52 protein-coding genes and 1 riboswitch (1 of these 53 running past the window's edge) are annotated in these 55,694 nt (G+C 69.7%); of the genes, 24 read left to right on the top strand and 28 right to left on the bottom strand.

Going from position 1 to position 55,694, the window contains the following annotated elements; all coding sequences use genetic code 11:
* On the bottom strand, positions 1-199 hold the 5' portion of the coding sequence (locus KRR26_RS02835; RefSeq protein WP_217079064.1) for a sulfurtransferase TusA family protein. It extends 41 nt beyond the left edge of the window; 199 of the gene's 240 nt are visible here — the first part of the coding sequence; the start codon lies at positions 197-199; its stop codon lies off the left edge, out of view.
* Entirely contained in the window at positions 187-960 is a 774-nt protein-coding gene (locus KRR26_RS02830; protein ID WP_217079063.1) for a HesA/MoeB/ThiF family protein, read from the bottom strand. Before KRR26_RS02830 ends, KRR26_RS02835 begins: the two co-directional genes overlap by 13 nt.
* 118 nt (positions 961-1,078) lie before the next feature.
* On the opposite strand from KRR26_RS02830, the gene KRR26_RS02825 reads away from it, so the two are divergent.
* The 4 genes from KRR26_RS02825 to KRR26_RS02810 all read left to right on the top strand — a co-directional run bounded on the left by KRR26_RS02825 (position 1,079) and on the right by KRR26_RS02810 (position 4,968).
* Positions 1,079-1,456: a hypothetical protein gene (locus tag KRR26_RS02825; RefSeq protein WP_217079062.1), complete on the top strand. Its 378-nt coding sequence runs from the start codon at positions 1,079-1,081 to the stop codon at positions 1,454-1,456.
* Positions 1,457-1,533: 77 nt separating this feature from the next.
* Positions 1,534-2,817 carry a sensor histidine kinase gene (locus tag KRR26_RS02820; RefSeq protein WP_120203783.1) on the top strand — a complete coding sequence of 428 codons (1,284 nt, stop codon included), beginning with the start codon at positions 1,534-1,536 and terminating at the stop codon, positions 2,815-2,817.
* Between the two features lie 14 nt (positions 2,818-2,831).
* The gene (locus tag KRR26_RS02815) at positions 2,832-3,599 is read left to right on the top strand and encodes a response regulator (protein WP_120203781.1); all 768 of its coding nucleotides are present in this window, start codon (positions 2,832-2,834) and stop codon (positions 3,597-3,599) included.
* A 94-nt stretch (positions 3,600-3,693) separates the two neighbouring features.
* Complete coding sequence (locus KRR26_RS02810; RefSeq protein WP_120203779.1) at positions 3,694-4,968, top strand: DEAD/DEAH box helicase; 1,275 nt, start codon at positions 3,694-3,696, stop codon at positions 4,966-4,968.
* A gap of 12 nt (positions 4,969-4,980) precedes the next feature.
* Here KRR26_RS02810 and KRR26_RS02805 read toward each other — a convergent pair whose 3' ends face one another.
* Positions 4,981-5,469 carry an FKBP-type peptidyl-prolyl cis-trans isomerase gene (locus KRR26_RS02805; RefSeq protein WP_120204166.1) on the bottom strand — a complete coding sequence of 163 codons (489 nt, stop codon included), beginning with the start codon at positions 5,467-5,469 and terminating at the stop codon, positions 4,981-4,983.
* Positions 5,470-5,536: 67 nt separating this feature from the next.
* Positions 5,537-6,067 (bottom strand): DUF2378 family protein, encoded by a 531-nt coding sequence (locus KRR26_RS02800; RefSeq protein ID WP_120203777.1) that lies wholly within the window; start codon positions 6,065-6,067, stop codon positions 5,537-5,539.
* Positions 6,068-6,198: 131 nt separating this feature from the next.
* On the opposite strand from KRR26_RS02800, the gene KRR26_RS02795 reads away from it, so the two are divergent.
* The 5 genes from KRR26_RS02795 to KRR26_RS02775 all read left to right on the top strand — a co-directional run bounded on the left by KRR26_RS02795 (position 6,199) and on the right by KRR26_RS02775 (position 11,390).
* Positions 6,199-8,322, top strand: coding sequence for a tetratricopeptide repeat protein (locus KRR26_RS02795; RefSeq protein ID WP_217079061.1), 2,124 nt, complete (start codon positions 6,199-6,201; stop codon positions 8,320-8,322).
* Positions 8,310-9,788 carry a M48 family metallopeptidase gene (locus tag KRR26_RS02790; protein WP_120203774.1) on the top strand — a complete coding sequence of 493 codons (1,479 nt, stop codon included), beginning with the start codon at positions 8,310-8,312 and terminating at the stop codon, positions 9,786-9,788. Before KRR26_RS02795 ends, KRR26_RS02790 begins: the two co-directional genes overlap by 13 nt.
* 68 nt (positions 9,789-9,856) lie before the next feature.
* Positions 9,857-10,396 carry an RNA polymerase sigma factor gene (locus KRR26_RS02785; RefSeq protein ID WP_217079060.1) on the top strand — a complete coding sequence of 180 codons (540 nt, stop codon included), beginning with the start codon at positions 9,857-9,859 and terminating at the stop codon, positions 10,394-10,396.
* On the top strand, positions 10,396-11,058 hold the full coding sequence (locus KRR26_RS02780) for a DUF1109 domain-containing protein (protein WP_217079059.1): 663 nt from the start codon (positions 10,396-10,398) through the stop codon (positions 11,056-11,058). The genes KRR26_RS02785 and KRR26_RS02780 overlap by 1 nt, the downstream gene beginning before the upstream one ends.
* Entirely contained in the window at positions 11,055-11,390 is a 336-nt protein-coding gene (locus tag KRR26_RS02775) for a Carotenogenesis protein CarS (RefSeq protein WP_120203770.1), read from the top strand. Before KRR26_RS02780 ends, KRR26_RS02775 begins: the two co-directional genes overlap by 4 nt.
* Positions 11,391-11,404: 14 nt before the next feature.
* Here the strand turns inward: KRR26_RS02775 and sugE are convergent, their stop codons facing one another.
* Both sugE and fusA read right to left on the bottom strand, forming a co-directional pair.
* Positions 11,405-11,725 carry a quaternary ammonium compound efflux SMR transporter SugE gene (gene sugE, locus KRR26_RS02770; RefSeq protein ID WP_120203768.1) on the bottom strand — a complete coding sequence of 107 codons (321 nt, stop codon included), beginning with the start codon at positions 11,723-11,725 and terminating at the stop codon, positions 11,405-11,407.
* Between the two features lie 17 nt (positions 11,726-11,742).
* Positions 11,743-11,798: riboswitch (guanidine-III (ykkC-III) riboswitch) on the bottom strand.
* A 125-nt stretch (positions 11,799-11,923) separates the two neighbouring features.
* Entirely contained in the window at positions 11,924-14,029 is a 2,106-nt protein-coding gene (fusA, locus tag KRR26_RS02765) for an elongation factor G (RefSeq protein ID WP_217079058.1), read from the bottom strand.
* Positions 14,030-14,520: 491 nt separating this feature from the next.
* Between fusA and KRR26_RS02760 the strand changes: the two genes are divergently transcribed.
* Together KRR26_RS02760 and KRR26_RS02755 are read left to right on the top strand one after the other, a co-directional pair.
* On the top strand, positions 14,521-15,165 hold the full coding sequence (locus KRR26_RS02760) for an EF-hand domain-containing protein (protein WP_217079057.1): 645 nt from the start codon (positions 14,521-14,523) through the stop codon (positions 15,163-15,165).
* Positions 15,166-15,247: 82 nt separating this feature from the next.
* Positions 15,248-15,535, top strand: a complete 288-nt coding sequence (locus KRR26_RS02755) for a hypothetical protein (RefSeq protein WP_233576732.1) — start codon at positions 15,248-15,250, stop codon at positions 15,533-15,535.
* 21 nt (positions 15,536-15,556) lie between these two features.
* Here KRR26_RS02755 and KRR26_RS02750 read toward each other — a convergent pair whose 3' ends face one another.
* The 3 genes from KRR26_RS02750 to KRR26_RS02740 all read right to left on the bottom strand — a co-directional run bounded on the left by KRR26_RS02750 (position 15,557) and on the right by KRR26_RS02740 (position 19,618).
* Positions 15,557-17,029: a CotH kinase family protein gene (locus KRR26_RS02750; protein ID WP_328707050.1), complete on the bottom strand. Its 1,473-nt coding sequence runs from the start codon at positions 17,027-17,029 to the stop codon at positions 15,557-15,559.
* Positions 17,030-17,401: 372 nt separating this feature from the next.
* Positions 17,402-18,460: a hypothetical protein gene (locus KRR26_RS02745; protein WP_217079055.1), complete on the bottom strand. Its 1,059-nt coding sequence runs from the start codon at positions 18,458-18,460 to the stop codon at positions 17,402-17,404.
* 48 nt (positions 18,461-18,508) lie between these two features.
* The gene (locus KRR26_RS02740; protein WP_217079054.1) at positions 18,509-19,618 is read right to left on the bottom strand and encodes an AI-2E family transporter; all 1,110 of its coding nucleotides are present in this window, start codon (positions 19,616-19,618) and stop codon (positions 18,509-18,511) included.
* A 108-nt stretch (positions 19,619-19,726) separates the two neighbouring features.
* On the opposite strand from KRR26_RS02740, the gene KRR26_RS02735 reads away from it, so the two are divergent.
* Entirely contained in the window at positions 19,727-20,215 is a 489-nt protein-coding gene (locus KRR26_RS02735; RefSeq protein ID WP_120203758.1) for a hypothetical protein, read from the top strand.
* A 33-nt stretch (positions 20,216-20,248) separates the two neighbouring features.
* Here the strand turns inward: KRR26_RS02735 and KRR26_RS02730 are convergent, their stop codons facing one another.
* Genes KRR26_RS02730 through KRR26_RS02720 form a run of 3 tightly spaced genes read right to left on the bottom strand, consistent with a single transcriptional unit; the run spans position 20,249 to position 22,490 of the window.
* Positions 20,249-20,368 carry an aminopeptidase gene (locus KRR26_RS02730; RefSeq protein ID WP_120203757.1) on the bottom strand — a complete coding sequence of 40 codons (120 nt, stop codon included), beginning with the start codon at positions 20,366-20,368 and terminating at the stop codon, positions 20,249-20,251.
* Positions 20,369-20,408: 40 nt separating this feature from the next.
* On the bottom strand, positions 20,409-21,797 hold the full coding sequence (locus tag KRR26_RS02725; RefSeq protein ID WP_120203755.1) for a DmpA family aminopeptidase: 1,389 nt from the start codon (positions 21,795-21,797) through the stop codon (positions 20,409-20,411).
* A 30-nt stretch (positions 21,798-21,827) separates the two neighbouring features.
* Positions 21,828-22,490, bottom strand: coding sequence for a TetR/AcrR family transcriptional regulator (locus tag KRR26_RS02720; RefSeq protein ID WP_120203753.1), 663 nt, complete (start codon positions 22,488-22,490; stop codon positions 21,828-21,830).
* A 174-nt stretch (positions 22,491-22,664) separates the two neighbouring features.
* Between KRR26_RS02720 and KRR26_RS02715 the strand changes: the two genes are divergently transcribed.
* Positions 22,665-24,092, top strand: coding sequence for a carotenoid oxygenase family protein (locus KRR26_RS02715; protein ID WP_120203752.1), 1,428 nt, complete (start codon positions 22,665-22,667; stop codon positions 24,090-24,092).
* 19 nt (positions 24,093-24,111) lie between these two features.
* On the opposite strand, the gene KRR26_RS02710 is transcribed toward KRR26_RS02715, so the two are convergent.
* The 5 genes from KRR26_RS02710 to KRR26_RS02690 all read right to left on the bottom strand — a co-directional run bounded on the left by KRR26_RS02710 (position 24,112) and on the right by KRR26_RS02690 (position 28,744).
* The gene (locus tag KRR26_RS02710; protein WP_233576731.1) at positions 24,112-26,301 is read right to left on the bottom strand and encodes a D-alanine--D-alanine ligase family protein; all 2,190 of its coding nucleotides are present in this window, start codon (positions 26,299-26,301) and stop codon (positions 24,112-24,114) included.
* Positions 26,286-26,900, bottom strand: a complete 615-nt coding sequence (locus KRR26_RS02705; RefSeq protein WP_120204162.1) for an RDD family protein — start codon at positions 26,898-26,900, stop codon at positions 26,286-26,288. Before KRR26_RS02705 ends, KRR26_RS02710 begins: the two co-directional genes overlap by 16 nt.
* A 23-nt stretch (positions 26,901-26,923) precedes the next feature.
* Positions 26,924-27,301: a hypothetical protein gene (locus KRR26_RS02700; protein ID WP_120204161.1), complete on the bottom strand. Its 378-nt coding sequence runs from the start codon at positions 27,299-27,301 to the stop codon at positions 26,924-26,926.
* A gap of 201 nt (positions 27,302-27,502) precedes the next feature.
* A complete protein-coding gene (gene hemB / locus KRR26_RS02695) occupies positions 27,503-28,471 on the bottom strand; it encodes a porphobilinogen synthase (RefSeq protein WP_120203750.1) in 969 nt (322 codons plus the stop codon).
* Between the two features lie 63 nt (positions 28,472-28,534).
* The gene (locus tag KRR26_RS02690) at positions 28,535-28,744 is read right to left on the bottom strand and encodes a hypothetical protein (RefSeq protein ID WP_120203749.1); all 210 of its coding nucleotides are present in this window, start codon (positions 28,742-28,744) and stop codon (positions 28,535-28,537) included.
* A gap of 234 nt (positions 28,745-28,978) precedes the next feature.
* On the opposite strand from KRR26_RS02690, the gene KRR26_RS02685 reads away from it, so the two are divergent.
* The 4 genes from KRR26_RS02685 to KRR26_RS02670 all read left to right on the top strand — a co-directional run bounded on the left by KRR26_RS02685 (position 28,979) and on the right by KRR26_RS02670 (position 35,164).
* Positions 28,979-29,902, top strand: a complete 924-nt coding sequence (locus KRR26_RS02685; RefSeq protein ID WP_328707049.1) for an ABC transporter ATP-binding protein — start codon at positions 28,979-28,981, stop codon at positions 29,900-29,902.
* Positions 29,899-30,735 (top strand): ABC transporter permease, encoded by an 837-nt coding sequence (locus tag KRR26_RS02680; RefSeq protein WP_217079052.1) that lies wholly within the window; start codon positions 29,899-29,901, stop codon positions 30,733-30,735. Before KRR26_RS02685 ends, KRR26_RS02680 begins: the two co-directional genes overlap by 4 nt.
* Before the next feature lies 1 nt (position 30,736).
* A complete protein-coding gene (locus KRR26_RS02675; protein WP_120203745.1) occupies positions 30,737-31,849 on the top strand; it encodes a hypothetical protein in 1,113 nt (370 codons plus the stop codon).
* Between the two features lie 138 nt (positions 31,850-31,987).
* The gene (locus KRR26_RS02670) at positions 31,988-35,164 is read left to right on the top strand and encodes a fused MFS/spermidine synthase (RefSeq protein WP_217079051.1); all 3,177 of its coding nucleotides are present in this window, start codon (positions 31,988-31,990) and stop codon (positions 35,162-35,164) included.
* A 220-nt stretch (positions 35,165-35,384) separates the two neighbouring features.
* On the opposite strand, the gene KRR26_RS02665 is transcribed toward KRR26_RS02670, so the two are convergent.
* The 3 genes from KRR26_RS02665 to KRR26_RS02655 all read right to left on the bottom strand — a co-directional run bounded on the left by KRR26_RS02665 (position 35,385) and on the right by KRR26_RS02655 (position 39,093).
* Positions 35,385-36,473 carry an NAD(P)H-dependent flavin oxidoreductase gene (locus tag KRR26_RS02665; protein ID WP_120203741.1) on the bottom strand — a complete coding sequence of 363 codons (1,089 nt, stop codon included), beginning with the start codon at positions 36,471-36,473 and terminating at the stop codon, positions 35,385-35,387.
* Between the two features lie 136 nt (positions 36,474-36,609).
* Positions 36,610-37,770: a DUF1015 domain-containing protein gene (locus KRR26_RS02660; protein WP_217079050.1), complete on the bottom strand. Its 1,161-nt coding sequence runs from the start codon at positions 37,768-37,770 to the stop codon at positions 36,610-36,612.
* Between the two features lie 69 nt (positions 37,771-37,839).
* Positions 37,840-39,093 carry a hypothetical protein gene (locus KRR26_RS02655; RefSeq protein ID WP_217079049.1) on the bottom strand — a complete coding sequence of 418 codons (1,254 nt, stop codon included), beginning with the start codon at positions 39,091-39,093 and terminating at the stop codon, positions 37,840-37,842.
* A 225-nt stretch (positions 39,094-39,318) separates the two neighbouring features.
* On the opposite strand from KRR26_RS02655, the gene KRR26_RS02650 reads away from it, so the two are divergent.
* Both KRR26_RS02650 and KRR26_RS02645 read left to right on the top strand, forming a co-directional pair.
* On the top strand, positions 39,319-40,779 hold the full coding sequence (locus tag KRR26_RS02650) for a deoxyribodipyrimidine photo-lyase (RefSeq protein WP_120203737.1): 1,461 nt from the start codon (positions 39,319-39,321) through the stop codon (positions 40,777-40,779).
* Positions 40,780-40,885: 106 nt separating this feature from the next.
* The gene (locus KRR26_RS02645) at positions 40,886-41,206 is read left to right on the top strand and encodes a polyhydroxyalkanoic acid system family protein (RefSeq protein ID WP_120203734.1); all 321 of its coding nucleotides are present in this window, start codon (positions 40,886-40,888) and stop codon (positions 41,204-41,206) included.
* Between the two features lie 4 nt (positions 41,207-41,210).
* Here the strand turns inward: KRR26_RS02645 and KRR26_RS02640 are convergent, their stop codons facing one another.
* From KRR26_RS02640 to KRR26_RS02615, 6 genes are all read right to left on the bottom strand, one after another.
* Positions 41,211-42,953: a CheR family methyltransferase gene (locus tag KRR26_RS02640; RefSeq protein ID WP_217079048.1), complete on the bottom strand. Its 1,743-nt coding sequence runs from the start codon at positions 42,951-42,953 to the stop codon at positions 41,211-41,213.
* A complete protein-coding gene (locus tag KRR26_RS02635) occupies positions 42,947-43,951 on the bottom strand; it encodes a chemotaxis protein CheB (protein WP_120203731.1) in 1,005 nt (334 codons plus the stop codon). The genes KRR26_RS02640 and KRR26_RS02635 overlap by 7 nt, the downstream gene beginning before the upstream one ends.
* 37 nt (positions 43,952-43,988) lie before the next feature.
* Positions 43,989-46,280 (bottom strand): hybrid sensor histidine kinase/response regulator, encoded by a 2,292-nt coding sequence (locus tag KRR26_RS02630; RefSeq protein ID WP_120203729.1) that lies wholly within the window; start codon positions 46,278-46,280, stop codon positions 43,989-43,991.
* 62 nt (positions 46,281-46,342) lie between these two features.
* Positions 46,343-47,596, bottom strand: a complete 1,254-nt coding sequence (locus KRR26_RS02625; RefSeq protein ID WP_120203727.1) for a methyl-accepting chemotaxis protein — start codon at positions 47,594-47,596, stop codon at positions 46,343-46,345.
* Positions 47,597-47,601: 5 nt separating this feature from the next.
* Positions 47,602-47,985 (bottom strand): Frizzy aggregation protein FrzB, encoded by a 384-nt coding sequence (locus KRR26_RS02620; RefSeq protein WP_120203726.1) that lies wholly within the window; start codon positions 47,983-47,985, stop codon positions 47,602-47,604.
* On the bottom strand, positions 47,982-48,464 hold the full coding sequence (locus KRR26_RS02615) for a chemotaxis protein CheW (protein ID WP_120203724.1): 483 nt from the start codon (positions 48,462-48,464) through the stop codon (positions 47,982-47,984). The genes KRR26_RS02620 and KRR26_RS02615 overlap by 4 nt, the downstream gene beginning before the upstream one ends.
* A 170-nt stretch (positions 48,465-48,634) precedes the next feature.
* Here KRR26_RS02615 and KRR26_RS02610 point away from each other — a divergent pair, with 170 nt between their 5' ends.
* Positions 48,635-49,483 (top strand): response regulator, encoded by an 849-nt coding sequence (locus tag KRR26_RS02610; protein ID WP_217079047.1) that lies wholly within the window; start codon positions 48,635-48,637, stop codon positions 49,481-49,483.
* Positions 49,484-49,514: 31 nt separating this feature from the next.
* Here KRR26_RS02610 and KRR26_RS02605 read toward each other — a convergent pair whose 3' ends face one another.
* On the bottom strand, positions 49,515-50,186 hold the full coding sequence (locus KRR26_RS02605; protein WP_147422897.1) for a tetratricopeptide repeat protein: 672 nt from the start codon (positions 50,184-50,186) through the stop codon (positions 49,515-49,517).
* Positions 50,187-50,196: 10 nt separating this feature from the next.
* Positions 50,197-51,522, bottom strand: coding sequence for a radical SAM protein (locus KRR26_RS02600; protein WP_217079046.1), 1,326 nt, complete (start codon positions 51,520-51,522; stop codon positions 50,197-50,199).
* A gap of 205 nt (positions 51,523-51,727) precedes the next feature.
* Between KRR26_RS02600 and ald the strand changes: the two genes are divergently transcribed.
* From ald to KRR26_RS02580, 4 genes are all read left to right on the top strand, one after another.
* Positions 51,728-52,855 (top strand): alanine dehydrogenase, encoded by a 1,128-nt coding sequence (ald, locus tag KRR26_RS02595; protein WP_120203718.1) that lies wholly within the window; start codon positions 51,728-51,730, stop codon positions 52,853-52,855.
* Between the two features lie 235 nt (positions 52,856-53,090).
* Positions 53,091-53,732 carry a sigma-70 family RNA polymerase sigma factor gene (locus KRR26_RS02590; protein ID WP_120203716.1) on the top strand — a complete coding sequence of 214 codons (642 nt, stop codon included), beginning with the start codon at positions 53,091-53,093 and terminating at the stop codon, positions 53,730-53,732.
* Positions 53,732-54,601, top strand: coding sequence for an anti-sigma factor family protein (locus tag KRR26_RS02585; RefSeq protein WP_233576729.1), 870 nt, complete (start codon positions 53,732-53,734; stop codon positions 54,599-54,601). The genes KRR26_RS02590 and KRR26_RS02585 overlap by 1 nt, the downstream gene beginning before the upstream one ends.
* A 202-nt stretch (positions 54,602-54,803) precedes the next feature.
* The coding region (locus tag KRR26_RS02580; RefSeq protein ID WP_217079045.1) for a response regulator at positions 54,804-55,694 on the top strand (891 nt) is incomplete at its 3' end.

The raw sequence follows: 55,694 nt of genomic DNA, 5'->3' as shown, positions 1-55,694 counted from the left end.
CCCCGCGGGGGGTCAGGGACACCACCTCGTGCCCCTCGTCGCGCGCGTTGCGCGGGACGTTCTTCAAGGGCTCGTCGCCCCGGAGCACGACCTCCAACAGCGCGCCGGCTCCGAGCGACTCCAGCTTCAACTTGGTGCGCACGTACGTCATCGGGCACACCTCACGCGTGATGTCCAACGTCGCCGTCACCGGGGACATGCCGCCTCCTCCCGCTCGTCCGGCGACGGCGGCACAGAGGTGATCTGGCATCCGGGGCACTCCGGCGCCCGCCCCACCCGAACCGTGCGGCCCAACAAGCGCACGCCATCCAGGACATGCAGCGTGGCCTCGCCGCGCGGCGCGCTCCCCGCCCCGGCCAGCAACTCCAGCGCGAGCAGGGCCTGCGCGGCCCCCACCAGCCCCGCCAGCGAACCCAACACGCCGGCCTGCGCGCACGTGGGCACCGCGTCCGGTGGAGGGGGCGCCTCGTACAGGCACCGCAGACAGGGGCCGCCTGGGTCCACGCGCATCGCCTGCCCCTGCATGCGCAGCACACCGCCGTAGACGAGGGGCACGCCCGTCAGCACCGCCACGTCGGAGAGAAAGAACTTGGTCGCCACCCCATCCGTGCCGTCGATGACGAGGTCGTGCGCCCGGAAGAGGGCCTCGGCGCTGTTCGCGTCCACCCGCTCGACGAGCGCCTCGGTGCTCAGGCTCGGGAAGGCCCGCTGGAGGCCCGCCGCGGCGGACTCGGCCTTGGGCCGCCCCACGTCAGAGGCGCGGTGCCAGAGCTGCCGATGCAGGTTCGTCACATCGACCCGGTCGGGATCCACCAACGTCAGATGCCCGACACCCGCCTGGGCCAGCGCCAGCGAGGCGGGGCAGCCCAAGCCTCCCGCGCCGATCATCAGGACCCGCGCGCGCTCGATGCGACTGGCTTGGGGGATGCGGGGGTGGTGATCGGTATCGTGGCCGTGCATCGGACTGCTGCTCCGCGAGGGCCGAGCGAATAAGGTGCGTGGGCCCCTCGTCCCGACCCGTTACGGGGCAAGCCTCGGATTCCCACCGCCGCCTCGCGGCCCTCACCTGCCAGGACATATGAGAAACCTGACCGGCGCGCTCGTGTTTTCCACCACCCTGCTGCTCGCTGTCGGCTGCCACAAGAACACCGGCGAGAGCCCCGACGCCGCCACCGACGTGGGGGCGAGCCGCGAAGCCCTCCATGGCGGCAAGGACGCCGCCTCGCCGGACGCTGCCCAGCCGGGCTCGGGCTCCAGCGCGGTGGAGGACTGCGTGGACCGCTGGCTGAAGGCCCACGACCTGGACCGCTTCGGCGGCCCGTCCGGCACCATGTACACCGGGGGAACTCCCCTGTTCGACGAGCGCACGGGCGAGTCCCGCGACCGGCTGACCTTCGTCTTCGAGCGCCAGCCCGAGGCGAAGAAGGCCTGCGTGTCCGGCGACGCCGGGAAGTAGCCCCCTCCCCTTCTGAGCATTGGCGCGGCGGGCCTGGGGTTCCCGAGGCCCGCTGGCTCCCGTAAGCTCCGGGCCGAATGGAACCCGAACTCGCCCTGGGCGAGGAGAACCCGGCCAACGACCTGCGCGCCCGCGTGCGCGAGGTGCTGGACCGGCGCAAGCTCACCGACAGCGTCTCCGCCGAGCAGGCCGCGGCCTCCTGGGAACAGGACCGCTTCGTGGCGAGGGCCCGCGCGCTCTTCTACGCGCGCATGATGTTCCTCACCCTGGGCCTGCTCATCCTCGCCGTGCCCGCGTGGAGCGGGTACTTCGACCTGACCGGCCCCCTGTCCTTCGTGGGCTACTTCACGATGCTGCTCTACAGCGTCGCGAACCTGCTCGTCATCGACCACCCCCGCGCCGGCCGCTGGGTGACGTACCTCACGCTCTGCTTCGACCTGGTCATCACGGTCGTGCTCATCGCCAAACCTCAGGTGGGCGGCGGCCTGCAAAGCCCCCTCCTGGCGACCCAGCTGCTGTTCACCACGCTGTTCGCCATCCTCTTCCCCAAGCCGCTGGCCATCCTGCCGCCCCTGTTGGCGCTGCCCATCACCACCCGGCTGGACCTGCTGCTCAACCGCTCCGTGACGGCCGTGGAGCTGCTCACGCTGCTCTGGTACCTCGCGCTCAACTTCATCATCGTCTACGTGCTGGTCTACCTGAACGAGCGCGAGGCCACCGCGCACCGCGAGGTCGTCTCGCTCCAAGGGGACCTCAAGGAGCTGGCGGTCGTCGAGGAGCGCAACCGGCTGGCCCGCGAGATTCACGACGGCCTGGGCGCCTCGCTCTCGTCGATGATCATCCAGGCCGAGTACATCCTGAACCTCGCGGGGGACGAGGGGATGCGCTCGGAGATCCGCGAGCTGAAGGCCACCGCCGAGGAGTCCATCGAGGAGCTGCGCCGCAACCTGCGGATGATGCGCGAGGACTTCGAGTTGGATCAGGGCTTGGGCGACTACGTCACCACGTTCACCGAGCGCACCGGCCTGGACATCCGCTTCGAGCGCACCGGCGCGTCGCGCAAGCTGCCCCCCGACGCGCAGCTCGCGCTCTTCCGCATCCTCCAGGAGTGCCTCTCCAACGCCGTGAAGCACGCCGAGGCCCGCAAGGTGCTGGTGCGGCTGGACTTCGGCGAAGCGCGCGTGGACCTCATCGTCCGCGATGACGGCAAGGGCTTCGACCCAAGCCGCACCCCGCGCGGACACTACGGACTGTTGAACATGCGCGAGCGCGCCATGAAGCTGGGCGGCTCGCTCATCGTGGACTCGGCCCCGGGCGCTGGCGCGCAGGTGGCCTTCTCTCTGCCCTGCACCCTCGACTGAAAGACGGAGCTCCCGTGGACGCCCCCCAGACGCCCGCCCCCACACCGCCCATCCGCGTGTTCGTGGTCGAGGACCAGACGAAGATCCTCAAGAACCAGCTCCGACTCTTCGAGGGCCACCCGGAGCTGGACATCATCGGCACGGCGCTGTCCGGTGAAGCCGCGCTGGAGGACGTCCCCCGGCTGCAACCGGATGTCCTGCTGCTCGACCTGGGCCTGCCCCGCATGAGCGGCATCGACGTGACGCGGGAGGTGAAGGCGCGCTTCCCGCACATCGAGATCCTCATCTTCACCATCTTCGACGAGGAGGACAAAGTCCTGGAGGCGGTGAAGGCGGGGGCCTCGGGCTACCTGCTCAAGGGCTCGCCGGTGGACAAGATCATCGAGGCCATCAAGGAGGTGCGCGCCGGGGGCACCGTCATCCAGCCCAGCCTCGCGCGCCGCCTGCTGCGCCACTTCCGCGTGGATCCGGACTCCAGCCCCGTGCCCACCGAGCCCGTGGCAGCGCCGCCCGTCGCCAGCGAGCCGCCCGCTGGAGCCCCTGCCTCCGACCCCGTGGTCCCCTCGGACGTCGAGCCGCCACTCAAGCCCCTGTCGGACCGCGAGCGGGAGATCCTCCAGCTCATCGCCAAGGGCGTCTCCAACAGCGAGGCCGCGCGCCTGCTCAGCCTGTCCAAGGCGACCATCCGCACCCACCTGGAGCACATCTACCGCAAGCTGGAGGTCACCAATCGCGTGGAGGCGGTGACCGAGGGCATCCGCAAGGGCCTCATCTCCGTGTAGCACGCGACGCCCAGCGTCCCCCGGGACGTCCCCTCGGACACCGCCGCGGAGTTTCTCGCTTCCCACGCTGCCCGGGACGTGGGAGGCGTGGGGGGTGAGCGCCCCGTTCGAGTCCCTTGGCCTGTCCCCCGAATCCCTCGGCGCGGTGAAGCGCGCGCGCTACCAGGCGCCCACGCCCATCCAGGCCCAGGCCATTCCGCCCGCGCTCGCCGGCCGCGACGTCATCGGCTGCGCGGCCACCGGCACCGGCAAGACGGCCGCGTACCTGCTGCCACTCGCGGAGCGCCTCGCGGGGGCGCGCAACACGCTCGGCCTCGTGCTCGCGCCCACCCGCGAGCTGGCGCAGCAGGTGGCCGAGGAGGCGCGCTTCTTCGGCGAGCCCCGAGGCGTCACGCACGCCCTCATCGTGGGCGGTGAGGACATGAACGCCCAGGTGGAGGCCCTGCGCGCCAAGCCCATTCTCATCATCGCCACCCCAGGGCGGTTGGTGGACCTGCTGCGCGTGCGCGCCGTCAACCTCTCCCACGTGCGGGCGCTCGTGCTGGATGAGGCGGACCGGATGCTCGACATGGGCTTCCTGCCACAGATCAACGAGCTGCTCGGCGCGCTCCACCGCGAGCGGCAGACGCTGCTGTTCTCCGCCACGCTCGGCGCGGACGTCACCCGCTTCGCACAGGAGCACATGCACAAGCCCGTGCGCGTGGAGGTGACTCGCAGCGGCACGCCCGCGCCCCGCGCCACCCAGGCCCTCTACACGCTGGAGCCCGAGGAGAAGCTCCCCCTGCTCATCACCTTGCTCGCCGAGGACCCGTTGAGCGCGCTCGTCTTCGTGCGCACGCAGCAGCGCGCGGACAAGGTGCGCGAGGGCCTGGCCCGAGCCGGCATCAAGGCCGCGGCGCTCCACGCGGGCCGGACCCAAGCCCAGCGCAAGCAGGCGCTGGAGGGCTTCCGCCGGGGGCAGTATCGCGCGCTCGTCGCCACGGACATCGCCGCGCGAGGCCTGGACGTGGATGACATTGGCCACGTCATCAGCATGGACGTGCCGCACGCGCCCGAGGACTACGTCCACCGCATCGGGAGAACCGCCCGCGCCAGCGCCAGCGGCAAGGCCTCGATGTTCGCCACCCCGCGCGACGCGCATGCGGTGCGGGACATCGAGCGCATCATCCGGCAGGCCATCCCCCGCGCCGACGTGCCCCGCGAGGCCCCCGTCTTCGTGGAGGAACTGGCCCAGTACCATGCGCGGCAGCGAGACCCGGGCCCGCCGCAGGCGTCCCACGGGGTCTCCAGCCGGCCCCAGAATCAGGCGCCCGGGCGCCATGCGCGCTCCCACCGCAAGGGGGGCCCGGGCACTCCTGACGGGCGCTGAGCGCCCGTCCCGTCAGTCGTGGCCGTGCCCGTCCTCACCGTGGGCATGCCCGTGCTCCAGTTCCTCGGCCGTCGCGGCGCGCACGCCCTTGACGGTGACCTCGAAGTGCAGCGTCTTGCCCGCGAGCGGGTGGTTGAAGTCCACCAGCACCGAGTCCTTGCGAACCTCCTTCACCAGGAAGTCCACTTCGTCCCCGTCCGGGTCCGTGGCGCTCAGCACGCCGCCGGCCTGAATCTCCAGGTCCTCGGGGAACTCGGAGCGCGGAACCTCCTCGACGCCCTCGGGATCGTAGTCGCCGTAGCCCTCGTCGGGGCCGACGACGACCTTCAGGGACTCTCCGGCCTGCTTCCCCTCCAGCACCTTCTCCAGGCCCGGGACGATCTCCTCGTAGCCCTGGAGGTACTCGAGCGGCTCACCCGGCTCGCTCTCATCCACCACGTTTCCGTCTCCCAGGTGCATCCGGTACTCGATGGAGACGACACAGTCCTTGGCGATTTTCATGCGGCCCTCATAGCGCAAGACGCCCACGCACGCTCGCATGATGCGCGGCGCTGTTCGAAACGTGGCCTCACCAACGGATGCGCAGGTCGAAGCCCGCGGAGTCCTCGCGCTCCAACGTCACCCGAGGCTGGGCCGCGCCCGCCTTGCGCAGTGCTTCCTCGCAGGTGCCCGCCGCGCTCTCGGCGGGAAAGGGGTAGCTGCGGAACTCCACGCGCCAGTCCTGGGGCCCCAAGGGCTCCGAGCGGATGTTGATGGGCTCGAACACCGAGCGAAAGCTCAAGGCCACGCGCCGCATCGCGCGCTCCGGGCCCGCCACCGACAGCGCCACGCCCACCACCTTGCCCACCAGCGTGTCGAAGTAGCTCCGGACGATGTCCCGCCCCATCTGGCGGTACGCCTCGCCCCGGGGGCGCCCCGAGTACGCCGCGTTCAGCACCACCTCCTGGCAGGCGAGGAAGACCGAGGCCGGATAGCTGGCACGAGGACGGTCCACGTCGTAGCCCGCCTCATTCAACCGGGACTTCATGAGCGCATCGACCCGCGTGCTGCGCACCAGGGCCTCGAAGAGCGTGGACTGGACGATGACCTCACTCGGCATGCCGTAAACCTAGGGAAACAAGAAACCCTTGGGCAAGCCTCTCATCGCGGGCGAGGCGGCCAGTGGACAGGACCCACTCCCCAGGTTCGTGTGATTGCTCCTATGCTTTTGGCGGGAGTCTGGGAGGACACATGGTGATTTCGGATCCGGCGGGGCTGTTGGAACGCATCCCCGAGCTGCGAGAGTTGTGCGAGGACGAACGCATCCGCCGAGCGGTCGAGGGTGGAGATCCCTTCAAAGTCTATCGCGCCCTGCGCTGGGCGAAGTGGCTGGGGAAGCTGCGCTCCCACCGGGACACCATCAATGCCTTGCTCGCTCGGCGCCGGCTGTTCGCGAAGCCTTTGTCGGGCACGCCCTCGCTCTTCACCATGAATGGCTTTGGCACCAGCTTCGTGGGTAGCTCGGACAAGGATGCCAGCGATGGGACGTCCATCGCGGTGCACGCGCTGGTGTTCTTCTTCATCATCCCGCTCCTTCCTCTGGGCGCCTATGTCGTGCGCAGCAATGACTCGGGCGGATTCCGAGGCCGCTCCTGGAGCATCTTCGCGCGCGTTCCACTCGGGACCCTGACGTGGCTGTACTCGCGGACCGTGGCGCTGGGCGTCATCGCGCTCGTGGCGATGGGCGCGTTCAAGGCCCTGCACGACTCGCGATACCAGGACGTGTATGTCTTCAATGCCTTCGACGAGCCCCTCGATGTCAAGCTCGGGCGTGCCTCGGCGCAGATTCCCCCCCACACCCGGACCAAGCTCACCGTGCGGACCGGGCACCAGGAAGGACGCGCGGTCAGCACGAAGGGCATCGAGGTGGAGACCATCGCGTTCGACATCCACTCGAACGTGGACCTGGTGGTCTGGAACATCGCGGGGGCGTTCCCCGTGTTCCGAGAGCGGGTCGAATACCGGAAGGACTCGGGCAGCCCCATCGACAAGGAACCCGCCGAGGTCTACTGCGGCAAGAAGACCTTCGAGGTCCGAGACGTGGACGACCTGTTCCGTGACCCTCCTTCGAGCATCAGCATGTCGTCCTCGCAGGTCGTGGTGTACCGCACGTTCATCGGCGCGCCCCCGTCCACGTCCGACACGCCGCCCCTCACGGCCTGTCGTCACTGGCTCTTGAGCAAGGACCGAATGCAAGACACCCTGCCCTTCATGGAGGCTGAGGCGCGGCTGTCGGGCTGGGCCGAGGAGCCCACGCTGCAGGTGATTAAAGTGGCCGGCCTCTTCCAGCCGGCCGAGGGCTACCGGATGGCGAAGCTCGCCCTTGCCGCGAATCCGAACAGCGCCGACCTTCATCGCGCGTACCAATGGACCGGGCGCACCGTGGGCAAGGAGGCGGAGCTCCTCGAGGAGTATCAGCAGCGCGCCAAGGCCGAGCCGGACTCGCCCCTCGCGCAATACCTCTCCGCGCGGTTGGTGAGGCCCCCTGCGAGTGGGCCCATCATGGAAAAGCTGGCGACGCGATTCCCTTCGGACATCGAGATTGCCCGGTCCGTCCTCCACTCGCGCTGGCAGAACGCCGACTGGAAAGGCACGCACCAGGCGTGGGAACACTTGCGGAGCCTGGATGCGGAGGGCGCCATCGGGCTCATGAGCCCTGAGGTGGCCGCGCTCGCCGCGACGGGGCACAAGAAGGAGGCGATCGCGCTGGTCACCGGCGTCTTCGAGTCCAGCGATGACACCGATACTCAGATGCGCGCGGCGGAGCTGTACGCCCGCCTGACCCGGTCCGATCGCCTGCAACAACCCGACAAGCTCATCCAGCGCCTCGAGGAGAAGGCCAACGATGGCGGGAAGCTCTGGTCGCTGCGGGCCCGGGCGGGATTGTCCCTGAGCGGCGCCCCCAGTATCCCAGACATCGATCTGATGCGCATGATTGGCAAGGACCCCGCGAAGGCGCTCCAGCACGCGGCGAAACTGACGACCGCGAAGATGCTCTGGCTCGGCCCCGGCCCCGTGACCCTCGCGTATGGCGAGTCCGTCCGGACAGGCGCCGAGCCCTTGGAGAAGACCCTGGGCGCGGTGCTGCGTACGCGAATCACGGAGACCGACACGCTGCGACGGTTCATGCTGGGCGAGGACGTGCCCATGGACACGCTGTCCGTGGAGCCGGAAGTGCGAGCCGCGGCGTGCGTCGTGCGCGCGCGCGCCAAGAACATCTCGAGCGCGGAGCGCAAGCAGCTCCTCGAACAGGCCCGGCACGATGACGTGCTGGAGGGGCCGGTGAGCGAGGCCGTGGCCACATGGGAGCTGTGAGTCCGCCGAGCACCGCCCGCCGCGCGATGCTCACCGTGGCGCTCTGGGCGGGGTTCTGGGTCCTCGCCCTCGGGCTGGCGGGAGGGCTCGCGTCCATCCCGCTGACGCAGATGAACTATGGCCGGGGCCTGGACCTCGGAGGAATCCTCGCGGGGGTTGGCGCCCTGGTGGTGCTCTGGGCACTGCGCCCCCGGGACTGGTTCTCGGATTCATCCAAGCAACGCAGCGATCCGCTCGGGCCCGAGGAGTTCCCCGAGTTGCATGCGCTGCTGGACGAGGTGGCGCGCAAGGTGGGCACGAGCGCGCCACGTCGCGTGCTGCTGTCGGATGCGGCCACGGCGTTCATCTTCATGGAGCGCAAGTGGCTGGGCCTGAGGCGCGAGCCGGTGGTGGGCATTGGCCTGCCGCTGTTCGCCCTGCTGTCGCGCGATGAGCTGGCCGCGGTGCTCGCCCACGAGTACGGGCACCACGTGGGCGGCGACCTGCGATTGGGCCCGTGGGTGTATCGCACGCGTCTGGCCATCGGCTCGGCGGTGGAGTCGCTGGACGACTCGGCGTTCTTCCTCGACGTGCCCTTCCGCGCCTACGGCAAGCTGTTCCTGCGCGTGTCCGCGTCGGTGTCACGACAGCAGGAGCTCGCCGCGGACGCGCTGTCTTCGGCCACCTGTGGCTCCGCGTCCAGCGCACGCGCGCTCCGCAAGGTGCACGCGTATGGCCCCGCGTGGCGCGTCTATCTCGAGGAGGACGTCGTCCCGCTCATCGAGAAGAGCGTTCGCATGCCCGTGCTGGAGGGCTTCCGTCGCTTCCTCCAAGAAGGCCGGCGGCGTGAGTCCACCGAGAAGGCCCTGGAGGAGGCAGAGCAGCAAGAGCCCTCGCCCTGGGACTCACATCCCCCGCTCGACGCGCGGCTCCAGGCCCTCGGTGCGAAGGGCCACTCGGCGATCAAACCGGGTCCGGGGTGCTTGGAGCTGCTGGGCGGCGAGCGCCCAGCGGAGGACGCGTGGTTCGCGCGCTTCACCCGAGGCGAGCTGCACACCATGCCCTGGGAGGACATCGCGCCAAGAGTCCTGCTGCCCCGCATCACCCAGCAGTTGGCGGAGACCTCGCTGAATCCACGCGCCACGCCGCCCGAGGCGCTCCCCGAGCTGCTCGCGGAAGGCGGCAAGCTGTGGGATCGCTTGCGCCCCACCGGCCTGGACCTGCTGTCGCCCGAGGCGAAGCGTCAGCGGGCGAAGGTGCTGCTCGGGGACTGGCTGGCCACGGCGCTGGAGCTGCGCGGCTTCCGCCCCGAGCTGCGGCCTGGAACCCACCTGCGATTCTTCCGCGAGAACGAGGAGGTGGAGCCGCTGGACCTGGTGGAGTGGGTGGCCACCGGCCAGCTCCCGGTCGATGACTACCTGGCGTGGTGCCAGAGCCTGGGTCCCCCTGACCCGGAGGAGGAGAAGCCAGTCATTCCCACGGGTTGAGGGAATCGACGGGAAATTCGTGGTGGCTCGGAAACAGAACTCGGCGTGAGTCGTCCGGATGAGAGGTGATGGGCAGCCCCACGGACGAAGCACTCATGGAAGGGTTCCGCGCCGGCCAGCTCGATGCGTTCGAGGTGCTGTTCGCGCGGCATTCGCGCCGCGTGCACGGCTTCCTGGCCCGCATGGTGCGGGACGGGCCGCTCGCGGAGGACCTGCTCCAGACGACGTTCCTGTCGGTCATCCGGGCCCGCGGGCGCTTCGAGCCGGGCACGCGCTTCGCCCCGTGGTTGTTGACCATCGCGGCGAACGCGGCCCGGGACGCGCTGAAGCATCAGCGACACATCCACGCCTACGTGCAGGAGCGGCCCCGGGGCAAGGGAGAGCCCGCGGACGGCTCGGACGCCTGGGAGGTGCGGCATCAGCTCGAGGATGCGCTCCAGCAGCTTCCTCCCGAACAACGCGAGGCCGTGGTCCTCAGCAAGGTCGAGGGCTGGTCCTTCGAGGAGATCGCCGAGCTGCGCGGCATCAGCGCGGGCGCGGCCCGACTCCGGGCGCATCGCGGCTACGAGCGCCTGCGGTCGCTGCTCGGTGAACTGGAGACCGTCTGATGCGACCGTCTCTCGACACCCTCCTCTCGCGCGACCCGGGCAGCCCGAGCCCCCAGGCGCTGGAGCGCGCGCTCGACTCCGCGCGCCAGGAGCTGAGCACCTCGCCGCGCGCCGCGAACTGGCGCATGCAAGCCCTTGGCGCGGTCGGAATCTGTGTCGGGCTGGTGTTGGCCGTCGCGGCCGTGTTGCTCGCCGCGGGCCCGTCCTCGGTGGGCCTGATGCTCGGCCGCGCGCCCTTGCTCGGGCTGCTGCTGCTCACCTGCGCCCTGTGCGCCTGGAGCGCGCTGATGCCGCGAGGACGGAGCTTGCGGCGCTGGAGCCTGAGCCTTACCTGGGTCACCGCCGCCGCGCTCGTGCTGACTCGAGCAACGCCCCCCGAGGCGTCCGAGCTTCCCGGCTGGGTCTGCACCGCGAGCCACGTGGCCGCCGCGGTGGGCCCCCTCGCGTGGATGCTCATCGCGCTGCGAGGCACGGTGTTCGCGCCCCGTCGCGCGCTCATCGCGGGGCTCGCCGTGGGCACGACGGGGGCCTGCGTGGGCGAGCTCGCGTGCCAGCAAGACTGGCGGCACGTGGCCGTCTGGCACCTGCTCGCCTGGGCCCTCGTGGCGCTCGCCTCGGTCGCGCTGTCATCCCTGCTCAAACCCAGGTCCTACGCACCATGAAACACGAGCATTCGCTCATCCTGAACCAGGACGTGGACGGCGCGCCCGTACGCATGGGCGCGACCGTGAAGATTGTCGGCGCTACGCCCGACGACCCCATCGCCCGGCGGTTCCTCGGGCGGTTGGGAACAGTGACAGGCCTCGTCTACGACGACCCGGCCCGGCAGTTTCCCGCGGATCCGCTCATCCAGGTCCGCGTGCGGGGACTGGGCGAAGACCTGTTCTTCGTCGAAGAGTTGGAGCTGGCGCCCGAGTGGGTGCGCCGCAACCTGGCCGCCCTGCGCGAGTCCGCGCGCGTGGCCCGCCGAGAGCGACAGGCCCGCGTGCCCTGAACCCGCGCGCCGCCTCAGTGTCCCGAGGTGGCCTTCAGGCCCACGATGGAGACGAGCAGCATCCCCAGGAAGAGCATCCGCGGCGGCGTGATGGGCTCATGGAAGAGCACCACGCCCAAGGCCGCGGCGCCCAGCGCGCCAATCCCCACCCAGACGGCATAGGCCGTCCCGATGGGCAGCGTGCGGGCCGCGATGGACAGCAGCAGCATGCTGGAGACGATGGCAGTGCCCGTCAGCAGGCTGGGCAAGGGGCGGGTGAAGCCCTCGGTGTACTTGAGCCCCACGGCCCAGCACACCTCGAGAAGACCCGCGACGACGAGAAGGATCCACGACATGGCGCATGACTCCCGTGCATGCGTCGTCTTGTCCTAACCGGGTACGGCGCACCTCGTCCGGGCCCGGCGCCCCTCATGGGTGTACCGGACGTCCTCAGAGATAACCCCGAGCCGGGCCCCACTCAATCCCGGAGTTCAATCCATCCGCCAAAGCGTGCCCCCCGGGAGTCACCTGCTCCCGGGGGCCTCACTTCATGCTCAAGCCTGGGCCGCGAACAGCGAGGCCTGGAGGGCCTCGGGCACCACGTCATAGCTGCCTGGGTGCATGCTCGCCTGGGCCCGCCCCTGCGTCCGGCCGCGCAGGCCATTCACGTACCCGAACAGACTGGCCATCGGGATGCGCGCGGAGACCACGCGCACGGGGCCTCGAGACTCCGTGCCCGTCACGCGTCCGCGCCGGGCCCCCATGTCACCCAGCACGTCGCCCAGGTACTCCTCGGGGGTGGTGACCTCGACCGCCATGATGGGTTCCAACACGCGCACGCCCGCACGACGCGCGGCTTCCTGGAGCGCCAGGGAGCCCGCCATCATGAACGCCTGCGGTGTCGAGTCCTTCACATGCGTCGACCCATCCACGAGCCGCACCTCCAGGTCCACCAGCGGGAAGCCTTCGCGCAGGCCCCGCTCCATCGCGCCCCGCACGCCCTTCTCGATGGCGGGAACGAACTCGCGAGGGACCGCGCCGTTGCGCGTGTCATCCACGAAGACGAGTCCCACCCCTCGGGGCGCCGGCCCGACCTCCAACACCACGTGCGCGAACTGCCCCGGCCCGCCCGTCTGACGGACGTAGCGATACTCCTGGCGAACAGGCTCGCGCAGCGTCTCTCGCCAGGCCACCCGAGGATTGCCGACGCGGGCTTCCACGCCGTGCTCGGTCCGCAGCCGGTCCACCACCACCTCCAGGTGCAGCTCTCCCATGCCGGACAGGAGCACTTGCCCGCTCTCCGGATCCACGCCCACGCGCAGCGAGGGATCCTCCATCGCCAGTCGATGCAGTCCTTCCTCCAGCTTCTGCTGCTCCGCTCGCGAGCGAGCCTCCACCGCGAGCTGAACCACGGGCTCCGGGACCGCGAGGGACTCCAGCACCATGGGCGAGCGCGCGTCTGACAGCGTGTCGCCTGTGCGCACATCGCGCAGGCCGAGCACCGCGCAGAGGTCGCCCGCATGGACCTCGCTCACCTCCTCGCGCTGATTGGCATGCATGAACATGAGTCGCCCCACGCGCTCGCGGCGCTGGGTGCGCCCGTTGAGCAGGGCCGTCCCCGCGCCGAGCGAACCGGAGTAGATGCGAAGAAAAGCGATGTTCCCCACGACCTTGTCGTGCATGAGCTTGAAGACGAGCGCCACGGGAGGCTCGGCGTCGTCCGGACCGCGCACGACGCGCTCGCCCGTGCCCGGGATGAGCCCCTCCACCGCCGGGAGATCCGACGGCGCGGGCAGGTAGTTGACGACCGCGTCCAGCAGCATCTGCACACCCTTCTTCTTGAACGCCGCGCCACAGAGCACCGGCACCACCTGGCGCCGCAGCGTGCCCAGGCGGAGCGCGTGCTCCAGTTCGCTGGCGGAGATGTCCGCCAGTCGTCCCTCCACGAACCGCTCCACGAGCGACTCGTCCAACTCCGCGCACGCCTCGACGAGGCGGGCCCGCAGGGCATCGGCCTGAGCGCGCAGGGACTCGGGAACGGGCTGCTCATCCACGAAGCCCCCCTCCTCGTCCGTGAAGAGGAGCGCCTGCATGCGCAGGAGGTCGATGACGCCCTGGAAGTCCGCGCCCACGCCGATGGGGAGCTGAACGGCCACGGCGTTCGCCCCCAGGCGCTCACGCATCGAGCCCAGGCTCATGGCGAAGTCGGCGCCCACCTTGTCCATCTTGTTGATGAACGCGATGCGGGGCACGCCGTGGCGGTCCGCTTGCCGCCACACCGTCTCCGACTGAGGCTCCACGCCCTGGCTCGCATCGAACACCGCCACCGCCCCGTCGAGCACGCGCAACGAGCGCTCCACCTCGATGGTGAAGTCCACGTGCCCCGGCGTGTCGAGGATGTTGATGCGATGAAGGATTCCCGCGCCCGCGCCGTGCCGGGGCTTCCAGAACGCCGTGGTCGCCGCGGAGGTGATGGTGATGCCGCGCTTCTTCTCCTGATCCATCCAATCCATCTCGGTGGATCCGTTGTGCACCTCGCCCGTGGAGCGGATGCGTCCGGTGAAGTAGAGGACGCGTTCGGTCAGCGTCGTCTTGCCCGCGTCGATGTGGGCCATGATTCCGATGTTGCGATAGCGATCGATTCGAGTGCTGCGGGACATGGAGGTTCCCCGTTCCCGTCGGGCACGAGCGCGCCCGCGGGGGATGCTGCGTCACTGGTTGGAATGGAGGGCCGTGTCGCCGGAGCCTGGGCGCACGACGCCCGGCCTTCGGACACACGACGAGACATGGGAGTCAGGCGGAACCTGCCCTTCCAGCGCGCGACAACCAGCCAACTCGCGCGCCGGAAAGCCCGGTCCGCCCACTCAAATGTCGAGCAGAACCTCGTGACGGGGACCCACACACACGCCCGCCGTCGGCGCCAGCAGGCGCGCGAACGGCTTCCTCTGAAGGGCAGCGGGTGTCATGGCCGGTATCAAGTAAGGCGCCCAACGGCACCTGTCAATGCGAGCCGCCCCCGGACTCCGTGAGCCGCAATTCCTGACCGCTCATGGACGAACCCTGCCTCGTGTCTGAAACGAAAGCGAAGCGGGTATTGCAAGCAAACCGTGACCAGGCGCTACGATGAGCGTCCATCTGGGGAGGCTCCACGATGGCGATGAAGAAGGCTGGCAAGACGGCACGGAAGAAGACGGCGCGTCGCACCACCTCGACGCGCAAGGTGCCCGCGAAGAAACGGGCCGCTGCGAAGAAGGCAGCGAGGCTGCGCAAGGCGGCGCCCCGAAAGACCTCGGCTCGCAAAGCCGCCGCGAAGAAGCCTCGCAAGGTCGCGGCGCGCAAGGCCTCGGCTCGTAAGGTCAAGGTATCGGCCCGCGCGGCCAAGGCCCCAGCGCGCAAGGCGCCTCCCGGGAAGTCTCGCAAGGCCCCCGCGAAGCCTCGCAAGGCCCCCGCGCCCCCCGTCACCGCCCTCTTCGTGGAAGAGCCCGAGCCCACGGCCTTCGTCGCGCCCGACGTCGAGATGGTGGAGACGACCTCGGCCGGCATCCAACCACTGGCCCCCGAGCACGCGGCGGTGGACGAGCTGACCAGCTCCGGCAACGAGCTGCTCGACATCTTCCAGCGCTACGACCGTCAGCGAACCGGGCACATCGAGCACAGTGGCTTCGCTCGGCTCCTGGAGGCGCTGGGTCAGAACATCACCGATGACGAGCTGATGATCGCCCTGGACGTGGTCGACCCCGACCGCACGGGAACGATCTCCTGGATGCAGTTCAAGACGTGGTGGACCAGCCGGTAGCCGCGGCGCGCTGAATAGAATCAGGCCCCGCTCGTCATGAGGCCCCGAGGAGTCGTTCTCCTGACTCCACGAGGCTCCCCTCATGCGCGCATCGACCTGGGTCTTCATGCTCGCGAGCACCCTGCTCGCGAGCACGGGCTGCATCATCTCTCCGCTCGAACATGGCTATACCGAGTGCGGAGACTTCGTAAGCGACGAACCCTGTCAGCCCGGCCAGTACTGCGTGGACGCGACGTTCAACACCTGCGAGCCCGGCTGCACCAGCGACGAGAACTGCGCGGACAACCAGGAGTGCGTCAAGGAGTACGGCGACTTCGTCGGCAACTGCCTCAATCGCTGCAGCCACTGCGGCCCCGACGACTCGTGGTAGCAGAACGTCCGGCAATGCCTCTCACGGAACGCGGGACCCCAGCATCTGCCAGCGGGCGTTGATCCACTCGCGCAGGAACTCCACTTCCTCGTCGTAGGAGTTGAAGTGGTCGCGCGATTGCCAGTTCGGGAAGTTGGCCTCCCCATTCGTACCGGCGGACCCGAAGACGACGTAGCTCGAACGCCACTTGGCCCAGTCGCGCCGCGCGGACGGGGCAATCTCTCGGACGTAGCCCTCCACGAGCGACTGGACCGCGTGCACGTTCAACTCGTTGGCCAGGAATGCCCGGTAGCGTGCGTGCATCGCGTCGGAGAACGTCGGCTCCGCGAGCATCCGGGCGAACAGCAGGTTGTTGGTCGCGAAGGTCTTCCACTCCTGGGGGCTCGTCCGCGTGGTGTCGAAGTTCTGACCGAACGAGGCATCCAGATCCCACGGCAGGAAGCGCCAGACCTTCCCAGGCGAAGGGTCTCTCGCGTGGTACGCGTTCTTCGAGTGGGAGTCCGTGCCCAGGATGAGCGTGTTGAAGATCCACCAATCCATGTAGTCGTGCAGGTCGGCGCGCCCCGCCAACCCATCTCGGAAGCCCCCATCGGTCGCGTCCGCCGTGAAGGCGATGAGCGATGCGAAGGTGTCGAAGGAATGGGGCTGACCCGCGGCGGGGCGCCCCTCCTCCTTGGCCAGTCCCTCGCCGAGCCAGGACTTGGCGGTGCCGTCTCGCCGGAGCCGCGAGAAGTTCGCGTTGGCGTCCACCGCCTTGAACAGGTCCGCCTTCGTCGAGAGCCCCTCTCGTGCCAGCAGACGTTTGTCCGCGTGGTCCGCCACCGTGTAGAGCCCCACGTAGCGATTGTTCGCGTAGACAATCGCGCTGAACGCGTGCAGGCGCAGGTGCCGAGGCGACATCTTCGCCCACAGGTCGAAGGCCAGGCGCGTGCGCAAGTATGAGTTGTCATTGAAGGTGGAGACCAGGACGATTCGCTTGCGGTCGGTGAAGTCCTCCCCCATCACCGGCTCGGTGAAGAGCTGCTCGTCCGCGAACTTGAGGGTGATGCTGCGCTTGGGGAACGCACTGGAGCTGGAGCCTCGGTACTTCGCCTCGATGTCGTACCGCTTGCCGCGATAGACCACGTGCGCCGTGCGGTATCCCCCCGCGGTCAGGCCCGTGGGCCCGTACGAGAGGTGGATGACCGGCAGGCCGTACTCCTCCGTGTACGCCTGGGGATCGACGATGCGCACGTTGCCGGGCGCGGACTCGTTCTCCGCCACGCCAATCTTCAGAGTGTCCGTGGCGCCCGAGTGGACTTCGCGCACGCGCAGCAGCCACACCGCCGCCTGATCCCGCCCCGGCGTCCAGCGGAGCGTCCCGCTCGCGCCATCAAAGGTCGCGCCTGGGGGAAGGTTCTCCACCGAGAACGTGGGGACGCCATCCGCGCCCGGAGCGCATGACACCTGCGCCGTGAGCGATTCGCCCTCCAGGAGCCAGCGTGGAGGCCCCACGACGAGCGTGCATCCTGGCGAGGTGCCGGCATCGGCGGCCCCGCCATCGGATTGCGTGGGAGTGTCCCCGGCATCGGGGACGTCGCCGCCTCCGTCCGAGACGCCCGGGGGGGACCCAGGCAGGGACTCGTCGCCGGGCGAGTTCGTCGCGTCCGGAGCCCCACAGGCCACCCAACACAGACACACCACGCCCAGACACCGCCACGCCCATCCAGCCACCCGCCACGCCCCCTGGCGCCCCACCGGGACGCACGGCATCAGCACTAAGCATCCGCCGACGTCAGGCCAAGCCTGGCGCTCCCGAGCAATGTCCGCCCGCGGACGCGCACCGCCCGAGCACCCTCGCTCGCGTGGAGTCCGCGACGGCGCGGCTCAGTACGAGACGAGCAGGCCCCAGTTCAGGCTGGAGTAGGTCTCTTCCGCCACGCCCCCCTGCGACCAACCCGCGCGCGTCCCCTCGCCCGTGAACGTGTCCTGGAAGTGCGTCAGGCGATAGTGGACCGCGTACCCCAGCGGGCCCCAGATGTCGCCCGCGATCCCCAGCACCGCGTTCCAGCCGAAGCTGGACACAGACGCGCCATGGTCGCTCACCTCCAGGTGGATCCGTCCGTCGTCGTCTCCGCCCAGCCGCTTTCCCGGCTGGGCGCCCAGGAAGAGCCCGCCCGCGGCCTCCAGCCGGATGGAGCGGAAGAGCGGAACCGAGACATCCACCCCCAATGTCGGAAATACGCGGTGCGTGCCCAGGAGCGGCGTCTCGCTGCTCGCATCCATGCTGAACGAACGTGAATGCAAACCGAAGCGCGTGCCCACGTAGCCCGGCTGCGCGTTGGAGCCGAAGTTGAAGTAGTAGCGATACATCGCCTGCGCGGTGACGGCCGTGTCGGTCGCGTCCACCTCGCGCTTGGGCGTCTGTCCCGTCTCGCTTCGCAGCGTCACGTTCGTGGACGAGAAGCCACGCTGGTATGCCAGCACCACGCCCAGCCCGCGCAGCGCCGAGTCCCAATGCGCCAGCGGGAGCACCTCCAACTCGATATCGAACCCGAGATACGGCACCGACGAGGAGAACGTCTCGGTGTCGCCCGTCTGCTGTTCGATTGGCTTGCAATCGTACTCACCACAGGACTTCACACCCGGGCGCGCGCAGTACCGTCGCCACGTCGTCGTTCCCGCCACGAAGAGGCGCAGCATCGGCGGCCGCAGATGCCGTGGTGACGCGGCCCCACCCGTGCCCGCCTCTGGCGCCAGCGCGTGCCTGGCGGCCAGCCAGGCCGAGACCTCCGCCACCGGCGCATCCAGGAGCGGCGCGCGGGCAGACTCGACGGGCAGCCCCCCACTGGGAGCCTGCGCGGGCTGCGCCGCGGCTGAGCCTCCCCCCCCCATCAGCGCGAGCACCACGCCCGTCCGAGCCCACCCGAGTCTGGAGTTCTTCATCGCCCGGGGAGGTTCACCCACCCCATGGCCGATGTCCAGGCTCGGCGCTCAGGCGTTGGCGACCGTCGTGACCGTGACGGCGGGAGGCGATTTCGACTCCAACACGGGGCGCTGCGCCAGCACGGGCCCGAGGAAGTCACGACGGTAGATGCGCACCATGGCCATGAAGAGCGACGCGATGAGTGGCCCCACGAGCACGCCCATCATCCCGAAAACAGCCAGCCCGCCGAACATCGACAGGAACACGAGCAGCGGATGCAGCGCCATGCGTGCGCCACACAACTTCGGCCGGACGAAGTTGTCGATGCCACCCACGAGGAAGGTCCCCCAGGCCAGCAGGAAGACGCCCTCGGTCACCTGGTGGCAGAGCAGGAGCACCACGCCAATGGGGCCCCACACGAGCGCGGTGCCGCCCACGGGGAGCAGCGCCATGAACACCATCGCCGCGCCCCACACGCCCGCGTGCGGAACTCCCGCGACCATCAGCCCGATGAAGCCACAGGCCCCCTGCACCAGCGCCGTCACGGTGTTGCCGTAGATGATGGCGTAGGCCACGTCGCTGAACTCGCGCGAGAAGGCCTCGAAGTAGCGCGCCTCCATGGGCAAGAGCCGCGACACCTCCGCGACGAGCCTCCGCCCATCGAGGAAGAAGTAGTACATGGCCACCGTCATCAGGAAGAGATCGATGACGAGCTCCGTGCCCGCGCCCACGACGTCCGCGAACAACGCGGCGCCTCCGGTCACCACGGACATGAGCAGGCGCTCGGTCTCCGCGCTCTCTGGCTCCATCCGCAGGTAGCGCCCCCAGCCGGGCGGGAGGCTGTCGATGAACTGGTGGCGCAGATCCACCTGCTCCAGCAAGTCCCTCGCCTGCCCCACGATGTGGAACAGCTCGCGCGCCACCATCCAGGCCACGAGCAGCAGCGGCACGAGGATGAGCAGGAACACCGTCAGCGTGGACAGGGCCGCCGCCAGGGGTTTGCGACCCAACAGCCGCGCGCAGAGGCCGTCTTGGACCGGCATGAAGAGGACGACCAGGAAGCCGCCCAACAACACAGGCATCAAGAATGGCAGCAGAATTCGCGAGAACAGAATCAGCGCGAGTGCGAAGAGACCCGCGAAGATGATGTTCGACCACTGCTTCGATGCACCCTGCATCCGCGCCCACCCCATCCCGAAGCCCGCGCACCGCTGACGACCCGCCACAGAACTAGGGATGGCCGCGGGCCCCTGGAAGCCCACCGCCTGTCACTTGGAGGAAGCACCATGACTTCTGGACGTTTCGTTCTCGCCACCACCGCCGCGCTCGCCGCGCTGGGCGCCCTGCTCTCCGGCGCGGGCTGTGGCAACGAGGCCCCCTGTACGGACTGCCCCGCGGTGGAGGGGCGCTACCAGCTCTCGTTCCCCGACGCGGGCGTCTCGAGCGACTGCACCCGCCTGGGCATCACCGGGCTGCCCCAAGGCGCGGACCTGGAGGTGAGCCGCAACGGCAACAGCCTCACCGGGACGCTGGAGGGCGTGTCGCTGTTGGGCAGCGTGACGGCGTCCGGAGGCTTCGCGCTCGGGGGAACCCAGGCGAACGTCGATGCGGGCCGCACCGACACGCTCAACCTCGCGGGCCGGACCCAGCCGCTGGGCGCGGACGGAGGGATGGTCGGCTTGGAGGGAACGTTCACCGCCAGCTACTCGAACCCGGGCGCTGGAGGGCAGCAGAACTGCGCCCTCAACAGCCCCTTCACGGCGACCCGGCGGTGAGCCAGGGCCGCCGGGAGCGGCGCCAGGGCGGAATTACTTCTTCTTCCCCTCGGCGGCGGCCTTCGCGGCCTCCTTCTGCTTCTTGATCCGCTTCTTCCAGTGCTGGCGGATCTTCATCTGCACGCGGCGGTGCTTGCTCTTGCTGTTGGCCATGTGGGTGGCTCCTGGTCTCCGAAATGGAGCAAAGGGGGGCTTACCTATCAGAACCCGGAGGCCTCCCGGAAGAGGAACCCTCGGGCTCGTCCCCGGAGGGGGGGGTGGCGTCGGCTGGCGCATCCCCTGTCCGGGCGGCTTCCTCGGGGGCGGGGCGGGTCGGGAAAGGGATTCCCTCGGCGCCCCGGACATTGGTGGGCAAGGCCGCGGACACGGTCACCTCGCCCTCGCGGTCCTCGTCACTCGGGCGCTCCCGGGAGGCCGGGACGCTCGTCTGGTGGGGGCGCTTCTTCACCGAGGCGAAGATGGGGCGGCAGGCATCCACGAAGCGGCGCACCTCATCCAGGGGCAGCGCGGGTGAGTAGTTGCCGTTGGCCCCCGTCATGGGCGTGGCCATGCACATGGCGTTGAGGATGGCCTCCTCGGTGGCCTCCATGACCGCCTCGTAGAGAGGGTCCAGGCGCTGATCGAGGAGGATCTTCATCTTGTAGACCATCTTCTGGGTGCGCCTCGGGATGATGTTCGCGGTGGAAAAGCCCACGACAATCTCTCCGGAGCCGTGCGCCGCGTAGCTGCCCACGCGGCCGATGCCCAGGCCCACGCGCTTGCACAGGCGGTTGATTTGATGGCTCAGCAGCGGCGCGTCCGTGGCCACCACCGCGATGATGGATCCGTAGGACTTGCCTCGGTGCGGCGTGCCCTTGAACTTCTCCACCAGCACCTCGCCCACGGGCAGGCCGCCCACGCGCAGGTTGTGCATCTTCCCGAAGTTGGACATGACGAGCACGCCCAGCGTGTAGCCCCCCAGCACCTCGGGCAGCTTGCGCGACGCGGTGCCGATGCCCCCCTTGAAGTCGCACGTCACCATGCCCGTACCGCCGCCGACGTTGCCCTCCTCCACCGGGCCGGAGGCCGCCTTGTTGATGGCCTCGAAGACGTGCTCCTCGCGCACGTGGCGGCCCGAGATGTCGTTGAGCCACGAGTCGTCGCACTCGCCCACCACGGGGATGATGACGTCGTGCTCGTCACCGATGCCGGGGTAGCGCTCCACCAGGTAGCGCGCCACGCCGTCGGACACGGCGCCCACCGCCATGGTGTTGGTGAGCAGGATGGGCGTCTCGATGAGGCCCCATTCCATGAGCTGCGTCATGCCGGAGACCTCGCCCGCGCCGTTGAGCACGAAGCCGCCTCCGCTCATCCGCTCCATGAAGATGTTGCCCAGGTTGGGCAGGATGGCGGTGACGCCCGTGCGCACGGGCCCGTAGCCGGGGCGCAGCGGCCCATCCCCCTGGATGAGCGTGCAGTGCCCCACGAGCACGCCCTCCACGTCGGTGATGGCGTTGTACTTGCCGGGCTTGAAGCGCCCCAGCGGCAGCCCCAGCTCCCGCGCTCGAACCCGCGGACCGTTCTCTTCCGGTATGCGCACCATGCGCCGACCGTAATCGACCGTCCCCGAGGGTCAACCCCGTCCTTGCCCGAGGGGCGCGGCCAGCCCCTCCACCAGGCGGCGCGTCTGCGTGCGAGCCAGCGTCTCCGCCGACTCGGAGCCGTGCTCGGCCGGGTCGATCTGCCGATCCACGAGCAGCGAGGCGAGCCCATGCACCTGTGACCACGCGGTCAGCGCGAGCGACAGGCGATCCCCCGCGCGCAGCAGTCCTGCGGCCTGTCCGGCCTCAATGCAGCGCACCAGCAAGCTGAACGCGTCCTCGCCAGCCTCGGAGGCCACGGGCTCGTGCGGCCGGGTGAAGTGCGGCCCGAACATCACCCGGAAGTGCGGGGGGTGACGGACCGCGAAGAGCACGTATGCCTCGCCCGCGGTGATGAGCTGCTCCAGCGGACCCGTCACGCGCTCCATCCGCTGACGCATCTCGCGCGCCATCGCGCGATACCCCTCCGCCGCCACCGCCTCCAGCAGCGCCTCTTTGTCCGCGAAGTGCCGGTAGGGCGCCGCGTGCGTGACGCCTGCCCGGCGCGCCACCTCGCGCAGGGTCAGCGCCGCGAACCCCTCCTCGGCAATGAGCGCCACCGCCGCGTCCACCAGCGCCTGGCGCAGATCTCCATGGTGATAGCGCGACTTCTCGGTCCGCTCCGTCGCCTGTGTCCGTTTGCCTCGCGTCGCCAACGTCCGCGCCTCCCGCGCCTGCCCTGTCCCCGGCGCTGCGGACCTAATCACCGTCCCCTTGAAGTTACCACCGACAACATCAATGTTGACACCGACAACATCGAATGTTTACGGTGTCTACAACCACGGCGAGGCACCGCGCAAGGGCCTGGCCAAACACGACAGGTGCGCCACATGACGACCGCGACTTCGAAGCATCCGACCGCGCTGTCCCCGGGTTGGCACCGGGCCTTCCGCGGGCTGACTCGCTCGCACGGCTTCGAGCCCCTGCGGGTGGAGGGGCGCGTCCCCGAGGACCTGCGGGGCACGCTGTATCGGGTGGGCCCGTGGACGTTCGACGTGCAAGGCCGCCCTTTCCAGCACTGGTTCGACGGCGACGGCGGGATGCTGGGCGTGCGCTTCGGCCCCGAGGGCGTCACGGGGGCGGCGCGGCTGATGGACACGCCCACCATGCTGACGGAGCGGCGAGCCGGTCGGCGTCGCTACGGCGCCTACGGCACGCCCACGCCGCTGCTCCACAAGCTGAGCAATGCCCGGAAGAACTCGGCGAACACGTCGGTCATGGCGTGGAACGGGCGGCTCTACGCGCTGTTCGAGCCGTGCCGTCCGGTGGAGGTCTCTCCCGCGGACCTCACGAGCCTGGGCGAGACGGACCTGGGCGGAGTCGTGGCGGAGAGCTTCTCCGCGCACCCGCACCGGGTGCCGTCACGCCAGACGGCCTACAACTTCGGCGTGCGCTACGGCCGGGAGACGACCCTGGACCTCTTCGCGCTGCCTGACGAGGGCCCGGCGCGGCTCCTGGGCACTCTGAAGCTGCCGGGCGCCACCATGGTCCATGACTTCATCGCCACGGACCGCTACCTCCTCTTCTTCCTGCCGGCGCTGCGCCTCGACGTGCTCCGGATGGTGCTCCGCGTGGGCTCGTTCTCGGGCAACCTGAGATGGAAGCCCGGCGTGGGCTCGGAGATCCTCGTGGTGCCCATCGACGATGTGGCGCACCCCGTGCGCATCCCCACGGACGCCTTCTACCAGTGGCACTTCGCCAATGCGTACGAGGAGGGCGACCGGCTGGTGGTGGACTACGTGCACTACCCCGACTTCACGACGAACCAGTGGCTGGGGCAGCTGGCGAAGGGCCCCGCCACCACCGAGGCCCAGGGGCGGTTCCATCGCGCGGTGGTGGACCTCAAGGGCCGCCGCTTCCACACCGAACCACGCGCCGACGTGAGCTGCGAGTTCCCACGCGTCGCGCCGAGCGCGGTGGGACGGCCCTACCAGAAGGCCTATGTGAGCATCCACACCACGACCGCGGCGAGCCATGGCCACTTCGACGGCGTGGCGAGCGTGGACGTCGCCTCCGGGCACACCACGGTGGCCGCGCTGGGAAGGGAGCAGTATCCCTCCGAGCCCGTCTTCGTTCCGCGCGCAGGCTCACGCGCGGAGGACGAGGGCTGGGTCCTCACCCAGGTGTACGACGCGCGAAGCGACACCTCGCACGTCGCCATCCTGGATGCACAGCGGCTCGGGGAGGGCCCGGTGGCGCGGTGCCACTTCGATCACGCCCTCCCCTTCACCTTCCACGGCGGCTTCGCGCCCACCTGAGGCGCGAGCCACGCGTGGGTCAGGCCTTCAGCTCGGGCCGCGCGACGAGCGGCTCGCCGTTGGTCGTGCCGCCGTGGTTCGACACGCCGGAGTGCGCACCGTGCTCTTCAATGCGCTGCGCCATCTTGTTGAGAGGCGGCGCCGGCGTGCCCGGGTGCTCGGTCTGGGCGCGCCGCGCCTCCCGCTCTTTGTAGCGGCGGATGGCCGGGGCCATGATCTCCCCGATGAGCGTGCGGTAGTCCATGCCCGCGCCGGCCGCGATGAGCACCAGGTCACTCCAGCCAGGCGTGAGGCCCGGCAGCGGGTTGCACTCGATGAAGTAGATGCGCCCCTTGTCGTCCATGCGGAAGTCGATGCGGGCCACATCGCGGCAGCCCAGCGCCATGAACGAGTTGCGCGCCGCCGTGCGCAGCTTCTCCAGCAGCGCGGGCTCCAGCTTCGCGGGCGCGTCGTAACGGATGCGGTCCGTCCAATCGAGCTTGTGCTGGAAGCTGTAGACGGGGTTCTTCTCTTCCTTGTCCAGGAAGACGATCTCCATGGGCGGCAGCACGCGCGGGCGCCGCTCGCCCAACAGGCCCACCGTGAACTCACGCCCGCCGATGTACTCCTCGATGAGCGCGGGCTGCTGGTACTTGCCGGCGATCTCCTTCACCACGTCGCGCAGCTCCGCCTCGCTGTGGCAGACGCTCTTGGTGACGACGCCCTTGGAGCTGCCCTCCGCCACCGGCTTCACGATGAGCGGGAAGCTGGTGAACTCCTTGTTCAGCCGCTCCTTGCCGGTGACCATGAGCTGGAAGTTGGGCGTGAGGATGCCCGCCTGCCGGACAATCTTCTTCGCCAGCGCCTTGTCCAACGCGAGCGACAGCGTCGCGGGGTCCGAGCCCGTGTAGGGGATGTCCAACAGCTCCAGCATCGCGGGCACCTGGCTCTCGCGATTGCGGCCCTTCAAGCCCTCGGCGATGTTGAAGACGATGTCCAGCGGCGTGCTGGAGAGCACCGTGGGCAGCTCCGCCGTGGCCTCCAGGTCGATGACCTCATGGCCCCACGACGCGATGGCCTCGCGGATGGCCTGAAGCGTGTTGGGCGAGTCGTACTCGGCCTCGCTGTCCTCCACGGTCTCCGCCGTGGCGCTCGGCTTCACGCGCTTGACGTTGAAGCTGAACCCCACGCGCAGCGGCCCTGACTTGCGCGCGGGCTTGCCCTGGCGCCGGGCCGAGTCGCGAATCTTGTTCCGCTTGGCCGCGCTCTGGATGATCGAGTTGATGACCCCATCCAGGTGCAGTCCCTCCAGCGCCGCGGCCGAGTAGATGCCGGCGCCCGGCTCCAGGCTGGGCAGCGCGTTGATTTCGAGGAAGTACGGCACGCCCGCGTCGGACAGGCGGAAGTCCAGGCGCCCCAGGTCGCGGCAGTCCAGCACCTGGAAGATCTTCTGCGCCATCTTGCGAACGTCCTCGGAGATCTTCGCGGGGATGTTCGCGGGCGCGCGCACCGTGACGGCCTTCTCGCGCTTCGTCTTCAGGTCGTAGTCGTAGATGGCGTACTTGCGCCCCGAGGCGGCCTCGGAGTCGATGACGTACTCCACCGGCGACAGCACGCCGTCGTAGTCGTTGTCCACCGCGGCCAGGAACGGCACCGTGAGGTCCCGCCCGCTGATGTACTCCTCCACGAGCACCCCGGCCGGGTACTTCTCCAGCGCGCGGGCCACCTTCTCGCGCACCGCCTCCAGCGTCTCCGCGACGGAGTCCTGGGTGATGCCCTTAGAGGAGCCCTCGAAGTTGGGCTTCACGATGACGGGGAAGCGCAGGTTCTCCGCCGTCAACTCACTGAGCTTCTCCACGTACTGCCAGCCCGGCGTGCGGATGCCGTGCTTGGAGAGGATGAGCTTGGTGAGCTGCTTGTCGAGCGTGAGCGCCAGCGCGTACGCGTCCGAGCCGGTGTACGCGAAGCCCAGCTCGTCGAAGAGGGCGGGATAGAAGGCCTCGCGGAAGCGACCGCGGCGGCCCTCGGCGGTGTTGAAGATGAGGTCGGGGCTGTATGCCTCCAGCCGCGCGACGGTGCGCGATGCGGGCCCGCTGACCTCGAAGCGCTCCAGCCGGTGGCCGAGCCGCTCGATGGCGGCGGCGAGCGCGTTCACCGTCTCCTGCGTGTCGAACTCCGCTTCCTCTTCCGAATCCGACAACCGGAGGTTGTACGTCAGCGCGATGCGCAAGGCTTCTCCCTTCCCAACTTCCTGACCGAGCGGCCGCGGCGAACCTTGGCCGCGGACATGAGTCGTCCCGGGGCGCGCTGATGCGCCACCGGGGTGCGGGCAGCAACGGTTGCGCCCGCGACAACCTTCCCATCCACCACTTGCGTCTGCGCCCAGGTGTCGCCGAGCCGCCAACCGAGCGGATCCCTCAACACGCGCCACGCCTCCACGCCGCCCATCACCACGAAGCCCGCCGCCGCGGCCACCACGCCCTGGGGCGCGGGCATCATCCCGAGCAGGACGACGAGCGCGAGCGGCGCGTTGCGAAGCGTGCTGTCCCGATGCCGGGCGGCCGAGCGCGTGGGCAGGTGCATCACCTTCACGCCGAAGATGCGCTTGCCCACGCTCTGGCCCTGGAGCATCCCGTCCGCGAGCAGGAGGAAGAGCAGCGCGACCACCGCGCCCGCGGCGCCGCACACGACGTACAGGCCCCACGCCACGCCCACATCCACCACGCGCGCGCAGACCCGCAGCCACACCGAGGCCTTGGGGTACGGCGAGCCGGGGACCGCGTCTTCTTGCACGAGTCGCAGCGCGCGAGCCCCGCGGTTGGATGTCATCAGGGCGCGCTCCGGAACGGTGCTCACTCTTCGGGCTCCAGCATGAGGCCCTCCTCGACGGGGTCCGGCTCATCCAGCCCCGCCAACCGCGCCAGTCGTTCGCGCGCGCTCAGGGGATGAATCCGCGGCATGCCCCCGTCTTCCGATTCGCTGGGGGGCTCGCTCGCCAGGACAGCCGTGGGGCCGCCCGTCTCCGACAAGCGCATCAGGCGGGCGCGCGCGGCGTCCTCGTCGTGGCTCGCGGCGGCCCCCTCTCGGGTGAAGAAGACGAAGGCCATGGCGGGCCGCTTGGAGGCCTCTCGCATGGCGAACTGGACACCGTCCAGGTTCCAGCCCTTCGCGGTCCACTCGTTGAGGGTGCGCTCGAGGGTGCCCTCCTCCACCGTGGAGAGCTCAACCACTTTGTACTGCAACCCTCTGGGGATGGAGACGACTGGGGCGCGGCCTCGGCGCGGCGTGGCGCTGCGAGGGCGTCTGGGCGGGGGCTTCGCCGCCTTGCGGCGAGGACGCTTCTTCTTGGTGGGCATCGTGCTTCGCGCCATTTGGCCGCAAGCGCCGCGGCGGATCAAGCATCCCGCCACGGCACGCATGCCGTGTGTTGCCTACAAGAGCTTCGCGGCTTCCAGCGCGTGGTAGGTGATGATGAGGTCCGCACCCGCGCGGCGGATGGAGGTGAGGATCTCCATCATGAGGCGCTCGCCGTCCACCCAGCCGTTCTGCGCGGCGGCCTTCACCATCGAGTACTCGCCGGACACGTTGTAGGCGACCACCGGCAGCTCGAAGCGCTCGCGCACGGCGCGGATGACGTCCATGTAGGACAGGGCCGGCTTGACCATGATGAGGTCGGCCCCCTCCTCCACGTCCAGGGCGGTCTCCTTGAGGGCCTCGCGCACGTTGCCCGGGTCCATCTGGTAGCCCCGACGGTCGCCGAACTGGGGCGCGCTCTGGGCGGCCTCGCGGAACGGGCCGTAGAAGCCCGAGGCGTACTTGGCGGAGTAGGCCATGATGGGCACCTCCGTCATCTTCACCTCGTCCAGGGCCTTGCGGATGGCCGCGATGCGCCCGTCCATCATGTCCGAGGGAGCGATGATGTCCGCGCCGGCCTGGGCGCACGTGACGGACATCTGCGCCAGCAGCGGGAGCGTGGCGTCATTGGCCACGTGCCCGCCCTCCAGCACGCCGCAGTGGCCATGGTCCGTGTACTCACAGAGACACACGTCCGCGATGACCTGCAGCTCGGGGACGGCCGCTTTGATCTCCCGGATGGCGCGCTGGACGATGCCGTCGCGCGCGTAGGCCTGGGAGCCCTGGGCGTCCTTGTGGTCCGGGATGCCGAAGAGCAGCACGGAGGGAATCCCGAGCGCGTGCGCCCGCTTCGCCTCCGCGACGACGTGCTCCACGGAGAGGTTGAACACCCCGGGCATGGAGGCGATGGGGCGCCGCACGTCCCGGCCTTCCACGACGAAGAGCGGGTAGATGAAGTCCGAGGGGGCGAGACGCGTCTCGCGAACCATGTCTCGGAGCGCGGCGGAGCGGCGGAGCCGACGGGGGCGGTGAACGGGATAGGCCATGGCGGACGCGGTATAAACCGCTGGCGTCCGCGCTTCACGGTTTCCGTGGGGCCGCCCGCCCCCTCACCCCGCGACGGGCTTCCAGCTCTGCTGATGGCGGCGGTGATCGCGAACCATGCGCTCGGCGCGCCGCTCGGCGATGTCCGCTTCGTAGAGGGCTCGGGCGTAGCGCACGCGCGCCGCCTCGGTGCCGGCCGACAGCTCCCGCTCCGCGGCCTTCAACTCACCGCGCGCTTCCTGGAGCTGCTGTTCGGTCCGCTGTTCCCACGTCATCTCCGGGTCTCCTCCGTGCAACAGGTGTGGAGCGAGCCAATGCAGGGCGCGGACCAACAGGTTCAGGCCCCCGGTGCTCGCGCCAATCCCCTGAAACGACGGGTTTTCGCGCTGCGGCAGGCACGAAGGGTGTGCGCAAAAGACTTCCCATGGGCGCGAATCCGTCCGCGCGCAGACGCCTTCGCGGCCCGTGGGCCGCAATCAATGTCGCACTCGGTCGTCTACAGTGCGACCGTGACAAACCGCCCCCCCGCAATCGAAGTGACCGGGCTGTGCAAGACCTACTTCCGAGCCTTCCGCCGCCAGGGCAGTGACGCCCTCCGCGGGGTGGATCTCACCGTTCCCGAGGGCAGCGCCTTCGGGCTCATCGGACCGAACGGCGCCGGCAAGACGACCTTCATCAAGAGCATCCTGGGCATCGTGCAGCCGACCGCGGGCACGGTGCGTGTGCTGGGGGGCTCGCCCGAGGACCCGCGGATCCGCGCGCGCATCGGCTACCTCCCGGAGCGGCTGCACCTGCCGGGGAGCTGGACGGCGACGGCGTTCCTGGCGACGGTGGCGCGGTTGAAGGGCCTTCAGCCGGAGCCCGCCGCGCACCTGAAGCTCCTGGAGCGCGTAGGGTTGGCTGAAGCGGCGGGGCGCAAGATTGGCGGCTATTCGAAGGGAATGCGGCAGCGGCTGGGCCTGGCGACCGCGCTGCTCGGGGCCCCGGCGTTGCTGATCCTCGACGAGCCCACGGACGGCATCGACCCCATGGGGCGCGTGGAGGTGCGCCGCATTCTTCAGGAGGAGGTGCAGCGCGGCACCACCCTCTTCTTGAACTCACACCTGCTGGCGGAGACGGAGCGGGTGTGTGATCGCGTGGCCATCCTGGCGCAGGGGCGCGTGGTGCGCGAAGGGCGTCTGGAGGAGCTGGCGCGCGGCGCGGCGCGGTGGCAAGCGCGCTTCGCACCCGGGGCCGACGCGGGGGCGCTGGAGGCCGCAGGACTTCAGCGCGCGGAGACCGAGGGACTGTTTCGAATCGACGCGGACGGACCGGCGACACTCAACGCGGCGCTCGACAAGGCCCGCGCGACAGGGGCACTCCTGGTGGAGCTGAAGCGAGAGGGCGCGGACCTGGAGGCGGTGCTGGTGGGAACGGTGGGGGTGGCGGCGTGAAGCCCGTGCTGGGGATCGCGGCCTATGTGCTGCGCGAGGCGGCGTCGCGAAAGTTCATCCTCGCGTTCCTGGTGGGCATCACCTTGGTGCTCGCCGTGGTGGCGCTGAGCCTGCGCATCGAGGTCATCGACGGGGCGCTGGCGGCCACGCGGCTGTTCGGGGACGTCATCCCCACCAGCATCCGCGCGGTGGACGTGGCGCTGCGGCCCGTCTTCAAGGCCGCGGCGTTCATCGTGTTCTACGGGGGCATCGTCTTCGGCATCGTCGCGTGCTCGGACTTCGCGCCGGGGCTGCTGTCGCCGGGTCGCATCGAACACCTGCTCGCCCTGCCCCTGCGCCGCTGGCACCTGCTGGCGGGGACCTTTCTCGGGGTGATGACGCTCGCGTTGGGTGGCACCGTCTATGGCGCGGGCGGATTGACGCTCATCTTCGGCGTGAAGACGGGGTACTGGACGCTCGGGCCGCTCATCGCGGGCGTGTTGGCGTGCGTGGGCTTCGCGGCGGTGTACGCGGTGATGCTCACCACCGCGACGTTCGTGCGCAGCGCGGCCTTGTGCGCGGCAGCGGGCGGGCTGTTCCTGGTGGGAGGCATCATCGCGGGCTTCCGCCAGCAGCTGTCGCGATTCTTCGAGGCGGGCCTCGGACGAAACGCGTTCGAGGCCGTGACGCTGCTCCTGCCTCGGCTGTCCGCGCTCGCGATGGCGGCGGCGGACCTGGCGGCGTCCACGCCTCCGCAGATCCGTTCCCTGGGGCTGCTCCTGGTGGGAGTGTTCGTGTTCGGGCTGGGTGCCCTGGTGGTCGGGTTCTGGCGCTTCGAGGGAAAGGATTACTGAGATGGAGAACCATCGACGGCGGTGGATCTGGGTGGGCCTCGCGGCGCTGCTGTTCATCCTGGCCGCGCTCCTCATGTTCACGGGCCAGGGCGACGACGCGGCGATCGCGCAAGAGCCGAGCGTGGAGTTCCCGCGGCGGATGCGGTCGCAGGACCGGCTGCGCGCGGACCAGCGGCGCACGTTCATCATGCCGGTGGACGCGGGAACTCGGGCGGAGGGGCCGCCTCGGCCAAGAGACCCGGTGCTCGCCGCGCTGCCGCGAGGCGAGGGCCACACCGCCGTGGTCATCGAGGCGAACGCCGTACGTAACTCGCCGCTGGGCGAGCTGTTGATGGACTGCCTGATGCGCGATGGCGGCAAGCCCTTGGACGAGTTCCGTCGGGTGAGCGGCTTGGATCCACTCCAGGATTTGGATCGCATCGTCATCACCGATGAAGGCCTCATCCTCTCTGGCAACTTCGCCAAGGCGCGCTTCAAGGAGCTGCTGGGTGAGCGAACCTCGGCGGACTACGGCCAGGGCGCGCGGGTGTACGAGCCGGGCGCGATGAGCGTACCCCTGGCGGACGGCGGAACGATGCGTGGGCAGATGGGCTCATCCGTGGGAACCTGGAACGACCAGATGATGGTGGTGGGCCGCTCGTCGGACTCGGTGAAGACCGTCATCGACCGGATGGAGGGGCGCGGCTCGGACGAGCCTCCCGCCATCTCGGAGAACAGCACGTACGGCGAGATGTACGGCGTGCTGGGCGTGGAGCAGATGGCGAAGATCCTCGCCGCGGATCAGCCCGAGCTGGCACAGCGCCTGCGCGACGTCGCGCAGAACGTGGAGCTGCACATGGACACGCGCTCGGATGTGGCGCTGGTGGCGGAGATTCGAGGCCCGGACGCCGAGAAGGTAACGGACCTGGGTAAGTCCCTGGGCGCGGCCCTGTCCGTGGCGCGGCTCAAGGCCCAGGCACAGGACGACAAGACGCTCGCCCAGCTCATGGACTTCGCCCGCGTGGAGCCGGACGGAAACTCGTTCAAGCTGGAGATGGCGGTGCCGATTGACGTGATTCGCGAGCGGCTCGCCTGGTGCCGTCAGCCACCGGACACCACGGATGCGGGCCAGTAGCGCTCGTCCGCCTGGAAACTGAACGGGCCAGCCGCTGGCCCCTCGCATTCTCCTCGTCGGGCTGAGTCCAGTCTGACACACTCGGACTCGCCTCTGCGTGCCCGCTTCGATGGCTCGCTTGCGCAAGGAGAGTCGTTGATGGCGGCACGCGTGGGACGGATTGCGCCGCTCCTGTTTGGGTCAGGCTTGTGTTCGCTCGTCTACCAGACGGTGTGGCTGCGCGAGTTCCGGCTCATCTTCGGCGCCTCCACGGCGGCCTCGGCCGCGGTGCTCGCCATCTTCATGGGGGGGCTCGGCCTGGGTGGGGCCCTGCTGGGGGCGCGCGCGGATCGCCATGAGCGCCCGCTGAACTTCTACGCGAACCTGGAACTGCTCATCGCCGCGACCGCGGCGGTCAGCCCGTTCCTCGTCATGTTCGCCCGCGCCGCGTATGTCGGCATGGGGGGCACGCCGAACCTCGGCATGGGACTGGGCACGGTCGTGCGGTTGCTTCTGTCCGCGATGGTCCTCGCCGCGCCCACCGTGTTGATGGGTGGCACCTTGCCCGCCGCCGCGCGCGCGGTCGGCTCGGACGCGGATCCTCATCGTCGGCATCTCGCCATCCTGTACGGCGTCAACACGCTGGGCGCGGTGACGGGCGCGGCGCTGGCGACGTTCGCGCTGCTGGAGATCTTCGGCAATCGGACCACGCTCTGGATCGCGTGCTTGCTCAACGCGCTCGTCGCGATCATCGCGCGCTCCGTGAGTCGCTCGCTCGGGCCCGTGGAGGCGACGACGCCAGCGCAGGCCTCGACGGCGCCCATGGCTCCACTGCCCTCGCGCGGCTTCGTCCTGGTGGCCGCGGCGCTGACGGGCTTCACGTTCCTGCTGATGGAGCTGGTCTGGTACCGCATGTTGGGGCCGCTGCTCGGCGGCACGACCTTCACGTTCGGCCTCATCCTGGCGCTCGCGCTGCTGGGCATGGGGCTGGGCGGCGCGGCCTACGCCTGGGGCTTCCGCCATCGGAGCGCCACGCTGGCGGGCTTCGCGCTGACCTGCGCGGCCGAGGCCGCGTTCATCGCCCTTCCCTTCGCGCTGGGCGACCGGCTCGCAGTCCTCGCCGCCCTGCTGCGGCCGCTGGGCGGCATGGGCTTTGGCGGCATGGTGCTGGGATGGGCGCTCGTCACGGCGGTGGTGGTGCTGCCCGCGGCCTTCGTGGCGGGCGTGCAGTTCCCGCTCCTGCTCGCGCTGATGGGGCGCGGGGGGCACGAGGTCGGTCAGCAGGTGGGGCGCGTCTACGCGTGGAACACCGCGGGCGCCATCGTCGGCTCACTGGGGGGCGGGTTCGGCGTCCTGCCGCTGCTCACCGCGCCCGTGACGTGGCAGCTCGTGGCGGGCCTGCTCACCGCGCTGGGACTGGGGTCTTCGCTGCTCGCGTTCCGGACGGACCGCGCGCGCGGTGCCCTCCTGGTGCCCCTGGCCACGGGCGCCCTCACGGTGCTGCTCCTGTGCGCGCAAGGCCCCACCGCCGCGTGGCGACATGGCGGCGTGGGCGCGGGCCGTTCGGGATTGCATGAGCCACACCTCAATGAGATCCAAGCGTGGCTCCGCTACAACGCGCGCGGCACGGTCTGGGAGCGAGAGGGCGTGGAGAGCAGCGTCGCGCTGGATGGCTCCAACGGCCTGAGCTTCATCATCAATGGCAAGGCGGACGGCAACAGCATTGGCGACGCCCCCACCCAGGTGATGAGTGGATTGCTCGGGGCGATGCTGCATCCGGATCCACGGGCGGCGCTCGTCATTGGCTTGGGCACGGGGAGCACGGCGGGCTGGCTCGGCGCCGTGCCCAGCATCGAGCGCGTGGACGCGGTGGAGATCGAGCCCGCCATCCTCGACGTGGCCCGCCAGTGCCACGACGTCAACCACGCGGTGATGGACGACCCGAAGGTGCACGTCTCCATCGCCGACGCGCGCGAGGTGCTGCTGACCTCGCGTCAGCGCTACGACATCATCTTCTCCGAACCCTCCAATCCGTACCGCGCTGGCATCTCCAGCCTCTTCACTCGGGACTTCTACCAGGTGGTGAAGGAGCGGCTCGCGGAGGGTGGCTACTTCCTCCAGTGGCTCCAGGCCTACGAAGTGGACGCGCTCACCGTGCAGAGCGTCTACGCCACGCTCAGCTCCGAGTTCGAGTCCGTGGAGACCTGGCAGCTCCATCATGGCGACCTGCTCCTCGTGGCCACACGGAAGCCGGTGACGCATGACGTGGCTCGACTGCGCGCGCGGCTCTCCGAGGAGCCCTACCTCACGGCCACGCGCTCCATCTGGCGCACGGACGAAGCCGAGGGCGTGCTCGCGCACTTCATCGCCGCGCCGGAGTTCACCCGCCATGTTGCGGAGGACAACGCCTCGCGCACCAACACGGACGACCTGTCGTCCATGGAGTTCGCGCTCGCGAGGAGCCTGGGCCGGGAGACGGGATTCTCGGCGGGATCGCTCTGGGAGGCCTCGCGACGGCTCGGCACGGATCGCCCCCTCCTCGCGGCGGGCGAGGTGGACTGGAGCCGCGTGGAGCAGCTCCGCCTGTGGAACGATGTGCCCGCGCCGGGCGGCGCATCTGCTGAGGTCTCCGCGCTGCGGCTCCGAGAGGCCTTCGTTCGCGCCGTGGAGGCCCGGGACTTCACGCGGGCCCGACTGCTGTGGATTCAGGGGGGCTGGTCTCCCCATGGCCCGCGCGAACAGGTCGCCGTGGCGCAAGTGCTGGCAGCCTCCGGCGACGAGCAGGCCATGCCCATCATCTCCACGCTTCGCGCCGCGCTCCCCGTCGAAGCGGACCTCCTCGAAGGGCTGCTGCGGATCCGCCAGCATCGGGCCAAGGACGCCACCGCGTTGCTGGAGCGCGCATTCACCGAGCTTCACGCCACGCCCTGGCCTCCGCGCGAGCTGACCTCGCTGCTGCTCGACGCAGTCCCGAGCATTGCCATGCAGGACCCAGGTCTCGGCCGACGCCTCTACACCGCGCTCGGCAAGCCCTTCGCGGCGGCTTCCTTGTCCCAGGAGCGCGAGGACGCGCGCCTCGCGCTGGCCCGCGTGGTGGATTGGTCGGGGCTCTGCGTGGACGCGCTCTCCGCGATGGAACCCCATGTGCCCTGGGACGCGGAGACCTTGGAGGGCCGGCGGCAGTGTTACACCGCAGCGGGCCACCCGCTCGCCGCGCGCGCGGAGCAGGAGCTGGAGGAGTTCGTGGCCCAGGCGCCCATGCCCTTCCTCGGCGGCGAGTTCTCGCGCCCTACCCCGCCGACACGCTCCGACGTGGCGGGCACCCCGGTGCGCTAGGTCAAAGACTCAGCGCGCGCGGATCCGCGGTGCGGGTGTCGCCAGCGGGTGCACCCGGTTCGTGAGCACGCGACGGCCACCGTTCGACGGCGGCCCCGCTGGAGGTCAGAGCGACGCGGCAGAACAAGCAAGCCCACGCACAGGGTCCATGACCTTGCCGCGGTCGTGTCTCCGCAGACGGGGGGCACTCCGGGCGCGCGTGGTGCCGGTGCGCATTCACTCAGACTGATGCCGGGGTGCCCCGCAGCAGCGCAGCGGTCTCGTCCAGCAACGAGCGCACGCGTTCGGCAGCGGGGCCTTCACGTGCGAGCGTGACGCCCTGCCCCGCCCACAGAGCCAGGAAGCGCGCATCGCCCATGCGAGCGGCCGCACGACGGAGCGGAGTCGTGAGCCCATGCTGATAGGGAAAGGGCAGCACGTCCTCGCTGCCCTCGAGCGCGGTGAAGAAGTCGTTGACGATGCCTCGGGCCGGGCGACCGGAGAACGCTCGGGTGATGCGCGTGGCGCCCGCGGCGGCCGAGCGGAGCGCCTCACGATGCGCGGCGTTCGTCCCCGCCTCGGGGCACAGCATGAACGCGGTGCCCAACTGCACGCCGCTCGCGCCGAGCCACCGCGCCGCGGCGATCCCGCGCCCATCCATGATGCCCCCGCTCGCGATGATCGGCAGTCGGACCGCATCGACGAGCTGAGGAACGAGCGCCATCGTGCCGATCAGCCCACCCTCGAAGGGCCCAGAGAACGTGCCGCGATGACCGCCGGCCTCGGCCCCCTGGGCCACGATGAAATCCACGCCGGCAGCCTCCAGCAAGCGGCCCTCCTCCACGTTCGTCGCGGTGCCCGCCAGCAAGACACCGCGCGCGCGAAAGGCTTCCAACACACGCGCTGGCGGGATGCCGAACGTGAAGCTGAACACCGTGGGCGCGCACGCAAGCACGGCTTCTGCTTGAGCCTCGAAGTCCGGCAGCGGCGAGGCCGTCGGAGCCACCGGTGGAGGCAGCCCGAGCTGCGCGTGGTACCGCGCCATGCGCTCCACCATGGGCCCTGCGTTCGAGGGCGGCGGCGGCGCGGCCACGGGCGCGAACAAGTTGATGGCGAACGACCGGGGCGTCAGCGCGCGCAGGGCGCGAGCCTGCTGGAGGATCTCCTCAGGCGACTGATACGCCACGGCGAGCGAGCCCAGGCCCCCCGCGTTCGAGACCGCAGCCGCCAGTTCGGGAGTGCCCGGGCCTCCCGACATGGGCGCAAGAATGAGCGACTGCTCCACGCCGAGCCGTACCGCGAGCCGATGCCATCCGCGTGCATCCGTCACGTTCCACCTCCACGGTCCGGACGCGCCGTGCCGCGGCGACAGTCCGAGCACGTGCGACTGTAGCCAGCCCCTCCGCGCCGCGCCGTGGACGCGCACGTCGTGCGTCAACTCGACGATTCCACGCGAGAAGCCGGGCTCATCCCCCGTAGGGAGACGGCCCTGGCTCCAGGAAGAGCAGGCCCGCGGGGACGCGCGGCTCCACGGAGAGGGTTCGCGGAGGCAACGTCGCCTGCGCCTCCATCACCGCGCGCACCTCCCACAGCGGTGGAGGATTGAGCGCGAAGCCTGCCTGGAACGTACCTGACTCCACCCCTTGCACGAGCGACTCCAGCCCCTGCACCGGGAACACCTGTGGATGCCCCGCGGCCTCCGGGTCGCGAATCCCGAGCACCGTGCGCAGCACCAGCGCGTTCAAGAGCGCCAGGTCCAGACTGCGCAGCGTGGGGCTGCGTGGCGCGCCCTTCAAGTGCGCCAGATCCAGCCCCTGTCTGAATCGCAGGATGTGCCCGCGCCCTCCCGGCAACACCAGCACCACCGCGTGCTGACCTCGGACGAGCGTGGCCAACCGCTCGCGCGCGGAGGACAGCCCACGGGGCGTGGTCAACGACTCCTCCAGCTCCGTCACACGCGCGTACGCGGACACCAACTTGAGGAACGTGTCCTCATCGAACGTGGCCAGTCCCCTCAACGCGCGATGCACGGGGCGCAGCTCCAGCCCGGGTTCGGACAGCGACACCACGGCCGCCAACGAGAGGCCTTGCTCGTTGAGCGCGGCCAGTGGCCGCAGCGGCGCTCCGTCCAACACGTCCTGCAAACGCTTGGACACCGGCGAGGGCTCGATGCGCCGCAGCGTCACCGGCGCGCCGTCGTACTGCCCCTGCCAGACGATGATGCCGCGCTCGGCGGCCTCCGCGAGCAGGTCCCGCAGCACGCCATGGTCATCCGCCACGAGCGTGAGCGCCGGCTCGACCTCCCAGGCGCGCGGGCGATATGGCTCGTGCTCCAGCGGCATGGCCGCGTCGGGCTTCAAGCCCCCCAGCAGGTAGCGCACGGGCGGCCCCCCCAACTTGCCGGCCAGCCCATGCAGCTCCACCACGTAGAGCGAGGGGCGCGCATCGCGCAGCACCGCGCCGGAATCGCGCAGGCGCTTCAGCTCGCTCGTGGGGTTGGGGGCGTCCACCAGCGGCTTGACCTGCGTGGGGACTGGCGCCGCGTTGTCCCGGGGCACTCCGCCTCCAGATTCGAGGGAGTGCTCCAGCGGGGCGACGAGGGCCGTGAAGGGCAGGACGCGAGCCATGTCAGCGGGAAGAGTGATACCGCCCCGCCGCTCGCGCCACGGCGCTCGCCCGGCCGCCTCGTGGCCCGTCTACCACCAGACGCTGGTGTAGCGCCGATCCTTGCTGGAGGAGTGCCCGCTGCGCCCAAGCGACGAGTGGTCCACGCTCTCCTCCCACAACAGGCTCACCGTGGTGATGGCCCCCGCGGAGCCGAGGAACGACAGCACATACGGCGTGGACTGATCGAACCCACCCAGCACCAATCCGGAGATGAGCAGCACCGCGGCGCCCACGCCCGCTCCGAACATGTCCGCCCTCAATATCTGCGAGGGGGTCGGATTGTAACGCATGGTCGCCAACGCCAGCGCGCCCGCGCCGATGCCCGGGGCAATCAGCAAGGTGTCCTTCCACGTCTTGCCGGACACCCGAGTGCCGGAGAAGTTGATGATGGCCAACAGCAGCGCGCTGTACGCCAGCCCCCACCCCGCGCCGGACGCCACGAGCAGGCCGTCATCCAGCGGCATCTGTCCACCGCCGAGGCCCGCGGTGAGCCACGCGCCCAACTCGGCGCCGATGAACGACGACCACGTCAGGACTCCCGCGTCCTGCGTCACCAGGTCCATGAAGCCCGCGGCGAACATGGCGCCCACGAACGAGTTGGCGATGCCGAAGTCCGCCATCGGCTTGTCCACCCAGTGGTTGAACTGCCACCACGCCGAGGCACCGAAGCCCAGACCCGCGCCAATCAACGTGCCGGCCAGCATCGCCTCGCGCGAGCTGCGGTCGAAGTTGAAGTCCTTCGCGAACGCCTGCGTGAAGAACCCGCCCAGCGCCCCCATCGTCGTGTGGTGCAAGACAAACGTCATGCTGCCCGGGCCGGAGAGGAAGGGGCCCTGACGCGGACGGCCATCCAGCATCATCCCCGAGTCCTCGGACGGAGCCATATCGGCCGCGCTGAGCGCCGACGACGTGCGCGTGTCTGGCTGCGTCAGCGAACCGGACCGCGCGCGACCCGAGTCCGGCTCGGCCGCGCGGGTGGGTGCATCCGGAGTCGTCGCCGGCGCGGGCTCCGAGGGTTGCGCGAAACCGGAGCGAGGCTCCGTCGCCGGGTCGGGCGCGCCGACCTGGGGCTGCGGCGCGGCGGAATCGCCCGGGAGAGGCTCGGCGCGCAGGTCCGGCTCGGGCGACTGGGCGGTCGACGAGGGGGCCGCGTACACCGGTGGGGCCGGCGGTGGCGCGGGCGACACGGGCGGGTACGGCGACTGTCCACGGGCGAGCCCCGGCAGGGTCAACGCCACCATGAGGACGGCGGCGGGGAGGCTCCAGGTTCTCAGAAGTGACACGCGATGGACTCCTTGGGTCCGACCGCCGCCGAGAAGACCACAACCCTGCAATGTCCGCTGGTTTTCTGTGCATGTCCCGAAGGACTCGTCTCGTCAGGTCCCGACAAGCGGCGTCACGCCCGCGCGCCCGAGACGCCTGTCCACGAGCCAACGGACCTGCCACGTCGTTCAACTTGGCGCGACTTCTTCCGCAACGCGGTTCGCACGCCAGCATCTTCCGCCGCGATGCCCTCTGGCTTTTCATGGTCCGAACTCGGCGTGGACTCCGCGCGCATCCACGTCGTCAAGGAAGCGGAGCTGCCCTCCGGCCGCCGAGAGTTCGTCCTGTACTGGTGCATGGTGAACCACCGCGCGGAGGAGAACCACGCGCTCGACGCCGCGCTCGCGCTGGGCAACCACCTGGGCTTGCCCGTGGTCGTCTATCTCGCGTTGAGACCGGACTACCCGCACGCCTCGGAGCGGCTGCACGCCTGGGCCTTGGAGGGGATGAGCGATGTCGCGGCCGGCTGCGCGTCACGCGGCGTGCCCTGCTGGATGGAGCTGCCGCGCACGGCCGATGAACACGTGGCGAGGCTGGCGGAGCTGGGGCGTCGCGCGGCCATCATCGTGTCGGATCTCTTCCCCACCTTCATCATCCCCGGGCACCTGCATGGCGCCGCGCGGGCGGTGCAGGTGCCGCTGGTCGCGGTGGATGCCTCCTGTGTGGTGCCCATGCAGCGCGTGGCCACGCTCCAGGCCGGCGCGTACACCTTGCGCCCCAAGCTCCAGAAGCTCTGGCCCGAGTACCTGGGCCGCATCCTCCCCGCGCGCAAGCCCAAGGTCTCTGGACATCGCCTGCATCCCGAGTTCGAGCCCGCCGATGCGCGCGCGGCGCGAGAAGCCCTCGGCTCGTTCGACATCGATCACGACGTGAAGCCCCTCGCCGAACGCGGCGGACGCAAGGCGGGGCTCGATGCGCTGCGCACATTCCTCCAGTCCAAGCTGGAGGGCTACGACACGCAACGCAATGATCCGGGCCACTCCCACCAGTCCAACCTGTCGCCCTTCTTCCACTGGGGCAACCTGTTCGCGGGCGAGGCCGCGCGGGCCGCCATCCGCGCGCGCGGCACGGATCATCCCGCCGTGCGCAGCTTCCTCGAGGAACTCCTCGTGCGTCGCGAGCTGGGCTTCAACTACTGCCTCCACACGCCCGTGCCACGGCAGCTCTCGGTGGAGTCCCTGCCCGCCTGGGCGCGTGACACGCTCTCCGCGCACCAGCAGGATCGCCGCGAGCACCTCTACACCCGAGAGGACCTGGCTGCCGCGCGCACCGCGGACGGGCTCTGGAACGCCGCCCAGCGGGAGCTGCGCGAGCGAGGACGCATCCACAACTACCTGCGCATGCTCTGGGGGAAGAAAATCCTGGAGTGGAGCCCCACCCCACAGCAGGCGCTGGAGCGCATCGCCTGGTTGAACGACAAGTACGCGGTGGACGGGAGGGACCCTTCGAGCGTGGCCAACTTCATGTGGGTGCTCGGGCTCCATGATCGGCCCTTCCAGGAGCGCAAGGTGCTGGGCAAGGTGCGGCCGATGAGCTCGCTGCGCACGGCGGACAAGTACGACCTGGGCCCCTATCTGGCGCGATGGGCGCGCCCGGAGGACGCGCCCGTGAAAATCAAGCGCGTCCGCAGGATGGCAGCGGACTGAGCTGGGCTGTTGACTTCCGCCCCTCCACCAGCGAGACGGCGGATCCCTTCCCGCGCGGTGGTTGACTCAGGCGCGGGGCAAGCCATCCGGAATCAGGAGCCATGCCATGGGCACGATGAAGTTCGAGGTCCCCCACACCCTCCCGAAGGACGAGGTTCGCAAGCGCGTCGAGCAGCTCCTCCAGTACTGGGGCAACAAGTACGGCGTGAAGGCGGACTGGCAGGGCGAGGGCGCCAAGCTGGCCGGCAAGGTGATGGGCATCCAGTTGGACGCCAGCTTCGTCATCACCGACAACGCCGTGCAGGGCGAGGGCACGGACCCGGGCATGCTGCTGCGCAGCAAGGCCAAGTCGTACCTGCAGGAGAAGTTCGCCTCCGTGCTGGATCCGAAGCAGTCGTTGGATCAGGTGAAGCGCACGCTGGCCTGACGCGTCAGTTCGGCGGCTGTTCCTCCAGCGCGGCCAGCGCATAGCGGGCCGCGCGGGAGATGGCCTCCGCCGAGTCGGGCATCTCCGGGTAGTGTCCGGCCAACGGGCGCTGCGGATACTTCAGTTGGGCAATGGCGTTGCGGTAGCTGCGCCGCGAGCCCTCGAAGTCCTTCGTGCGCTCCTGCACCTGCGCGAGCAGGTAGTGGCCAATCGCCAGCGTGGGCTCCAGGAAGAGCGCCTTGCTCAGCTCCGAGCGCGCCTCCGCGAGATTCCCCGCCTGCATCGCCGCCACCCCGCCGAACACGCGCGCCTCCACGCAGAGCGGCTCGCGCTGGAGCGCCTGTCCGAAGGCCTCGCGCGCCTCGGGGATGCGCCCGGTGAGCGAGAACAGGTTGCCCAGGGTCAGCAGCGCATCCAGGTCGCTGGGCTCATCCACCAGGAGGCGCTGCACGCCCGCGATGGCCGCCGTGAAGTCTCCCTGCGCCATCTTCCGCACCGCGACGGAGAGCCGCTCCGCCGGAGGCATCAGGCTGGGCCAGGCCGGCATCTCGCTCGTCGGGCGTTGAGCCCCCTCGGGCTTCGCGGCGCCAATGGCCGGGAACTCACCGCTGACGCGCACAGGGACCGGATCCGCGCCCGCTGAACGCGGCCGAGACGTGTCCACGCCCACCGCGGGCAGCCCCGAGACGGACTTCGGAGATCCCGTCACGGCGGGAGTCTCCGACGTGGCGCGCGGGCGATCCCAGCTGGCGCGAGCACTGCGGACATCGGCGCGAATCTTCGCCGCGGCCGCCGCGTTGGCCTGGAGCCGCTCACGCAGCTCGGCCGCGAAGGACTCGGGGCTCGGGGCCCGGCGCCCACCCGGCTCATCCGGGCGACCGTACGCGGCGGTCGTCAGGGGCGGAGGCCGCGGACGATCCTGCAGCGGGCGCCGATAGACGAACGAGCCCTCGACTTCGATCATGTCGAAGCGGTCGTAGACCTTGAACAAGCTCTCCGAGTACCCCAGGAAGAGCAGCCCACCCGGTCGCAGCGCGCTGAGGAAGCGATCCATCAGCGCGCGGATGGTGGGCAGATCGAAGTAGATGATGACGTTGCGGCAGAGGATGAGATCCAACGAGCCGGGCGCCACCTTGTCGAACACCGGCACGGCCAGGTTCTGACCGTCGAAGCGGATGTACTCACGCAGCGTGGCCAGGGCCTCGACGCCGTCCTCCACCGGACGGAAGAAGCGCTGAAGGCGCTCGGCGCTGATGCTGATGGCGCGGCGCTGCGAGAAGCGCCCCTGGCGCGCGGCCTCGACCGCCGCGAGGTTCAGGTCGGTGGCCCACAGGTCCACCTCCACCGCCAGCGCGCCCAGCTCCGCCAGCACCATCGCCACGCTGTAGGGCTCCTCCCCCGTGGCGCAGCCCGCGGACCAGACGGACACCCGGCGCATCTCGCGGCGCGCCCGCGCCAGCAGATCCGGCAGCACGCTCTTCTCCAGCGCGCGGAACTGCTTGGCATCTCGGAAGAACTCGGTGTGCCCCACCGTGACCAGTGGCAACAGCGCGCGCAGCTCCTCTTCGCCGTGCGTCCCGGTGAGCAGCCGGAGGTACTTGTCCGGATCCTCCAGCCCCACCACGGGCATGCGCGTGGACATCGCCAGGCGGAGGCTGTGGAAGCCATCCAAGGTGATCTTCAGTCCGGCCCGCTCCAAGAGGAGCGCGGCCAGTTGCTGGAGCACCTTGTTGCTGAAGGTCAGCACGCATCCACCCACTGCACCAGCGTCGGTCCAATTCGGTCGACCGGAAGAATCTCCTCCGCCGCCCCGAGCTGCACAGCCTCTCGGGGCATGCCATACACGACACAGGTGGACTCGTCTTGGGCAATGGTACGCCCGCCGCGCTCGCGAATCTCCTTGAGGCCCCGAGCGCCGTCGCGCCCCATGCCGGTCATGATGACGCCAATACACCGAGGCCCGAACGCCTCGGCCGCGGACGTGAGCAACATGTCGCACGACGGACGGAAGCCCCGCAGCGGCGGCCCCGCGTCCAGCTCCAGCCGCCCATCTGGACGCACCAGCAGGTGCCCACCCGAAGGCGCGATGTAGACCGTCCCCGGCTCCATCATCGCCTCGTGCGTGGCCTCCCGGACCCGCAGTGCCGTCTCCGAGGCCAGCCAGTGCGCCAGCCCCTCCGTGAATCCCTCACTGATGTGCTGGCAGTAGGCGATGGGCGCGGGGAAGCCGCGCGGAATCATCCGCAGCACCTGCGCCACGGCCTTGGGCCCTCCCAGCGACGCGGCGAGCGCCACCACCGGGAACGGCGCGGAGGGCCCCTCCACCACGCCCGCGGCGCGACGCACGGACAACCCATGCAGCGCGCGCGGCACCTTCACCTGCGCCAGCAGGACGAGCTTGCGCGCCACCGAACCCCAGAACTCCACCGCGGGCTGGACCGGGCGCTCCACCACGTCGAGGGCGCCCAAGGCCAACGCCTGGAACGCGTCCTGCCCCGTCAACACGCCGGGATGCAGCGCGAGGATGGGCACGGGGCGCTCGGCCATGATGCGCTCGATGGCGCCCAGCGCCTCGCGCCCGCTCAGGTCCACCACCACCACGTCCGGGAAGTGGCGCTGCACGGCGGCCGCGGCCGCCCCGAAGTCGCTCTCCGGGGGGCCTACCTGGACGAGTGACTCGCTGTCGAAGAGGCCTCGCGCCAACGGGCGCACTCCCCTGCCGACCATGAGCACTCGATACGCCAACCCTGTTGCCGCCGTGCCGCCCGCCAAACGTCGCTCCTCAAGTCAGTCTGTCGATGGACTGCGCGAGGCTCTCCACGCCCAGCTCGCCCTTGACCAGGTACGCATCCGCGCCCGCGTCCAGTCCCCGACGCTTGTCCTCGGGTGAGGCGAGCGACGAGAGGATGATGACCGGAATGCGGGCCACGGACGGCGTGGACTTCAAGCGCCGTGTCAACGAGAAGCCATCCAGCTTGGGCATCTGGACGTCGGTGAGGATGAGGTCGTACGAGTTGGTCTGGACCTTCGCGTAGGCCTCTTCGCCGTCCTGCGCCTCCTCCACGAAGTGGCCCAGCGCCTTCACGAGCGCGCCCTCGGTGGCGCGAGCGATGGGCGAGTCATCCACCAACAGCACGCGCAGCCGCCGCGTCGTGGGAGCCTGGGTGACGGGCCGCGCCATGCGGCGCACCTCCGTCATGATGTCCGGCACGTGCAGCAGCACGGCGATGCGCCCGTCCTCCAGCGCCGCCGTGCCCGCGATGAACGGCGCGCCCTTGAGGAACTCGCCTCCACAGGGCTTCACCGCCACCTCGCGCTCGTCCACGAAGCCATCCACCACCAGGGCCGCGTGGTCCTCGCCGTGGCGGACCACCACCGCCGGGGGACGATCGAACCGGTTGCCACCGTTGAGGCCCAGCAGCGGCCCCAGCGCGACGAGCGCCGTGGGCTTGCCACGGTGGCGCACGGCGAGCGTGCCGAAGACCTCCAGACGATCCTCGGGCTTCACGCGCATCACGGCTTCCACGTCCGCGGCGGGCATGCCGTAGACGTCGTCGCCCAGGCGCACGAGCAGCACCTTCATCAACGCCAGCGACTGAGGCAGGCGCAGGGTGACGGACGTGCCGCGCCCCTGACGGCTGGAGACCGCCACGGAACCACCGAGCGTCTCCACCTTGCGCTTCACCACGTCCATGCCCACGCCGCGGCCGGACAGCTCGCTGACCTGCTCTCGCGTGGAGAAGCCGGGACGGAAGATCAGCTCCACGGCCTCGCGCTCGGACATGGCGGCGGCCTGCACGGCGGAGATGAGCTTCTTGCCCACCGCCACCTGCTTCAGGCGCTCCGGGTCGATGCCGCGCCCGTCGTCCTCCACCTCGATGTGGAGCATGTCGCCATCCACGCGCACGCGGATGCGCACGCGCCCGGTGGCGGGCTTGCCGAGCTGCTGACGGAAGTCCGGCGACTCCAAGCCGTGGTCCACCGCGTTGCGCAGCAGGTGGACCAGCGCATCGCGCACGTCGGCGAGCATGGAGCGATCCACGCCGATGTCCGCGTTCTCGATGACGAGGTCGACCTCCTTGTTCTGCGTCTTCGCGATGTCGCGCACGGCGCGAGGGAACGCATCGAAGACGGTGGAGAGCGGCACGAGCCGCGCCTCGGCGACGTGGTCCGCCAGCTGGGCCAGGTTGCCGTGCAGCGTGTTGATGCCGTCGCCGTTGCGCCGCACGAAGCGGAACGCGTCGTCGCGCAGCATGTGGAGGTCGGCCTCCACGCGCTCCAACTCGGTCCGCACATCGTTCGGGATCTCCACCCGGTCAGCCAATCGCAGGAAGCGATCGCCCAACCGGCTGAAGCGCTCGAACAACCCCGCCGTCTCCGAGCTGCGCAGTCGTCCGCGCGCGCTCTCCACGAGCAGGTCTCCGGCGAGGAGCCCCAGCGAGTCCAGCACCTCCACGTTGACCCGGATGGAGCGGTCCGCGATGGACGCCTTCGCCGCGCTCGGCGCGTCCTCCTCGGCGCGAGGCGCGACGGACTCCGCGGGGCGAGGGGCCAAGGCCGTCGTGGCCGCGGGCGGAGGCGCGGCCACGGGCGCCGGCACCTGCACGGGCGCGACCACCCTGGCGGGCGGCGGCGCGACGGGCGGCGGCGCGGCAGGCTTCGGCTTCGCCCCACCGATGGCGGGCGGAGACATGCCCGACACCTCGGAGAGGGCACGAACCATCTCCTCGCTGGCCGTGTTGCCGGTGCTGCCAGCGTCGAGATCCTCCAGAAGATCCGACACGACGTCGCACGCGCGCAGCATGACGTCGGTGGCGATCTCCGTGGCCGTCTTGCCCTCGCGCTCGGCGCGCAAGACGTCCTCGGCGGCGTGCGCCAGCTGCCCGATGGCGGCGAGCCCCAACATGCGGGCCTCGCCCTTCATCGTGTGCAGCTCGCGCGCGACGTCCTCCGCGGCCTGATCCGCGGTTTCCTTCTCCAGGTCGATCACCCCCAGCTGAATCTTCTGGAGACGGTCGGTGGTGACCTCCTGGAACTTCTTCAGGAGTGATTTCTTGAGGGCCTCGGTGTCCATGGCCGGTGGGCGTTGGGGCCCGCTCAGCGAGCCCCGCAGCCCTCATCTCCCCTCGGGAAGTACTAGTCGGCCTTGAAGCGCTTGATGAGCTCGGCGAGTCGTCCCGCGAGCTGCGTGAGCTCGGCGGCGGCCCCAGTGGCCTGCTTCGACGCCTGCGTCGTCTGGCGCGTCACGTCCTCGATCTCGGCCATGGAGGCCACCACCTGCTCGGTGGCCGTGCGCTGCTGCTGTGTGGCCAGGTTGATGACGCGGGCCGCGTCGCTCGTCTCCTGCACGCCGGAGAGGATGCCCTCGACCGCCTGGGCCGCGACCGCGCCCAGCTTCTCACCGGACTCGGTGGCGGACTTGGACGCATCCGCCGCGCCGGCCGCGGCGGCCGTCGCCTCGCGGATCTCGGTGATGAGGTTCTTGATCTCCTTGGTCGAGTCCAGGACGTTCTCCGCCAGGCGGCGCATCTCCGCCGCGACGATGGAGAAGCCCTTGCCCGCCTCACCCGCGCGGCTGCCCTCCAGCGCGGCGTTCAGCGCCAGGAGGTCCGAGCGGTCAGCGATCTCGTCGATGACCTCCACCACCGTGCCGATGCGCTCCACGCGCTTGGACAGCTTGGCGATGGAGTCCGCCACCGCCACGCCGTCACTGCGGATCTGCTGCATGGCCTGGATGAACTCGCCAATGGCGCCGCGCCCCGCGCGCGCCGCGCCGAGCGTCTCTTCGGCCACGCGCGCCACGCTGCCCGCGTTCTCCGCGATCTGCGCGGAGGCGTGCTTCAGCTCCTCCATGGTCGCGGTCGTCTCATGGATGGCCGCGGCCTGCTCCGTGGAGGACGTCTCGTGCTGCGTGGACGCCGCCAGCACCTGGTTGGCGGAGGACGAGAGCCGCAGCGCCGCCTCGTTGATCTCGCGGACGAAGGTGCGCAACGTCTCGATGACCTTGCCGAAGCCCTCGAGCAAGGGCCCCAGCTGGGGGTCCTCGGTGGTGGTGTTCCACCGGGAGAGGTCGCCCTCGCGCACCAGCGCGATGAGCGAGTCGAGCGCCTGATCAATCTCCTGCGCCGCCACCTGCTTGCGGTGCTCGGCGGCCGCGAACTGCTCGAGCACCTGGTTGAGCAGGTGGCCCAGCTCGGCGGCCTCGCCGGACAGGATTTCACGAGGAACGCGCGTCTGGAGGTTGCCGGCGAGCACCGACAGCAGCGCGTCCGTCACGGGCTTGTATGGAGAGGCGGCGGGGGCGGCGGCAGTGCCGGCCTTGCTGGCCGCGGGCTTCTTGCCAGCGCGGGGCTTACCCGCGGGCTTCTCGTTCGGGGTCTCCAGTGACATTGCGCTCAGTGCCTTCCTTGAGTCTTCGCGGTTTCGACCAAATCGATGAGGAGCACGGGGCGAGGCGCCTGCTCATCCAGGCACACGCCCACGGCATAGGGAGCCGCCGCGACCGCGGCGGGCATTCGCCGCAAGGCGGCGACAGGAATCGAGCGGACCCCGTTCACGGCGTCCACCTTCAGGTGGCCCTCTCCCTCGGGCGTATCGAACACGAGGGCGCGCAGGCCCCGGTGCGGCAGCCCCAGGTCGGGCAAGGTGATATCCTCGGGCAGGGAACGATCGATGCGCAGCACCTGCGACGCATCCGTGCCGTAGAGCGCATCGCCGATGAGGAAGAAGAGGATGTCCACCTCGTCGGTCCCCGGCTCTGGCGCCAGCACGTCGTTCATCGCGCCACCGCCCGCTGCCTGGCGGTCTGCAGGAGCTTGGTGAAGTTCAGGAGGTTGATGGCCTCCTGGGTGCCCGAGGCCTGCACCACGCCCAACAGGTGCTCGGCGGCGGCATCGCCCCCGAGCGGAGGCGGGAGAATGTCCGACACGGGAATGCGCCGCAGGCCCAGCACGGTGTCGGCCACCACGCCGGCCACGAAGCTGCCGCTGACGCCGACGAAGAGGCGCGTGCGCGGCCCGATGCGAGCCTCGCCCTTGCTGAGGAAACGCAGCAGGTCCACCACGGGCAGCACCACGCCCCGGTGCCCGGTGACGCCCATGACGAAGGACGGGGTGCGCGGCAGAGGGGTGAGCAATCCGGCGCGCAGCACCTCCAGCACGTTCTCGCTGGGGACACCGAGCCGCAGGTCACCCACGCGGAAGCAGAAGAACTCCTGCTCCGGGCGGGCCTGGGTGGCCACGGCCCGTTCCGGAGCCATCCGGAGTGCACGCTGGAGGGGGGTGGGAGTCGAGATCAAGGCAGCAAAGTATCCGGATGCGACGAAAACCGGTCAAGGGCGCATCCACGTCTGCCCGCCTGGTCGCCGTTTCGATGGTTCGCGCTCCGTCAAAGGTGTAGGGTTGTGGCGGCATTCCATTGAGGAGGACGATGTCGCGCGTACTGGTCATTGATGACAGCCCGATGCTGGTGGAACTCACCGTCCGGGCCCTGACCGCCGCAGGCTATCAAGCGGTAGGCGCCCAGGACCTGGCCACGCTCGACCAGAAGCTCGCCGAGGGCCCGTTCTCGCTCATCATCATGGACGTCAACATGCCGGAGATGTTCGGCGACGACGTCGTCGAGTACCTGCGCCGGCACAAGAAGGTCACCGCGACCCTCGTCCTCTACTCGGACATCCCCGAGGCCGAGCTGGCCGCCAAGACGAAGGCCTCCGGCGCGGACGGCTACATCCTCAAGAGCGGAGGCCTGGAGGCCGTGCTCGGCGGGGTGATGCAGCTCATCGGCGCGCCCGCGCTGGGCGTTCCGGCGGCGGTGCCAGCGTCGATCGCCTCCCCCGCGGCCCCCTCCCCCACCCCGGCGGCCGCTCCGGCCGCGCCCAAGACGGTGGCGGGTGGGGCGCGCAAGCCGCGCATCCTCATCGTGGATGACAGCGAGATGACCGCGCGGATCATCGAAGCCGACTTGGTGACCAAGGGCTTCGAGGTCCACGTCGCGGACACCGCCGACAAGGCCACGAAGATCATCCTGAAGAAGCAGACGCGCCCGGACCTGGTCCTGCTGGACGTGCGCATGCCCAACGTGAACGGCGAGCAGTTCTGCCGCTTCATCAAGAGCAACAGCCTCTTCAAGGGCATCAAGGTGCTGCTGTGCTCCGGCGAGAACGTCGAGGAGCTGCAGCGCATCTGCCGCGAGGCCGGCGCTGACGGCTACATCCCCAAGGACGCGGTGATGAGCAACCTGGTCGCCAAGGAGCTGATGCCCGCGGGCGGCGAGTAGCCGGAACAGGCTCGCCGCCTCCTGGGTGGCCTCAGGGCTTCGCCGGAGCCGCGACGGCCTCCGGGGGACACGACAGCTCGTCCCCCAACCCCTTGATTCCGTCCTGCACCTCCGCGGACTGCGCTGCCTCGGGGCGCGCGGCCACGGCGCGACGGAAGGCGGACAGCGTCACGCAAGGCTTTTCCAGCTTCAGGTAGGCCATCACGAGCTGCTTGCGGACCTGTGCGGCCGCGGGCTGAAGCAGGAACGCTTCCTGGAAGTCCTCCGCGGCGGGGCCATTCTCGCCTCGCGCCGAGTGGGACATGCCGCGCCACACGCGGTAGTTCGCGTTCTTCGGCTGGGCATTCACCAGCGCCGTCGCATCGCGCAGGGCCAGTTCGTGCTCCTCCAACTGGGAGTGCGCCGTGTACGAGAGCTGGCGCAGCGCCACGTGCTCACCGCACTGGGCGATGAACGCATCCGACACGCGGCTTGTCTGCGCCAGGTTCTTCAGCGTGAAGATGAGCTGCGCATAGGCGAGGGCCTTGGCCTTGTCGCACGGCGCCTGGGCCAGTTCCTCGCGCAGGCGGCGCACCATGGGCGCCTTCACGCCGTAGTCGAAGGCGGGCTCCTCGGGGGTCTTGTCGCAGCCCGCCGCGAGGAGTCCCGAGGTCAAGCCGAGGGCCCACAGCCCTCGGCCACGCATCATGGAGGAGGCAGTCACGCCTCAGCTTCTAACGCGCGGCTCGACGCGAGGGCAATCGCCCCGCCGCGTTGTCGCGCTCGTCGAGGCCCCGCGCGAAGTTGCCGATGACGAGCCCTGGTCGCGCCGCCTTCAGGCGCGTGAGCAGTTCGCGGACGCCCACCGGCTCACCGCCCGCGCCCTTGTCCCGCGCGACCTCCAGATACTGGAGCGGATCGATGCACAGCGAGCGCGTCTGGACCTGATCCACCTTGTACTTCTTCACCAACCGCTCCAGCGCCTTGACCTCGCCCTCGCGATCCGTGACGCCGGGGAAGAGCAGCAGGTTCAGCGCCAGATATGCCCCTCGCTGGCGAGCGAGCGCGATGGAGGCCTCCACGTCTTCCCAGCCATACTTCACCGGCTTGTAGTAGGCCGCGTAGAGTTCCTTCGACGCCGAGTTGAGTGACACGCGCACGGCATCGAGGCCCGCGTCCAGCAGCGCCTCCAGGCCGTGGGTGAGGCTCGCGTTGGTGTTGATGTTGATGGAGCCCTTGTCGGTGCGCTCGCGCATGTAGCGGATGGCCTCGGCGATGAACTTCCAGCGCGTCAGCGGCTCACCCTCGCAGCCCTGCCCGAAGCTCACCATGGTCCGGCCCGGAGCGCGCTCCAGGTGGTACAGGCCAATCTGGCCCATCTCCTCCGCCGTGGGCCCATCATCCATGCGCTCATGCGACGCAGGCGGACCCTCCGCGGGCTGATCCGAGATGCAGCCCACGCAGCGCGCGTTGCACATCACCGACGCGGGGATGGCGCCCTCGTCGCGCGCATAGAAGATGTTCTGCGACGTGAAGCACCGGTACAGCAGCGCGCACGTCTTGAGCTGCTTGAGCACGCGATTGCCCGGGAAGCGCTCCAGGTGCTCGGTCACCAGCGCCTTCATGTCCGGCGTGGAGTAGCGCTCAGGATCCCAATGCGAGCGGCGATCCGTGTGGATGGCCCACGCCACCGGCCCGTCCTCGCCCCACGCCGCCGCCGTGTATGCCCATTGCGGCAACACAGGCCCGTCACCCTTCACCTCGCCGGGCAAGAACGTGCGCGTGTACCCCGGTGGCAGAAGCGCGCCCACGGCGGACGGCACGAAGGTCTTCCCGCCTACTTTCATCTCGCGCACCAGCTCCAACTCGCCCGTCTCCGGATGGAGCCCGACCGGCAGCCGACCGGGCAGATGGACGAGCCGACCATCGGACGGCAGCGGAATGGGCTTGTCCTGCGGAGGAACGAGCTCTTCGCCGCTGCGCAGCGTGGCCACGAGATAGGGGTGCTCCATCACTCGGCCCTTGGGGTCCGCGAAGAGGAGCTTGGGTTCGCGCGTCATGTCCCGCTAACTACCATCGCGCCCGTTTCCCTTCGATGAAGGAATCCAGGTCAGGCGCAGCGCGTCCAACGCCTCGCGTCATATGCGCCACGAATACGACACGTGATGAAGCATTGCGCCCGAGGGCTGTGCACTCCTTGAAACCCAGGGGGCGCTGGTCTATGGGTCCGCGCACTTTCTTTCCCCTCTTCACCGGAGGCAGGTCGTGATCGTCGGAGTTCCCAAGGAGATCAAAACCCGTGAGTACCGCGTGGGCATGGTGCCAGCGGGCGTGCGCGCGCTCACCAGCGCGGGCCACACGGTGCTGGTCGAGACGAACGCGGGAGCGGGCTCGGGCATCCCCGATTCCGAGTACCAGCGCGTGGGTGCGAAGATCATCAACACCGCGGACGAGGTCTGGAAGAGCGCGGAGATGATCGTGAAGGTGAAGGAGCCCATCGCGCCCGAGTACGAGCGCATCCAGCCGGGCCAGATCATCTACACGTACTTCCACCTGGCCGGCGTGGATCCCGAGCTCACCAAGACGCTCGTCAAGAAGAAGGCCGCCGCGGTGGCCTACGAGACGCTGCAGCTCGATGACGGCAGCCTCCCGCTGCTCAAGCCCATGTCCGAGGTGGCCGGCAAGATGGCCATCCAGGTGGGCGCCGCGTGCCTGGAGAAGGCCCACGGTGGCAAGGGCATCCTGCTGGGCGGCGTGCCGGGCGTGCGCCGCGGCCGCGTGGCCGTCATCGGCGGCGGCGTGGTCGGCCTGTGCGCCGCCAAGGTCGCGGTGGGCATGGGCGCCGAGGTCACCATCCTCGACGTCAACCTGGAGCGCCTCACCTACCTGGACGACGTGTTCCTCGGCCGCGCGCAGACGCTGGCCTCGGACTCCGAGTCCGTCGCGCGCTCCGTGCGCGAGGCCGACCTCGTCATCGGCGGCGTGCTCATCCCCGGTGGCAAGGCCCCCAAGCTCGTTTCCAAGGAGCTCATCGCGGAGATGGAGCCGGGCTCCGTCGTCGTCGACGTGGCCGTGGACCAGGGCGGCTGCATCGAGACCTGCAAGCCCACCACGCACGACAACCCCACCTTCATGGTGAGCGACGTCGTCCACTACTGCGTGGCCAACATGCCGGGCGCCGTGCCCCAGACGTCCACGTTCGCCCTGACCAACACCACGCGCCCCTACGCCCGGAAGATCGCGGACATGGGCCTGGTGGCGGCCGTCAAGGCAGACCCCGCCCTGGCCCGCGCCATGAACACCTACAACGGCCACGTCACCTACGAGGCGGTCGCCAAGGACCTCGGCTACGAGTACGTGACCATCGCGGACGCGTTCGCCGGCCGGAAGTAAGCCCGCCCGCTCACCGAGTGAGTGAACGAGGGGAGGTGGAAGTCCCCGCGACTTCCTCCTCCCCTTTGCATCTTCTGGGAATAGAGTCCGCCGTCAGACGTATCCCGATTTCGGAAGCGGGCGTGCGGGCGACGTGGCGGGGATGGCGTTGTTGACCCTTCTGTTCCCGTGCATACATTGACGGGTAGACAACGACTCATTCCCCAATGGTTTCGGGCTCTTGGAAGGCGGGAGCATGTTGGACTTCAGGCAACCCAACCGGACGAAGCAAGAGTTCGAGGAGCTGGCGCTGGCCCATCTGGACCCGCTCTACTCGGCCGCGCTCCGTCTGACGAAGAATGAGCGGGACGCGGAGGACCTCGTGCAGGACACCTGCATGCGGGCCTACCGCTTCTTCGACAAGTTCGAGCGGGGCACCAACATCAAGGCCTGGCTCTTCAAGATCCTCACCAACACCTTCATCAACCGCTACCGGCGCAAGGTGAAGGAGCGCACGGTGGTGGAAGGCGTGGAGCGCGAGGCCGTTCACGAGCGCTTCGTGAGCCGGGACGCGACGGACTTCGCCGCGAACCCCGAGCAGTATTTCTTTGATCGGCTGCTGTCGGACGACGTGCTGCGGGCCATCGACTCGCTGCCCATCGACTTCCGGCTGGTGGTCATCCTCGCGGACCTGCAGGAGTTCTCCTACAAGGAGATCGCCGAGATCCTCGAGTGCCCGGTGGGCACGGTGATGAGCCGGCTGTTCCGCGGGCGGAAGCTGCTCCAGAAGACGCTGCGCGAGTACGCCGAGGGCCAGGGTGTCTTCCGGCAAGAAGGTCTGCCCTCTTCCATTCCAGCGGACATGGAAGAATATCGTCGTCGGAAGAAGACTGGGTAGTGAGCGGTTGGCCTCGGGCGCCCATGACCTGCCAGGAACTGGATCGACTTCTATACCCGTACCTCGACGGCGAGTTTCAGCCCGAGGAGCGGCTCGACTTCGAAGCGCACCTCTCCCACTGCGCGCCGTGCCAACGGCGCGTGGACGAGGAGCGGGGAATGCGGCAGATGCTCCGCCGCGCGGCGCGGCACTCCGTGCCTCGGATGCAGGCACCCGCCTCGCTGCGCTCGGGCATTCAGCTCGGGCTGCAGCGTGAGCAGCGCCGCGCGCAGGTGGGGCAATGGCTGCGCGTGGGCGCGGTGGCCTTGGTGATGGTGACGACGGGCGGCGGGTGGGTGGCGTTCCAATCCGGCCTGCGCCAGCGGGCCTCGGTGGAAGAGGCCGTGCAGCGCCACACGCGCAACCGCCCGCTGGAGTTCGTCGCGGGCACGCCGGAGATGATCGAAGGCTGGTTCAACGACAAGGTCGACCACCGCGTCACCCTGCCCCACCTGCCCCGGATGCGCCCGGTGGGCGCGCGCTTCTCGACGCTCAACGGACAGGAAGTCGTCTACGTGAGCTACGAGACGCTGCCGGATCGCACCACCGAACCTCAGCGGCGCGTGGGCGTGTTCGTCTACCCGGCGGACGGGCGCAAGGTGAAGGTCGAGGAGCCGCCCACGGTGGAGATGGTCGGACTGGACTCGAGCGCGGGCTACAACGTCGTCACCCTGCGCGAGAACGAGATCACCTACGAGCTCGTCACCGACATGAACGAGGCGGACATCCGCCGGCTCCTGCGCGACCAGGAGCAGAAGTCCTCGGGGCCGACGGCGCGTCCGGCGGCGATCTCCTCCGAGGCCACGTATCAACCTGTATCACTGCCGTAGTCCGGAATCGGGGCGTGGCGCGTGCTCGCGCCCCCCTGTCGGGGCTGCTTGCCCGCTGACCTGAATACCGGGCATTTCAGCCGGTGCGAAGATTGACGGTCCCATGCGTGGCCGATAGCCTCGAAGGCGTCTTTCTTCTCGCGCGCCGCTGCCCGCTCATGGCGTGCTCCGCGCGCCGAACTCCAGGACGGGCCGTCCCTCCATGTCCAAGCGAATCCTGATTGTCGAAAGCGACGCCACGCTCTCTGCCTCCTTGCGCCAGGCCCTGGAGGGCCGGGGCTTCTCGGTGACGGAGACGACGGACGGCAAGGGCAGCGTGGAGCTGATCCGGCGAGAGCGGCCGGAGCTGGTGGTCCTGGCGGTGGATCTGTCCGCGGGCCAGAACGGCTACCTCATCTGCGGCAAGCTGAAGAAGGACGACGAGCTCAAGAATGTCCCCATCGTCATCATCGGCAACCCGGATGGCTTCGCGGCGCACAGCAAGCTGAAGGCCCGCGCCGATGAGTACGTGGCCAAGCCCGTGGACACCCAGGTCCTCGTGGAGCGCGCGGGCGGGTTGATCGGCTTCCCGGAGCCGCCCGCCTCCGCCGACGAGGTGGTGGATGAGAGCCTCACGCTGGACGCGCTCGGCGAGGGCGACGAGCCGCTGACGGCGGACTTCGGCGAGGAGATCGCCGTCGAGGCGGGCGAGGAGCCCACCGTGGCCGGCGAGGAGCTGGACATGCTCGACGAGGCGTTCGGAGACATCTCCGAGCCCGTCACCGGCACCGCCGAGGAAGAGCCGGTGGTCGCGCCGCCGGAGACCGAGTCGGGCGACGAGGAGCTGTCCGCGCTGGACACGCTCGGGACGGACGACGACTCCGCCCTGGACTCGCTGGGTGACCTGGACGACGACGCGGACTCCGAGAAGACCGTCATCGGCTTCATGCCGACGGATCTGGCCCCGCCGCCCGCCGCGCCTCCTCCCCTGCCCGTTCGCGCCGCGCCGGAGCCGGCCCGCGCGCCCACTCCCGCGCCCACGGCGCATGCGCGCACGCCTGTGCCCGCCGCGCCTCCGACTCGCGCCGCCACCGTGACGCCGCTCGCGCCCGCC

Origin of the sequence: Citreicoccus inhibens (assembly GCF_019039035.1) — a bacterium.
GTDB lineage: Bacteria > Myxococcota > Myxococcia > Myxococcales > Myxococcaceae > Citreicoccus > Citreicoccus inhibens.
The sequence above is the reverse complement of the archived record's forward strand: the minus strand, read 5'-3'. Positions and strand labels throughout refer to the sequence as shown.

What these genes read in the sequence shown, in the direction of transcription:
- KRR26_RS02830 (WP_217079063.1), bottom strand. Translation starts at nt 960, where the DNA reads ATGCACGGCCACGATACCGATCACCACCCCCGCATCCCCCAAGCCAGT.
- KRR26_RS02825 (WP_217079062.1), top strand. Translation starts at nt 1,079, where the DNA reads ATGAGAAACCTGACCGGCGCGCTCGTGTTTTCCACCACCCTGCTGCTC.
- KRR26_RS02820 (WP_120203783.1), top strand. Translation starts at nt 1,534, where the DNA reads ATGGAACCCGAACTCGCCCTGGGCGAGGAGAACCCGGCCAACGACCTG.
- KRR26_RS02805 (WP_120204166.1), bottom strand. Translation starts at nt 5,469, where the DNA reads ATGAAAATCGCCAAGGACTGTGTCGTCTCCATCGAGTACCGGATGCAC.
- KRR26_RS02800 (WP_120203777.1), bottom strand. Translation starts at nt 6,067, where the DNA reads ATGCCGAGTGAGGTCATCGTCCAGTCCACGCTCTTCGAGGCCCTGGTG.
- KRR26_RS02795 (WP_217079061.1), top strand. Translation starts at nt 6,199, where the DNA reads ATGGTGATTTCGGATCCGGCGGGGCTGTTGGAACGCATCCCCGAGCTG.
- KRR26_RS02790 (WP_120203774.1), top strand. Translation starts at nt 8,310, where the DNA reads ATGGGAGCTGTGAGTCCGCCGAGCACCGCCCGCCGCGCGATGCTCACC.
- KRR26_RS02785 (WP_217079060.1), top strand. Translation starts at nt 9,857, where the DNA reads ATGGGCAGCCCCACGGACGAAGCACTCATGGAAGGGTTCCGCGCCGGC.
- KRR26_RS02780 (WP_217079059.1), top strand. Translation starts at nt 10,396, where the DNA reads ATGCGACCGTCTCTCGACACCCTCCTCTCGCGCGACCCGGGCAGCCCG.
- KRR26_RS02775 (WP_120203770.1), top strand. Translation starts at nt 11,055, where the DNA reads ATGAAACACGAGCATTCGCTCATCCTGAACCAGGACGTGGACGGCGCG.
- sugE (WP_120203768.1), bottom strand. Translation starts at nt 11,725, where the DNA reads ATGTCGTGGATCCTTCTCGTCGTCGCGGGTCTTCTCGAGGTGTGCTGG.
- fusA (WP_217079058.1), bottom strand. Translation starts at nt 14,029, where the DNA reads ATGTCCCGCAGCACTCGAATCGATCGCTATCGCAACATCGGAATCATG.
- KRR26_RS02760 (WP_217079057.1), top strand. Translation starts at nt 14,521, where the DNA reads ATGGCGATGAAGAAGGCTGGCAAGACGGCACGGAAGAAGACGGCGCGT.
- KRR26_RS02755 (WP_233576732.1), top strand. Translation starts at nt 15,248, where the DNA reads ATGCGCGCATCGACCTGGGTCTTCATGCTCGCGAGCACCCTGCTCGCG.
- KRR26_RS02745 (WP_217079055.1), bottom strand. Translation starts at nt 18,460, where the DNA reads ATGAAGAACTCCAGACTCGGGTGGGCTCGGACGGGCGTGGTGCTCGCG.
- KRR26_RS02740 (WP_217079054.1), bottom strand. Translation starts at nt 19,618, where the DNA reads ATGCAGGGTGCATCGAAGCAGTGGTCGAACATCATCTTCGCGGGTCTC.
- KRR26_RS02735 (WP_120203758.1), top strand. Translation starts at nt 19,727, where the DNA reads ATGACTTCTGGACGTTTCGTTCTCGCCACCACCGCCGCGCTCGCCGCG.
- KRR26_RS02730 (WP_120203757.1), bottom strand. Translation starts at nt 20,368, where the DNA reads ATGGCCAACAGCAAGAGCAAGCACCGCCGCGTGCAGATGAAGATCCGC.
- KRR26_RS02725 (WP_120203755.1), bottom strand. Translation starts at nt 21,797, where the DNA reads ATGGTGCGCATACCGGAAGAGAACGGTCCGCGGGTTCGAGCGCGGGAG.
- KRR26_RS02715 (WP_120203752.1), top strand. Translation starts at nt 22,665, where the DNA reads ATGACGACCGCGACTTCGAAGCATCCGACCGCGCTGTCCCCGGGTTGG.
- KRR26_RS02705 (WP_120204162.1), bottom strand. Translation starts at nt 26,900, where the DNA reads ATGACATCCAACCGCGGGGCTCGCGCGCTGCGACTCGTGCAAGAAGAC.
- hemB (WP_120203750.1), bottom strand. Translation starts at nt 28,471, where the DNA reads ATGGCCTATCCCGTTCACCGCCCCCGTCGGCTCCGCCGCTCCGCCGCG.
- KRR26_RS02690 (WP_120203749.1), bottom strand. Translation starts at nt 28,744, where the DNA reads ATGACGTGGGAACAGCGGACCGAACAGCAGCTCCAGGAAGCGCGCGGT.
- KRR26_RS02675 (WP_120203745.1), top strand. Translation starts at nt 30,737, where the DNA reads ATGGAGAACCATCGACGGCGGTGGATCTGGGTGGGCCTCGCGGCGCTG.
- KRR26_RS02670 (WP_217079051.1), top strand. Translation starts at nt 31,988, where the DNA reads ATGGCGGCACGCGTGGGACGGATTGCGCCGCTCCTGTTTGGGTCAGGC.
- KRR26_RS02660 (WP_217079050.1), bottom strand. Translation starts at nt 37,770, where the DNA reads ATGGCTCGCGTCCTGCCCTTCACGGCCCTCGTCGCCCCGCTGGAGCAC.
- KRR26_RS02650 (WP_120203737.1), top strand. Translation starts at nt 39,319, where the DNA reads ATGCCCTCTGGCTTTTCATGGTCCGAACTCGGCGTGGACTCCGCGCGC.
- KRR26_RS02645 (WP_120203734.1), top strand. Translation starts at nt 40,886, where the DNA reads ATGGGCACGATGAAGTTCGAGGTCCCCCACACCCTCCCGAAGGACGAG.
- KRR26_RS02630 (WP_120203729.1), bottom strand. Translation starts at nt 46,280, where the DNA reads ATGGACACCGAGGCCCTCAAGAAATCACTCCTGAAGAAGTTCCAGGAG.
- KRR26_RS02625 (WP_120203727.1), bottom strand. Translation starts at nt 47,596, where the DNA reads ATGTCACTGGAGACCCCGAACGAGAAGCCCGCGGGTAAGCCCCGCGCT.
- KRR26_RS02620 (WP_120203726.1), bottom strand. Translation starts at nt 47,985, where the DNA reads ATGAACGACGTGCTGGCGCCAGAGCCGGGGACCGACGAGGTGGACATC.
- KRR26_RS02615 (WP_120203724.1), bottom strand. Translation starts at nt 48,464, where the DNA reads ATGGCTCCGGAACGGGCCGTGGCCACCCAGGCCCGCCCGGAGCAGGAG.
- KRR26_RS02610 (WP_217079047.1), top strand. Translation starts at nt 48,635, where the DNA reads ATGTCGCGCGTACTGGTCATTGATGACAGCCCGATGCTGGTGGAACTC.
- KRR26_RS02600 (WP_217079046.1), bottom strand. Translation starts at nt 51,522, where the DNA reads ATGACGCGCGAACCCAAGCTCCTCTTCGCGGACCCCAAGGGCCGAGTG.
- KRR26_RS02590 (WP_120203716.1), top strand. Translation starts at nt 53,091, where the DNA reads ATGTTGGACTTCAGGCAACCCAACCGGACGAAGCAAGAGTTCGAGGAG.